Origin of the sequence: Gluconobacter cerevisiae (assembly GCF_015244675.1) — a bacterium.
Taxonomy (GTDB): domain Bacteria; phylum Pseudomonadota; class Alphaproteobacteria; order Acetobacterales; family Acetobacteraceae; genus Gluconobacter; species Gluconobacter cerevisiae.
On record NZ_JABCQO010000003.1, the window covers coordinates 287,901 to 330,464 of the forward strand.

Annotated in this window: 36 protein-coding genes and 3 pseudogenes (1 of these 39 cut by a window edge); 14 read left to right on the top strand and 25 right to left on the bottom strand. The window is 56.8% G+C overall.

The genetic code is table 11. The features are described from left to right. Nucleotides 1–1,857, bottom strand: the 5' portion of a protein-coding gene (locus HKD21_RS06170) for a hypothetical protein (protein WP_194254704.1). It extends 201 nt beyond the left edge of the window; 1,857 of the gene's 2,058 nt are visible here — the first part of the coding sequence; the start codon lies at nucleotides 1,855–1,857; the stop codon falls past the left edge of the window. An 896-nt stretch (nucleotides 1,858–2,753) separates the two neighbouring features. Here HKD21_RS06170 and HKD21_RS06175 point away from each other — a divergent pair. The 4 genes and pseudogenes from HKD21_RS06175 to HKD21_RS14620 form a co-directional block, all read left to right on the top strand. Then, complete coding sequence (locus HKD21_RS06175; protein WP_194254705.1) at nucleotides 2,754–3,809, top strand: hypothetical protein; 1,056 nt, start codon at nucleotides 2,754–2,756, stop codon at nucleotides 3,807–3,809. Beyond that, nucleotides 3,772–5,256 (top strand): hypothetical protein, encoded by a 1,485-nt coding sequence (locus HKD21_RS06180; RefSeq protein ID WP_194254706.1) that lies wholly within the window; start codon nucleotides 3,772–3,774, stop codon nucleotides 5,254–5,256. The genes HKD21_RS06175 and HKD21_RS06180 overlap by 38 nt, the downstream gene beginning before the upstream one ends. A 374-nt stretch (nucleotides 5,257–5,630) precedes the next feature. Next, nucleotides 5,631–6,047 carry an exonuclease domain-containing protein gene (locus HKD21_RS06185; protein WP_194254707.1) on the top strand — a complete coding sequence of 139 codons (417 nt, stop codon included), beginning with the start codon at nucleotides 5,631–5,633 and terminating at the stop codon, nucleotides 6,045–6,047. A 3-nt stretch (nucleotides 6,048–6,050) separates the two neighbouring features. Next, nucleotides 6,051–6,206: pseudogene (locus tag HKD21_RS14620) on the top strand (integrase core domain-containing protein); the annotation flags it as partial. A 1,168-nt stretch (nucleotides 6,207–7,374) separates the two neighbouring features. Here HKD21_RS14620 and HKD21_RS06190 read toward each other — a convergent pair. The 5 genes from HKD21_RS06190 to HKD21_RS06210 form a co-directional block, all read right to left on the bottom strand. Continuing rightward, on the bottom strand, nucleotides 7,375–10,104 hold the full coding sequence (locus tag HKD21_RS06190) for an NB-ARC domain-containing protein (protein WP_194254708.1): 2,730 nt from the start codon (nucleotides 10,102–10,104) through the stop codon (nucleotides 7,375–7,377). Between the two features lie 716 nt (nucleotides 10,105–10,820). Continuing rightward, on the bottom strand, nucleotides 10,821–12,011 hold the full coding sequence (locus HKD21_RS06195; protein WP_194254709.1) for an IS91 family transposase: 1,191 nt from the start codon (nucleotides 12,009–12,011) through the stop codon (nucleotides 10,821–10,823). A 19-nt stretch (nucleotides 12,012–12,030) separates the two neighbouring features. Beyond that, the gene (locus HKD21_RS06200) at nucleotides 12,031–12,942 is read right to left on the bottom strand and encodes a tyrosine-type recombinase/integrase (RefSeq protein ID WP_118963875.1); all 912 of its coding nucleotides are present in this window, start codon (nucleotides 12,940–12,942) and stop codon (nucleotides 12,031–12,033) included. A gap of 167 nt (nucleotides 12,943–13,109) precedes the next feature. Next, nucleotides 13,110–13,958, bottom strand: a complete 849-nt coding sequence (locus HKD21_RS06205; protein ID WP_194254710.1) for an FkbM family methyltransferase — start codon at nucleotides 13,956–13,958, stop codon at nucleotides 13,110–13,112. Between the two features lie 90 nt (nucleotides 13,959–14,048). Beyond that, nucleotides 14,049–14,291, bottom strand: a complete 243-nt coding sequence (locus tag HKD21_RS06210; protein WP_153431064.1) for a hypothetical protein — start codon at nucleotides 14,289–14,291, stop codon at nucleotides 14,049–14,051. Nucleotides 14,292–14,482: 191 nt separating this feature from the next. Here HKD21_RS06210 and HKD21_RS06215 point away from each other — a divergent pair, with 191 nt between their 5' ends. From HKD21_RS06215 to HKD21_RS06230, 4 genes are all read left to right on the top strand, one after another. Then, nucleotides 14,483–15,121, top strand: a complete 639-nt coding sequence (locus HKD21_RS06215) for a LexA family transcriptional regulator (protein ID WP_194254787.1) — start codon at nucleotides 14,483–14,485, stop codon at nucleotides 15,119–15,121. A 165-nt stretch (nucleotides 15,122–15,286) separates the two neighbouring features. Next, the gene (locus tag HKD21_RS06220; RefSeq protein ID WP_194254711.1) at nucleotides 15,287–15,511 is read left to right on the top strand and encodes a hypothetical protein; all 225 of its coding nucleotides are present in this window, start codon (nucleotides 15,287–15,289) and stop codon (nucleotides 15,509–15,511) included. Between the two features lie 6 nt (nucleotides 15,512–15,517). Continuing rightward, entirely contained in the window at nucleotides 15,518–15,814 is a 297-nt protein-coding gene (locus HKD21_RS06225) for a hypothetical protein (RefSeq protein WP_194254712.1), read from the top strand. An 88-nt stretch (nucleotides 15,815–15,902) separates the two neighbouring features. Continuing rightward, nucleotides 15,903–16,301: a hypothetical protein gene (locus tag HKD21_RS06230; RefSeq protein ID WP_194254713.1), complete on the top strand. Its 399-nt coding sequence runs from the start codon at nucleotides 15,903–15,905 to the stop codon at nucleotides 16,299–16,301. A 136-nt stretch (nucleotides 16,302–16,437) separates the two neighbouring features. Here HKD21_RS06230 and HKD21_RS06235 read toward each other — a convergent pair whose 3' ends face one another. From HKD21_RS06235 to HKD21_RS06255, 5 genes are all read right to left on the bottom strand, one after another. Further along, a complete protein-coding gene (locus HKD21_RS06235; protein ID WP_194254714.1) occupies nucleotides 16,438–17,085 on the bottom strand; it encodes a hypothetical protein in 648 nt (215 codons plus the stop codon). Continuing rightward, nucleotides 17,082–17,729: a hypothetical protein gene (locus tag HKD21_RS06240; RefSeq protein ID WP_194254715.1), complete on the bottom strand. Its 648-nt coding sequence runs from the start codon at nucleotides 17,727–17,729 to the stop codon at nucleotides 17,082–17,084. Before HKD21_RS06240 ends, HKD21_RS06235 begins: the two co-directional genes overlap by 4 nt. A gap of 72 nt (nucleotides 17,730–17,801) precedes the next feature. Further along, a complete protein-coding gene (locus HKD21_RS06245) occupies nucleotides 17,802–18,392 on the bottom strand; it encodes a hypothetical protein (RefSeq protein WP_194254716.1) in 591 nt (196 codons plus the stop codon). After that, nucleotides 18,389–18,595, bottom strand: coding sequence for a hypothetical protein (locus HKD21_RS06250; RefSeq protein ID WP_194254717.1), 207 nt, complete (start codon nucleotides 18,593–18,595; stop codon nucleotides 18,389–18,391). Before HKD21_RS06250 ends, HKD21_RS06245 begins: the two co-directional genes overlap by 4 nt. 707 nt (nucleotides 18,596–19,302) lie before the next feature. Then, entirely contained in the window at nucleotides 19,303–20,595 is a 1,293-nt protein-coding gene (locus HKD21_RS06255) for a tyrosine-type recombinase/integrase (protein ID WP_194254718.1), read from the bottom strand. 320 nt (nucleotides 20,596–20,915) lie between these two features. Between HKD21_RS06255 and HKD21_RS06260 the strand changes: the two genes are divergently transcribed. Beyond that, nucleotides 20,916–22,124: a tyrosine-type recombinase/integrase gene (locus tag HKD21_RS06260; RefSeq protein ID WP_194254719.1), complete on the top strand. Its 1,209-nt coding sequence runs from the start codon at nucleotides 20,916–20,918 to the stop codon at nucleotides 22,122–22,124. An 87-nt stretch (nucleotides 22,125–22,211) separates the two neighbouring features. Next, nucleotides 22,212–22,946: pseudogene (locus HKD21_RS14380) on the top strand (IS3 family transposase); the annotation flags it as partial. Nucleotides 22,947–23,034: 88 nt separating this feature from the next. On the opposite strand, the gene otnI reads toward HKD21_RS14380, so the two are convergent. Genes otnI through ltnD form a run of 5 tightly spaced genes read right to left on the bottom strand, consistent with a single transcriptional unit; the run spans nucleotide 23,035 to nucleotide 28,130 of the window. Continuing rightward, on the bottom strand, nucleotides 23,035–23,832 hold the full coding sequence (otnI, locus tag HKD21_RS06280) for a 2-oxo-tetronate isomerase (RefSeq protein WP_194254721.1): 798 nt from the start codon (nucleotides 23,830–23,832) through the stop codon (nucleotides 23,035–23,037). A gap of 25 nt (nucleotides 23,833–23,857) precedes the next feature. Beyond that, nucleotides 23,858–25,246, bottom strand: a complete 1,389-nt coding sequence (locus tag HKD21_RS06285) for a GntT/GntP/DsdX family permease (protein WP_194254722.1) — start codon at nucleotides 25,244–25,246, stop codon at nucleotides 23,858–23,860. Nucleotides 25,247–25,279: 33 nt separating this feature from the next. Further along, complete coding sequence (gene otnC / locus HKD21_RS06290) at nucleotides 25,280–25,921, bottom strand: 3-oxo-tetronate 4-phosphate decarboxylase (protein WP_194254723.1); 642 nt, start codon at nucleotides 25,919–25,921, stop codon at nucleotides 25,280–25,282. Further along, nucleotides 25,918–27,207, bottom strand: coding sequence for a 3-oxo-tetronate kinase (gene otnK / locus HKD21_RS06295; protein WP_194254724.1), 1,290 nt, complete (start codon nucleotides 27,205–27,207; stop codon nucleotides 25,918–25,920). Before otnK ends, otnC begins: the two co-directional genes overlap by 4 nt. After that, nucleotides 27,204–28,130 carry an L-threonate dehydrogenase gene (ltnD, locus tag HKD21_RS06300; protein WP_228121039.1) on the bottom strand — a complete coding sequence of 309 codons (927 nt, stop codon included), beginning with the start codon at nucleotides 28,128–28,130 and terminating at the stop codon, nucleotides 27,204–27,206. The genes otnK and ltnD overlap by 4 nt, the downstream gene beginning before the upstream one ends. 139 nt (nucleotides 28,131–28,269) lie before the next feature. Here ltnD and HKD21_RS06305 point away from each other — a divergent pair, with 139 nt between their 5' ends. Then, nucleotides 28,270–29,229, top strand: coding sequence for a LysR family transcriptional regulator (locus HKD21_RS06305; RefSeq protein WP_194254725.1), 960 nt, complete (start codon nucleotides 28,270–28,272; stop codon nucleotides 29,227–29,229). 42 nt (nucleotides 29,230–29,271) lie between these two features. On the opposite strand, the gene HKD21_RS06310 is transcribed toward HKD21_RS06305, so the two are convergent. The 6 genes from HKD21_RS06310 to HKD21_RS06335 all read right to left on the bottom strand — a co-directional run bounded on the left by HKD21_RS06310 (nucleotide 29,272) and on the right by HKD21_RS06335 (nucleotide 35,860). Next, complete coding sequence (locus tag HKD21_RS06310; RefSeq protein ID WP_194254726.1) at nucleotides 29,272–30,036, bottom strand: cupin domain-containing protein; 765 nt, start codon at nucleotides 30,034–30,036, stop codon at nucleotides 29,272–29,274. A 51-nt stretch (nucleotides 30,037–30,087) separates the two neighbouring features. Beyond that, nucleotides 30,088–31,395, bottom strand: a complete 1,308-nt coding sequence (locus HKD21_RS06315) for a cytochrome c (RefSeq protein WP_194254727.1) — start codon at nucleotides 31,393–31,395, stop codon at nucleotides 30,088–30,090. Between the two features lie 14 nt (nucleotides 31,396–31,409). Next, nucleotides 31,410–33,188, bottom strand: a complete 1,779-nt coding sequence (locus HKD21_RS06320) for a GMC family oxidoreductase (protein WP_194254795.1) — start codon at nucleotides 33,186–33,188, stop codon at nucleotides 31,410–31,412. Next, a complete protein-coding gene (locus HKD21_RS06325; RefSeq protein ID WP_194254728.1) occupies nucleotides 33,188–33,916 on the bottom strand; it encodes a gluconate 2-dehydrogenase subunit 3 family protein in 729 nt (242 codons plus the stop codon). The genes HKD21_RS06320 and HKD21_RS06325 overlap by 1 nt, the downstream gene beginning before the upstream one ends. Nucleotides 33,917–34,005: 89 nt before the next feature. Beyond that, the gene (locus HKD21_RS06330; protein ID WP_194254729.1) at nucleotides 34,006–34,662 is read right to left on the bottom strand and encodes an aspartate/glutamate racemase family protein; all 657 of its coding nucleotides are present in this window, start codon (nucleotides 34,660–34,662) and stop codon (nucleotides 34,006–34,008) included. Between the two features lie 169 nt (nucleotides 34,663–34,831). Then, nucleotides 34,832–35,860: an SMP-30/gluconolactonase/LRE family protein gene (locus tag HKD21_RS06335; RefSeq protein ID WP_194254730.1), complete on the bottom strand. Its 1,029-nt coding sequence runs from the start codon at nucleotides 35,858–35,860 to the stop codon at nucleotides 34,832–34,834. 196 nt (nucleotides 35,861–36,056) lie between these two features. Here HKD21_RS06335 and HKD21_RS06340 point away from each other — a divergent pair, with 196 nt between their 5' ends. After that, on the top strand, nucleotides 36,057–37,160 hold the full coding sequence (locus HKD21_RS06340; protein ID WP_194254731.1) for a lactonase family protein: 1,104 nt from the start codon (nucleotides 36,057–36,059) through the stop codon (nucleotides 37,158–37,160). A gap of 59 nt (nucleotides 37,161–37,219) precedes the next feature. Further along, nucleotides 37,220–38,272, top strand: a complete 1,053-nt coding sequence (locus HKD21_RS06345; RefSeq protein ID WP_228121043.1) for a LacI family DNA-binding transcriptional regulator — start codon at nucleotides 37,220–37,222, stop codon at nucleotides 38,270–38,272. Here the strand turns inward: HKD21_RS06345 and HKD21_RS06350 are convergent. Then, a complete protein-coding gene (locus HKD21_RS06350; protein ID WP_194254733.1) occupies nucleotides 38,269–39,513 on the bottom strand; it encodes an alpha-hydroxy acid oxidase in 1,245 nt (414 codons plus the stop codon). The two genes, HKD21_RS06345 and HKD21_RS06350, sit on opposite strands and share 4 nt — an antisense overlap. A 330-nt stretch (nucleotides 39,514–39,843) precedes the next feature. Here HKD21_RS06350 and HKD21_RS06355 point away from each other — a divergent pair, with 330 nt between their 5' ends. Next, nucleotides 39,844–40,923 (top strand): lactonase family protein, encoded by a 1,080-nt coding sequence (locus HKD21_RS06355; RefSeq protein WP_194254734.1) that lies wholly within the window; start codon nucleotides 39,844–39,846, stop codon nucleotides 40,921–40,923. A 45-nt stretch (nucleotides 40,924–40,968) separates the two neighbouring features. Here HKD21_RS06355 and HKD21_RS06360 read toward each other — a convergent pair whose 3' ends face one another. Next, complete coding sequence (locus tag HKD21_RS06360) at nucleotides 40,969–42,429, bottom strand: carbohydrate porin (protein ID WP_194254735.1); 1,461 nt, start codon at nucleotides 42,427–42,429, stop codon at nucleotides 40,969–40,971. A gap of 36 nt (nucleotides 42,430–42,465) precedes the next feature. After that, nucleotides 42,466–42,564 (bottom strand): annotated as a pseudogene (locus HKD21_RS06365) (IS5/IS1182 family transposase); the annotation flags it as partial.

The window sequence follows — 42,564 nt, forward strand, 5'->3', positions numbered from 1 at the left end:
GACGGGCGTAGGCCCGCCACCGTGCCGAAGGACGAAGACCGCGTCCCAGAGCCCGCGCTCACCCTGAGCATGCAGGCCATTGCCAGCTTCGCCGGGCATGGGCAGAACGCTTGTGATCCGCAAATCAGTGCGGGCTATTGCCTCCGCGAGCGCCTGCCAGGCTGGAGCATCGGTATGCCGGTATGAGAATGCGACGATGCCGTTACGCTTTAGCACCCGAGCGATTTCTTCAAAGGCCTGACCCAGTCCGTCCGTGTAGCGTTCGACACTCCCAGCACGTGACCTATTGGCGACGAGGCTATTGGCCAGGATGTCCTGTTGCTCGCGTGCGTCGAGCACCTCGAGGCATTGTAGCCAAGGGCCAAAGAAGCGCGCGAGTTCGGAATAGGCGATGTTGTCGAAATAAGGCGGATCCGTCATGACGACGTCGATGGATCTGTTCGGGAGAAACGCGAGATTGCCAGCTGTCCCCATGTGAATTTGGTTCTTCCGCCGACGGGTCCGCGTGGGCACTTCAATGAAGCCCTTTGCTCCCGTCGGCTCCTTGGGACTACGCGCGTAGGCGGCTGCGGCAGTGAGCTTGCGGACAGCGTTGGGAAATGTACCGCGCCCCGCCCGCTCGATCCATGGATTGAGCTCGACCGGACGTTGGATATGCCGGAACGCTCGGAGCGAAAACAGCGGCGTGAGACGCCGCCAGCCTCCAGCGTAGGACGCCATCATGCAATTCGTGGTCAGATGATCGCTGAATGCCATCGCGACCGCGCTGCGGAGAGGATGATCAAGAAGCGAGATCTCTTTGGCCAGCAGGCCGAGATGCAGCAGCTGCCGGGCATTGAAAAGGTCGCGCCAGCGACGATAACCATAGGCGCTCAACCGTTCGTCCGACCAGCCCGACGTATCTATCTCGTCGTCCGGAATCAACACCTCTCCTGCCAGCTCTGCATTCGCGAGCGCCACTTTTGCACGCTCATACTGGCGCACGTCCTCGTCAACGGCTTTACGGAAGGTGCGCTCCGACATGGGCACCATGCGCATGCTGACGTCGCCCGCGATCGTTTCCACCGCGAAAAGCCGCCAGCGCGGAGCGCCATCACGCCGTCCATACTCAATGAGCTGATCGCCGTGCTCGCAGTGAGGGCATTTCGCCCGACCCCGCAGAACAGTTCCGTGATCGCAATCGGTACGGTGGCCGCAGCTATCGCATTCGAATGACGCAGTGCGCGCAGGCAGATCGTGGATCGTGCCACAGGCGGAGCAGAAAGCGTGGCGCGTAGTGCCGTCGTCAGCAAGGACGTGATTGGGATGCGCATCGAAATGACTTCCGCAGCCAGCACACTCTACGACCTGCACCCAGAAGTGGTGCAACACTTGGTCGCCGTGCCTGACGTGAAACTCTGCAAGTCGGCTCCCGACCCGTTCCTTCAGGTCGGCGAGGATAGGGCTCAAATCCGGTAGATCAGCCGCCCCCAACTCCAGGCGGCTGACTGCGCAGGCAACAGGATCTACGTCACAGCCGTATGCTGTGGCACCGAGCCGGGATGCCTCGAAAACCGACGTACCGCCACCGACGAAAGGGTCCAGCACCTTCAAACCGGTAAGATCTGCGCCTCCGTAATAAAGTTCCCCAAAATCTGCGTCCGGCTCCGACGTGACACCGATGAGCAAGCTGCGGAACACCGATCCTAGTCTGCGCGCGAACCATTTGTGTGCGGTATAGATCGGGCGAGGCCGCCGCCCTTCGCGAATAGCAAACGCGACGAGTTGCTCTATCGGAAGCTGCCCAGCCTCCACGAGAGATAGCCGATTGATCCGTACGCTTTTCCGCGTTTTCTTTTCTTTTTGCTTTAGGGTCATCGGCATTCTCCTTCCTTTTGGAAATTCCTCCAAGTATTCAGTGGTAATAAAGGTCGTTTAAAGAGGAGCCCACCCTGTCCAGCCGCACCTCGAGAGGTAGAGTGTTCTGATGATCGCAGCATTCTAGATCATGCCGCCCGTACGACCGATCTCATAGAATCCACCGGCTCAAGCTGACATCCCCACATCGCACGCCCAATGTCCGGTTTCCTCAAAATCGATTCCGTAACCCGACAGTCGCGAATATTCCACATGCAATTTTCAGATAGCGGTTGTTCACTGCGCAGGGAGCGGCAGCTTTCTTCGATGCAGCGCCGCAGAGCGGACTGACCAGAAAGTCCCAAACCCGGTCTATTGCGGCTCGCCTGACAATGTCGGCTTTCGGGCAACCGTCATAACTGTTGGGATGTCTGGCATGAGGGGACTGCTGCCTGTCTGCTTAATTCTTGAAGACGAGAGGTAGCAATGAGGGAAGAACGAGCTGATCGCTGTGGAGGACCCAGCACCCGGCGGACCTTCCTGCTGTTCATTCAACTGCGTGTAACAGCCACTATGCGCCTCGATTACGATTGTTCAATAGACTGCGAGCTAATACAGAAAACGGTCGCTCGGGCGACTTATTCTGGCAAGTTTTTCCAGCAACGATATTAGGTCTCTTATGTGTACGTTGAATTCGACAAGGGTATAGAGCAGGCATTCGAGTTGATAGCGCGGAATTATGCCGGCCCATTGCCGATCGATGGGACTGTGGCTCATCTTAACATCCAGCTCGGGCTCAGCAATTTGATTGTATTAGTTCTTTTTTTGCTCTAGATTTTCTTCTGTTCAATTGGTAAAATAGTTGCTTGCTCCTAACCTTCGTATTATTTGTGGACGCAGATAGAGCGGAGGCTGAGTTGGCTTTTTTTCATGATGACGAAATTGCGACCCTTCACATCGAGAATGTAATCTTGCACGTTGTCGGGGACGAAGAATTCAATCCCGAAACAATGCGGATAGTTGAACATGCTGATTTCTTCGTCGAGCGCATTCGCAATACTGATGTAGCTTCAGTGTTCGAGTTTCAGGCGGATTCGCAGACAAAGGCTCAGCTTGAGCGTATGGCCCGCGATGAGGACGAATTCGAAACCGGTGGCCAGGCACTTGCTCGCGAATTTTCTCGTTTCCATCTCGGAAGCAGCCGTGATGGCGCCTTCTTCATTTTTGAATTAAGGACCGCTAATCCCGATGTTCGCATCTACAGTTTGATTAAATATGATTATCAGCAGGTAATAGAGCAACAACAGCAGAATGATGGTACCAATCTCTTACGCCTCATCGTGCAGGCCTTCGTGGCTGACAAAAGTGCGATTCAAAAGTCAGCTCTGGTGCGGGTCGTCAATGGCGTGGCAGAAATGGCGATTGCGGCAAAGGATCGTGTGAAGCAAGCGCCGGAAATCGGGGATTATTTTGCAAATTATTTGCACGTTGTCCGCGTACGTGACGATGAGCAGTTAAATCGCAAGGCGATCGAAGCAGTGGGCAATGCATTGAAAGAGCTTAAGGACATTTTGCCTGATTGTGATGTCCCAAGGGCCTTCCGGGAGGCAAAGGTAGCCTTGAACAATCGGCAACGTATCAATCCGGCTGCTCTGGAAGACGCTGTGCTAGCGGCGGCGGGCAATCCCGAGGATGAACGGATTATCACAAGGATTCAAAAATGCGTTCAGCGTAAAGTCAAGTCCGCCAAACTCGGAGGTCTTGAATTTTCTCCGAACCGCGACCTTCTCCGTAGTCCGGCGATCCGAAAGGTTCGAACAACTGAGGGCGTTTTGCTTTTTTATCCAGATCGCGTAGGCGACGCAAATGTTGAACGTTTGCGGACGGCGGATGGCGGCGAAGTGATCACAATCACAACGAGGCATGTTGAGGAGGATGGTATTGTCCGTCGAGAGCCTCGCAGCGCGTCTTGATGCGCTTGATGCCGACGGGGCCTTTGTTTCTGAGAGCGAGGCCATCGTCAGCATTTCAAATCTGAGCGCTGCAATCGCACGCGAGATCGGAACGCTTGCCTTAACTTTGGGTTGGGACACGGTGACCTTCGATGGGGCAGGAAACGACTGGGCGCTTGAAGATCTTGATGAGTCTTTTGCGCCGTTCAGAGTCGATCTCGAAAAACCACTCGGGCCGGAAGGTGTACTGCGCCTACTGACTAATGTTGGTTTCGCCTCTTGGTTAGAGCGGGATGTGTCCAGTGTGCATTGGCAGGTGGCTCACCTCACGACTAAAATTGTCGCAGTAGGCGCTTGTTTTACGCCTTGGGATAACGAGACTACGGAGTTTACGCCTAGTCTGGGCTTGCGCGGACCACGAACCCTTGTTCGTGAGTTTGCTGGTCAGCGAGCCGTGCCGGCCACGCTAGCGCGCTGGCTCCTGCGTGATGTCGATACTCTGTCACTCCATGATCCTGCGGCTAGGCTATGGGCAGAGCATGCATCGCGCATGCTGCTTCTGTCGCTGCCGGATGAGTTTGACGCAGATCGCGGATCACTCCGGTTCAGAGGGCCACCACGACTTGAGTTGAGCTATCCTATAATAGGGGAGCCCTTCGCGACGATACTTGGATTGCCAGGAATTAAGGATCTGCAGGCGGCGTTGGCGTGGGTATTTGAGATCGAGCGCGAAAGCGAGATGCGCCATATCTTGCTCGCGACCGAACTTGCTCGATGTGGCGGGACAGTTGATGAGGCGCCGGAGTTCCTGCGCGATTATCTTGGCGCGGCATTGGAAGGCGCAAAAACTGCCTATCAGGTCCAACTCGCCGGCATGAGTAGTGACGCTCTCAAGACGCTGGTAGAACTGCGCAAGAGTGTCACCGATGAAACGGCGAAAGTATCCGATGCAACGCGTCAGGTTATCACAGCGGTTGCGAGCGCGCTGGCAGTTGGTGCCGGGCTGATCGCGACACGAGTGACGACAAACGCGAGCCCGTTACTGATCATACTTGTGATGGTGATGGCGGGAGCCTATGTTGCGATTACCATTATCTCTGGCGTAATGTTTGCCCATTTACAGCGCGAAGTGCGTAAAGAGTGGCAACCCAGACTCTACAGGTTTCTATCGCAACCGGACTATGAAGCGCTGGTTGCCGGCCCCGCTCGTACGGCAGAGAAGGCGCTCTGGTACTCCTCTATTTTGGGTACGCTTGCAATCATTGTGATGGCCTGCGCGATCTTCCTGACCCCTCCAGCATTAAGCGAACGCAAAGAAGATGCACAGATCCCGAAGGATGTGTCGGCACCGACATTGGTTGAAGCCCACACGCCGCCAAAGAACAGAACGATACCGGTTAGCGGCGCCCCGGCGAATGATCCGGTGCCAGCGCCATCCAGAGTAAATTCCGCCCACGAACATAAATAGGCCACCCACCGATCGCGGGCATAGCAGCTGCCATAAACTTCAAGCGTTATGATCCTAAGCTTTCAACTGGCCACTTTTCATTTCGAACGCACTTGAACGCAGCAGGTCCGCTTACGCCTTCATGGGGGACATCCAAGCAGTGGCGACCATTGGCCGAAAGGCGACATTGTTAAGCGGACCCCGATAAGCAGAGTTTGAGACGAATCAGGCATTCGTAGTTCTTTCCGCGGACGACCGTTACCGGTCAGACAGGACATTTGGACGATTACCCAGGGTGCACTTGAGTTAAATGCTGGATCGCAGCACTAAGAGCTTGTGATCCGTCACCTTGAATTACTGCCCTTTGGCTTAGAGCTTTGGTAAAGGTAGATTTCATGAGCGAAGCCGCACCTAATTTGGCAGATTTGGCCGACATTCTGAGCGCGAGCAACGATTATCGCGTCCAGCGACGTCTTAAATCGCGCTCGAATATTACGCAGCCTGACGGAACGCCAACAAAGACTGCGATTCTCGTAGATGTAGAGACGACGGGCCTAGATCTTCAGAACGATGAGATAATCGAGCTGGCTATGATCTCTTTCACTTACTCTCTCGATGGAAGAATTTTCGAAATTGGCCAGACGTTTCAGCATTTTCAAGAGCCCAGTCGCCCAATTTCGGCCGAGATCACCCGGATCACCAATGCCATGGTGGCCGACCATAAGATTGATATTGCAGAGGTTGCTACGTTTGTCAGTTCTGCCGCTCTGGTGATCGCTCACAATGCTGGGTTTGATCGTCGCTTTGCGTAGCGGTTGAACGCTCACTGGTTCCTGACACTTGCGGGTGCACGCGAAAAGTTCGAGGCTTGGCGCAGAGACTACAATTAGGTCCGCCTACATGGGGCGATTGGCAACATGACGCCCGTCTCGCTGCATATTCCCGGTGACGTATCCAGTTCGTTACTGTGAAACCACGTCGGAAACTCTACCATCCGGCGGTCCAACGTTTGGAAGCAGGTCAATAGATGGAAAACTCCAACTCAAAATGGCTGGTTTTTGGGGAGCACGTCAATATGTCCATGGGTCGTTTAAAGATTTATAATTATACTATTGTCTCAGGGACTATGCCTCTTTAAACTAGCACGAGTTCTAAGATGAGGAAATCCACTATATGCACTTACTAATTAACAAGATGGGCCTTCGCCGAGAAGATGGGGATTGGGAGGCTGACACTGTCCGTTATGAGGTAGTCGATGATTCGTCTCAGCCTAAAAATATTTTGGGCTTCTTCACCACGCCAGCAGAGGCCATCTCTTTCACGCTAACTGAGCTTCAGAAAGAAAGGGATAAGCTTGTCGTCGAGATCAGAGCCATAGACGCACAAATTTCCTATCTAAACTCCAACCCGACTCCTCACTGTAAATAAGAGATATCTCAGGCGCTCTCAGTTGGACTTTGACGGTTTTACTCGATTGATCAAAAGCGAATCGGTGCGGGATCTCTGCTCGAACCTGAATGAGGAGAATATTTACAGCATGGGATGCAAGATAATGAAGATCGGCACGGATTTCTAATATTCTGTCGGTCTTGACTAGTATGCGATAGAATGTCGTGTGCTGGTATGAGGCGTTGTCTTGTCGCAGAACCGCTTCTTCGTTACTGCGGGCTGCGCAGTTGTGAGATTTAGCTTCTGACGCAGTTTCTCTGCCCTTGTTCCCGATGAATGCTATCATCATTGAAATTGACGACACACAGCAACTGTGCGTAGTCCGCAAGACTGCTGCACGTGGTATCTGTCGTTATTCAGATCGCTCTCCGCATGGCGGACATTATTGGTTCAAATCTATCACCGTGGTGGGCCGGGATCCGATAGTCTGCTTTTGGGGTAAAGAAGATTAAAGCAGACTTTGCATTGACTGGACGCCTTGGCAGTTCTCGACCAACCTCGACCCTTGCGTGTTTCTACACGAATATCTCTTGCTGACAGAAGCCACCATTCGCCGCTCGACTCCATTTCAGCAGCGTCAGCAAATATCGTTGGTTCACTGATTGTGAGTCCCGCATCATTTCGATAACGGTCGGCCAGATAGGGTGGAACATGGATCGGGCATTCACTCTGTTCGACAGCATGGCTCGCTCAGGTGGCTTTCCAGTCAGAAAGCCGTTTGGTGAGTTCCAATCTAAACTTCTCATCTTCGCAGCAGTCGATCGCATCTGTGAGCAGCGTCGTAGCCGTATCGGGATCTGTAGGACGTAATATATCGGCCTTAGCGGCGAAAAAGGTCGCCCGATACTTTGACGGCATGGACATCGCTAGCCCCTTATCGATAAGATCAAGGGCACCCGGGTCTCCTGTGCCTCTTGCCGATTCAGCACGACGAAGGTACCAAAATGAGCCGCGTTGACGCTCGGGGATCTCATCAAGGATCCCACCAGCTCGTGCCGGATCGCCATCCATCAGCGCCGCATCGGCGTAGTGCACCGAGGCAAATGGGGACACCCGACGAAGTGCCACAAAGAATGATAGCGCCCGCTTGATCTCTGCTTTCGCTTCGGCTGCCTTCCCCAAACGAACGAGCATCTTCGCTGCGGCAATGCAGATACGCCCTACGGCAACGCGCTCGTCATCGTCCTCGGACGATGACGGGTCGCCGAGGTTAATCTCCTCAAAGATCTCAAGGAATAATTCGGGTTGACTGTAAGCCCAGTCGGGTCCGAAAGCTGCAAACGCGCGGACGGGCTGCGACTCCCCTGACCATGTTGCGGCTTTGATCATCTGGGCCATGAACACGCCGTATCGGTTTGTCATTTCACGGCTAAACTGTTGAAGATGCCCACGGCGCATAGTCGCGAGTAACTCTATTAGCGTACTGATTTGCACGGAGCCTGGCTCCGATTGTTCCGCCTCAATGATATTGAACAGCAGTGTTTTTGCACGGTCAGATTCGTCGGTGAGCAACCGAGCCAGTTGTAGCATGGACGGGTAGGCAACCGGATCGTTCTCGATTAGCTTCTCGAAGCTCGCCTTTGCTTCCTGCACTCTGCCTAGCTTCAACAGCGACTTTGCCCGGTGATGCCGGATGGTTGTGAGACTTGGAGATGACGACCCCACTCGCCGCTCAAGATGGTCGAAAGTCGGCATACGGCCTTCGAGTTCATGCTTCGCGGCCTGCTTTTCGCCTCGATCGCGCATGTTGCGGTAGCTGATTTCAATCGCTTCCACTACACTGAGCACCCATTCGCGCTCCGGGCCGTTGACAGAGCCTTCCGCATCAGTTGCTGGATCCCCGATCAGTTCCGGATTGAGATCGCAGGGAGCGGCGCTGTGTAAATACGCGTAGCGTAGTATCCCCGCTTCAGGTCGCTCGGTGAGCAGCCGCGTGAGGAGCGCACTGTGACGGCGCGCCACGCGCACGAAATCGACTTTTTTCGGATCAATGGCGGCGCGCAGTAGCTTTTCCAATTTTGCGCGCAGGTCTTGTTCTGCGATTGGAATTTCTGTGCTCAACGCCTTGGCGGAGGCATAGACAATGTCATGCAGACGTTCGGTTCCTTCTTGACTGCGCATGAGAAATGCCCAGCGCTCCAAGTCAATAATGCCGCTCTTGCCCATGATACGCTTGGCGAGCAAGGAATCGAGGGTCGCGGAACCGGCCCACAGGAACGGAGCAAGACGGGAGCCGAGCACGGCAAGATTGCGGCGAACAATCCGCTGCGCAACCGTCTGCCTACGGTCGTCAATCGCAGACGGTAGGTAAGCGCATTCCTCCACGAGCTCTTCCCATGCGACCTGCTCGTCCCTAACTAAGCCGTTGAGTATCCGGAGCAGCAACGGATGGGCGCCCACGGCATCGAAAACCTCCTTTAGGACGGTCGACGGACACGGCGTCGGTGCGCCGGCCGACAATACCTCTTTCGCGTCAATTTCAGAGAGCTCCTCCAGCTTCAGCGGATCGGCGCCCCAGGCGACCTGGGACGTGAGTAGGACGTTGGAGGCTGGCCCGCACTTTGCTGCTAGGGCATCAAGATCAAGGTCGACGGTGACGTTATCGAGAACCACTAGTGCACTCTGCGTCCGGAGGATGCCAATTACATTAAGTTTGTAGCCATTACTTCGGACGTCGAAGGCATCGAGCTCAATTGCGTCCTTTAGGTCGGCAGCATCGACCCATATAATCTGCTCGTATTGATCTCGAACAGCGTGTGCCACCGCGCAAGTCAACTCGGTCTTTCCGATCCCGCCCATCCCGGAGATCACGACGCAACGGTCGTTGTCCAACCTACCCTTGACCGCGTCGATTTCATCTTTACGACCGCAGAACGCCCTATCGAGGTCGGGGACCCTCTGACTTGCCGCGTACTGCTCATTTATACGACGCAGATTGGGCAGAATTGGTGCGATACGCTCTATGATTACATCGTCAAGGAGGCACTCCTTGACGATGTAATCGGCAATATCCTGCCCCGCATAAACGTCGATCGTCACTCCGAGTGCCAGATACCTCGCTCTGCGCTTGCTTTGCCGAGTGCGGGCCGTCGGACCGGCATGGCGCGTGCTAAAGATTCGCCAATGACGGATATGGGGAGCAGCACGTCGCAGATGTCGGATGTCATGCCGAAGCTTCGCCTCCGTAGAGTTGAAGAAATCCTTGTCAGAACTCGCCTCGGACGCGCTACCGTCCGGCCATAGTGCATCCAGTGCCCCCGATACAGGCGCTCCCTGTAGGTTGAGTCCGTTGGCCTGCACGGTCGCGCCAGCCATTTTGTCCCAGATAGGCTTGAGCAGCTTTTCCAAACTTGCACCGCTTACGCCTTGTAGATCCTCTAGCAGATCCCGCACGAAACGTCTGTGAAGCTCGTCGTTCAAGATGCCCTCCAAATCGTTCAAATCTTCTTGTCGCCGCTTCGTGCGAGTGTGTCTGAAGAAGATTACCTCGCCAAGCTTTCAAGCCAAGGCTTAGTTTTTGCTGGCCCGCGCACGACAGCAGGCCAGCCAGTCACCAGATCGGAGACGGCCTCTCTACCTAACTTGAGGAGGGTGACGGGAAAACGCTCGGAAGCCCGCTTCGGCCAGGAGCTGTCCTTCATTGGTCCAATCGTAAATGGCGCGACTTAGTCCCGATCTCGAGGATTGATCCAAGTGAGGGTTAAGTCCGCTATTGGAGAAGGCAATGGGGCAGCACAACGGCCGGGTTTGGCGCGAAGCTGTCGCGAAGATCGTTCATATGAACTTCCGATCGGCTGATCATCCTGCCCAATAGCAGACGTTCCGCTTTCCTGAAGGGTTTCGGGCGCCGCGAGGCGTACGAAAGTCTGGGAAGACCGAACCCGCGACACCGGGACTCAGTTATGGGGAATTTGCAACTGGCGCCGCCCCGGGGGAGAGCCTGAGCCAGAACATACAGGTGCGTTTGTGGAACTGGAACGGGTTTTTATGACCGGATCTGCATGACGCGATGACAGAATTTGCGGTGCAGACAGCGATTTTCCCGGCTTTTCCGGTGATGCTTACAGGAGCCCCGGTTTGCCGGAGCGGAGCCACTCCGACATCGGGATCGGTCATGCTGTAATCTCTGCGGGCTGTCATGGTGATCCCCCGGCCGGAGCAGTCGCCCGGGGTGGCCCTCGGGGCTGGCACCATCGGGGAAGGATCTGGATGACGACCATCGGACCACCACAGCATGGGCACGGCGGTGGCGTGACCGGTTCGGTTTCCGGGACTTCTGGCGCTGGTGTGGACATGACATTCAGCAGTTCCCGCACCCGGGCGAGGCTGGCCTTGCGGCTGGAACTGGCCAGCAGGCCATAATGGCGGATGCGATGAAATCCCCGTGGCAGGACATGCAGCATGAAGCGGCGGATGAACTCATCCGTGGCGAGTGTCATGACCTGCTGCTGGTGGGCCGTGTCCCGCCGGTAGTCCTTGTAGCGGAACGTCACGCCGTTTTCGTTGAACGCCAGGAGGCGGCGGTTCGAGATGGCGACACGGTGGGTATAGCGTGACAGATAGGCCAGCACCGCTTTTGGACCGGCAAACGGGGGCTTGGCGTAGACGACCCAGCGCCTGCTGCGCACAGGGGCCAGATACCGCAGGAAGGCACGGCGGTCTGCCAAAGGGGCAAGTTGCCCCCGGAAGACCAGCCGATCGGCGTCGAAAAGTGCCAGCAGCCGGGTCAGGAACAGGCGGCGGAACAGCTTGCCCAGCACCCGGACGGGCAGCAGGAAGGCCGGGCGTGACGAGATCCAGCGCCGGCCATCGGGCGAGAGACCGCCACCCGGCACGATCATGTGCACATGGGGATGGTGGGTCAGCGCCGAACCCCAGCTGTGCAGCACGGCGGTGATGCCGATGCGGGCACCCAGATGCCGGGGATCGGCGGCGATCGTCATCATCGTCTCCGAGGCGGCCTGGAACAGCAGGGCGTAGAGAACGGCCTTGTTCTGGAGCGCGATGTGGGCGATCCGCGCAGGCAGGGTGAAGACGACATGGAAATACCCGACCGGCAGCAGATCGGCCTCCCGCTCGGCCAGCCATGTCCGCGCGGCGTTCCCCTGACAGCGCGGACAATGACGGTTGCGACAGCTGTTATAGGCGATCCGCCAGTGTCCACAGTCCCCGCAGGCCGCGACATGACCACCAAGGGCCGCCGTGCGACAATGTTCGATCGCCGACATGACCTTGAGCTGCTGCAGGGGGAGACGGCCGGCATGGGCTGACCGCCAGGCAGGACCGGCAGCCCGAAAGATGTCCCCCAGTGCGAGGGAGGCGGACATGACCGCCCCTGCTCCGGGATCAGCCGTCGGGCCTTGCCTGCGCCGTCGTCAGCATGCCCAGCCTGTCGAGCGGACTGATGACGGCCCGCACGGTCCGTGTCGCAACTTTTGTATAAAGGGCCGTGGTCTCCAGGCGGGAATGACCCAGCAGAACCTGGATCACGCGGACATCAACACCATCCTCAAGCAGGTGCGTGGCAAAGCTGTGCCGCAGGGTATGAGGCCCCACACGTCTGGTGATCGAAGCAGCCCGCGCGGCATCGACAACCACACGATGGAGCTGCCGTGTGCTGATGGGCCTCATGGTGTCCTGGCCGGGAAAAAGCCAGCCACCGGAATGCATCACGCCCTGCTGGCGTCCGGCCTTCCACCACTCCCGCAGCAGGGGCAGAAGGTCTGCCGGAAGCATGGCGTTGCGATATCGTCCCCCTTTGCCCCGTTCGACCCTGAGCAGCATGCGCTCGCTGTCGATATCGCTGATCTTGAGAGCGGCGACCTCGGCCACCCGCAGGCCTGCCCCATAGGCGACCGACAGGGCGGCCTGATGCTTGAGGCATACGGTCGCGTTGAGCAACCGGGCAACTTCATCACGGCTCAGCACGACGGGCAGGTTGCGGGGCTGCGCTACCCGGACCAGCCTGCGTGCAAGGTCGGGGCGGTCGAGCGTCTGGGTGAAGAAAAACCGCAGCGCCGACACGATGGCATTCATGGTCGGTGTCGGCATGCCAGCCGCGTTCTGCGCAATCTGAAACTGGCGCACATCCTCGACTGTTGCCGTGTGGGGTGAGCGGCCCAGAAACGTGGCGAAACGGCCGACATCGCGAAGGTAATTGCGTTGCGTCTCCCGGGAGAACCGCCGCACCGCCATGTCATCAAGCAGGCGCTGGCGAAGGGGACTGATTGCAGCAATGCACAGGGACTCTGTCATCATCCGGCTCCTTCTGGTGGGAAGAAGCCAGAGTGCTTGACCAGATCAGGACAGTTCCAAATAAAACAGATCGCTCACGCCGTGGTGACAGACCTGCACACCGCACCAATCCCGCGCAGCGGGTTCGTTCTCCCCCCCAAAGCTGACAAACTTCTCCTCTCCAGCGCCAGTCAGAACCTGGAGAGGAGAAGATTCCCCCGGCTACGCCCACGGCGCTCATACCCACAGCGCCGCAGCACCGGAAAGACGTCCTGGGCCCACCGGCCATGCTCGGTGTCTTCCATGATGAGATGATCAGGCCACAACGTCGCTGGCGCCTCGCGAAAAAACGGCAGCAACGCCCGGTCTTCATAACCTTCGATGTCGATTTTCAGAACATGCACGGCCGTCACATCGCAGGCCTGCAGAATGTCCAGAAGCGGACGGATACGCACTGCGGCACCGTGCCCGGCACCGACCCGACCGCCGCCGAAATCCCCGTTCATCTGCACGAGCTGACCGGAGCCCTCCTGATCCCCGACGGCGACACGTAAGAGATCGGCCTGCATCCCGTTCAGCCTCATATTGGTCGTCAGGCGCTCGAACAGCACCGGGTTCGGTTCAACGGCGATGACACGGGCTTCTCTCTGGGCGGCATAGAGCGAAAAGAACCCCATATTCGCGCCCACATCTACAAACGTGCCGCCTTTCGGCAGATGACGCCGCAGCCATTTCAGCTCGCGATGATTGTAGCACGCGCCACACACCGCCGATTTTGCATCCGTCTGGTTGTCCTGCGGGTAAAACCGCACCTTCAACCCGAACAGGGTCGCATCGACAGGACCTGAGGAGCAGTCTCGTTTGAACCGTTCCATGAACGGCCGACGCAGACGGCTGTACCCCAAGGGAGTGTTGAAGAAGACTTTCCGGATCTTCTTCTGCGCCTCTGTCAGCGGATAGGATCCAAAAGACAGGACACGCGTAAGGCCGTATCCGTCCAGCACAATGTGCTCAGAAGACGGGTCTGAGTGTTCTGACATAAGAGATGATGACCGTATGGAAGGGAGTAACGGGGCTTCGATGAAGCAAACGGCAGGGTCAGGACGCGCTGTGTCCGACGGACCGTTCCGTCACAGCTTCCCGACCTCGCGACAAAGTTGGAGCAGGCTGCCCATCCGCTGTTGCAGCACGGCGCCGAGCACCATCACGCCCTCCAGCAGACGCGCGCCTTCCGTGTCCGCCCGCAGACTCTCGAGGCGCCCTTTGAGCAGCGCATGCTCGATCTCGATCAGACGCAGCACGTCATGCAGGCCAGCATGCAGGTCCTCGAGACCGGCTGGACGGGGTGGTGGCAACAGTGGATCTTCAGGCATGACAATCCCTTGGACAAAAATGTCGGTTTCATGCGAGGATCTGACGATGACGAGTCACGGGCCACGCAACATTTCGATGCCAAGAAATACGGTTTTTCGACTTTCATATCAAGCGGAATATCGTATTGATACCTCATTTCCGAATGAGGACCCTCTGCGTGCCCCGACATTCCAGGCGAAAGCGTAAACTCATGGACGACCAGATCCGCCTGATGCGCGAGCGCGGCGAGCGCCTCCGCGAAGCGGCGCAGAGTATTGGCATCACCCATGCCGCCAAGGCGGCGGGCGTGCCGTATACGACCCTGAGAGACTACATGAATGGCGGGGAGATGAAGTTCTCCGCCCTTGCGTCGCTGGCCCGGGTCTGCGGTGTGTCCCTGGACTGGATCGCCTTTGGCACGGCCGGCGGCTCACCCTCCGGGGCGACAACGGTCCAGACCACCTCGACCCGTCAGATCGTTGTGCCCTGGTATGATCATCATGAAGACGGCCTGCGGATTGGCCGTGACTGGTTGCAGAGTGTCATTCCCCGAGACCTCACAGCTCTCTGCCTTATCAGCAATGCAGGGGATGCGATGGAGCCGACCCTGTCCTCGGGTGATCTGGTCATCGTGGACCGGAGCGTCACGACCGTGACGGGCAGCGCGCTCTATGCGCTGGAGAGTGCTGGCGCCATCCTGATCCGTCGCCTTGACCCCAAACTCGGTGGCGGGGTCCGAGTGATTGCTGACAATCATCGCTACCCGCCTCAGGACGTTGAGGCCGATCGCCTGGAGTGCTTCAAACTGCTCGGCGAAGTGGTCTGGATCGGCGGCGTGCCTCATCCCTGAGGCGCTCACGATATACGGGAACCTGTTTGAATAAATAGGCGCATATCCGTATTGACGACACACGGGAAATCGTAGATCATCTGACTTGTTGAGTTCATCGTGTGTGCAGGGCTGTCCTGCCACACAGGAACTGCAAGGAGCTGGCGATGATGTCTTTGTCCCGTTGTGTCTTCCGGTCTGGCCCCTGTTCCTGCCTGTCAGGGGGCGCCTGACATGGTCGTCTCCACCCTTCTTGTGCTGATCGTTCTTCTCCTGCTGGTGCTGGCGCTCGGATCGTCGGTCAGGCTGTTCGCGTGGCTGAAGGCGCGCGACATCCTGCCTCCTGCGGCGCTGATGCTGGGTACGGCGTTGGTGATCCGGGTCGTCTTCCACGCCCACTGGGGGAGATAAGCGCTCATGACGTCTTCAACAGACGGTCTGTACAGCGAGGCGACCGAAGCAAAACGCGCGGCCCGTCTGGCTGACTATCTCGAAGAATACGGGGCTGAGGAAGACGAGACACGGCTTCTGCTGAGATATGTCTCGTGGTTCGGAGCGGGTGCCTGTCTTTTGTGCGGCATCGCCCTGGCTCTGCCCTGGCATCCGCTCTTTGCGTTCATTCTGGGCATGAGCTGTTGGACGGCTCCGCGAGAACCGTTTCTCCGGAAACTGAAAGCTGCTGAAGACCGCCGCAGGCTTCGCGGGCTGGACTGAGACGGTCCGTTCGTTTTTCGGCAGGTCGCCCGCTTTTTTCTAATTCTCCCGTCATCGACTGTTTTGCAAAAACAGCAAAGGATCCCGCATGTCTGCACGTCTTCTCAGAACCCTGGCCGTCACATTGTCTCTCACCGGACTGGTCGCCCTGACAGGCTGTGCCTCGGAAGGGAACGAAGCTCTTAAAAACGAGACCAGCGCCTCCATTGATCAGAAGATCCATGATGGTGTGACCACCAAGGACCAGATTCGGGCGCTGTTCGGAGATCCGCGCGAAAGCACGTTCACTGATAGCGGTCATGAACAGTGGCGCTATGCGTTTACCAATGCCTCGTCTGACGCTGCCAACTTCATTCCGCTCTATGGCGACCTGCATCAGGGCACTCATGGCACGGAAAAGACACTGACCGTAATCTTCAGCGGCGATGTCGTCTGGCACCACACCATGAATTCTTCTGCCGTCAAAACCGGCAGCGGGCTGTTCTGAGGTTACAGAAGAAAGTCCCCTCTGCCGTTGAAAGCAGAGGGGATGATTCAGGCCGGGGAAGACCGGAAGGCCTCGTCCGACCCAATGGATATATTGAAAACAGCTCTCTGCTAGAATGGAAATGTAGGTTGATGACCTACTCTTCCAGCATGGCAGGACCTTGAGGCAGACAGCTCCACTCTGCGGCCTGGCCGAAGGGTTCCTCCTCGCCAGGCGGTGGAGAGACGACATTTCCTGACAATACGAGCAGCCGGTTCAGCGGCTCCCATTCCAGCAGTGTTTCAAGCAGAGCCGTTGCGCAGTTCAGACGCAGGAAAGGGCTGTCCCGCGTCAGTTCTGTCATCAGGTCCGTACGCAGTTCGAGGGCGGATTCCTGCAACCCACACGGCCGCAACCACGACGCCCGCTGTCGTGCGAGCCGGTACAGACAGAGATCATAAGGCGGTTGATCCTGCGGCCCACCCATCACGCAGCGCAGGAAGGACATGTGAAACCCTGCCAGAACAAAAGGTCTCGGCGCATCCACCGGCATCAGGGCGCGGAACAGGGGATCGCTGATGGTCAGAGCGGGTTGCCCGTGCTCGTCAAGACTTTCCTCAAGATGACCCGAGGCGCGCCGGGGTTCCCCCAGCCAGAGCAGGCTGCGCCCTTCGACAAACCCGTCCCTTTGCAGCAGCGTGACAGGAGCGCCCGCATAGGGCGCTCCTTTCTGATCCGGCGTCATGTCGAGCAGTTTCAGGCGCGTGATGGGCCAGCGCGGCAGCCGGATCGGACCAGGGGTCATGACCCGCCTCCCGCGCGCAGCTGCGCTACCAGGGCGAGGAAACGCTTCTGTAACTGCGCTGGCTCAAGGAGGTCGTTGAGATACCAGATCTCGGGCGTAAGGCACTTCTGCCGGTAGACCTCCAGACGCCGGTCGAACTGCGCCAGAAGATTCGCTTCGCAGTCATTGCGCGTCACGCGGTCCGCACCGCAGGCGCCTACAATTTCGATATGCATGACACGTGACCCGAAACGGATCGCGAAATCGGAATAGAACCGTGGCTGCTGAGACGGGTCGAGGGCAATTTCCAAGTCCAGCGCGACATCCCGCGGAACAATGGGTTTGATCGCCTCATAGGCAATCCGCTCCGGGGTTGAATTCAGCCGGGTTCCGTCAGAGGCAACGCGGCCATGGCTGGGCAGACCGGGCCAGCGCTGCTCGACCCTGCGCAGGAGACCGGCCCAGACGCCGGGTCCTTCATCACCCAGTTGCGTGAGATGCCGCCCCGCCGGCTGAAGGTAGCGGAACAGGCTTGAGGGCGGCTGTGCCTTCAGTTTGTAACTGATGTCACGATACAGATCGAGATCGTCATCCGTGGGCTCGAAAAATGAGCGCGCGTGACGGGGCACGGTCGCCGCAGCGACCGGGATTTTTGTAAGAAGCATGAAGCATCCAGATTTTTGAGAAGATGAAATAAAGGGACAGGCCGACGCTGTCGGGCCGGTCGGTGTCAGGTGTTACGGGCGATACTTGAGGCCGCTCCCAGGCACCTGTCCGGTCCAAAGGGTTTCGATCAGTCGGGCCGCGGCCTGAATACGGACGAGATCGGAAGCCGGATGAACGCCCGAGCGATCTTCCGCTGCAAACCGGGCCAGAAGTCTTTCCGGATCATCTCCAATCCCTGCCAACTCTGGCGCAAGCTGCAGCATCAGAGCGGCAAGGGTCATGACCTGCGGCGTTTTCGTTGAGCAGGGCCCGAGCCAGGCCATCTCCTGCACCCCCATGAGCAGGACGAGATCCGGAAGAAGGACAGCAGAAGAGAGGATGCTGTCTGTGCCGTCCTCTCCTGCACCCGTGAAGTCTGGCATGGGCTGGTGCAGGATCTGGTCCCACAGAGCCTGCCGGTTGGCCGGGTCCTGATCGGCGGACAGACAGGGAAACCACAGCCCCAGACGTTCGGCCACGGGCACGGGCTCAGTCCGGGACAGGACAAGATCGTACAGACATACCGCACTCCCGGTCGTCCTGAGCGGAGCGTCCCGGCGATCACGGGAGGAGACAAGACCCATCAGGCGGACAGCGAGGTCCGTGCGCCGGAAGGGCGTCATGTCCGGTCTCCTACGCGGTCCGTCAGCGCCCGGTTCAGGGAACGGATCGTCTGCGCCAGAACGATCAGCGTTCCCTCAAGCCGGGTGTCGCTTGTGAAGGCTCCGGGCTGCGCGATCACATCGCGCAGTATGGGAAGAACAATGCCTGCCAGGACGGCGTGAGCATCAAAAAGCGTGTCGAGTTCGGTGACTGATCTGGTCATTGCGAAAGGCTCCAAAAAGAGGTAGCCCAGAGAACGAGAGAGAAAATCCTCGCTCTGGTCGCACGGCGACCATTCCAGCTCACGCCCCGCGTGAGCCCATCTGGGGTGAGGACCAGCCCGGCCCTCCCTTGCGAAGCCAAAAAAACGACAGACCCCCCCTGATCATTTCCCGTCATGAGAGAGCGAGAAAGGTTGAGTTCTGCACCGCCGCCCTCAGGGCGGCGCGACCCCGGAACGGGGGCGCGTGCAGGTCCGGATGACGCGTCACAACGTGATGCGGACGCCCCCGGCGGGGCACGAACATGAAACGGTTTCAAGGGACTGTTTTAAAAGGGTTTTTGGAGCCTTGCTCCAAAAACCCGGTATCGTGCCATCTTAAGCGATCTGGCAGTACGATTTCATGGCGCATTGCCATGGTCTGAGGTTGCTGATCGGGTATCACCCTGATCCGCCCTCGTCGTGTGACGCTTGAATGACGCATCCCGGGTCCGCGCGATGGCGACATGACGCATGGATGACGCGTCACGGAGAGTGTTCGGACCGGCATGACGCATGAATGACGCATGCGTGACGCGTCATCGGGCTTTTGGTGGATCTTCAGGGCGATCAGCAGAATTCATGCATTTTGCCACAGAGGCGGGGATGGGGTTCTGAAGGCGCTGGAACCATTCCTTATCCGGAAAAATTATTCAGCGATTGAGGCCCGTTCAGGCGTCTGGATCTCCGATGTCAGAGTTTTTCCAGGTGAAGAGCGGGGCGCTGTCAGGATCGGGACGCTGAGGCTTTGCGATTGCCTCAGTGGATTGCCCTGCACAGAAGCGTTCCCAGGCATGCATCATCTCGGAACGCCTGTTGAAGAGATCCCCCCGGCGATAGGCGGCCTCAACCTTGTCACCGATGGCATGGGCCAACGCCATTTCGGCGACCTCCCTCGGAAAGTCGGTTTCTTCGGCCGCCCAGTCCCGGAAGCTGGAGCGCAAACCATGGATCGTCACATCCTTCGTGCCTGCGGCCTGATGGAGGGCCTTGGAGACCGCGACATCGCTCAACGGCGAACCGACCCGGCCACCAGGAAAGACGAAACTGTCCTCACCGAGACTGGATCTCAGGGTCTGGACTTTATACAGCAGCGCCATCGCTCCGTTCGTCAGGGGCACACGATGCTCCCGCCCGGCCTTCATCCGCTCGGCCGGGATGGTCCAGATCTGTTTCTTCAGATCGATTTCCGACCACAGGGCCTTTCGGACCTCGCCAGACCGGGTTGCGGTCAGGCAGACGAACCGTGCGGCCAGAGCTCCCACACCATGCTCGGCGCTGAGCCGGCTGTAGACCGGCGGGAGGTCGCGATAGGGCAAGGCGGCATGGTGCACCACCTTCGTGACTGCCGTGGGTTTGGGGAGGATGTTGGCCAGATGCCCCCGCCAGCGGGCCGGGTTCTCCCCCTCGCGCCAGTGGTGGCTCTGCGCATAGTCCAGAATACGCTCCATCCGTCCACGCAGCCGTGTTGCGGTTTCGGTCGTGCTCTCCCAGATCGGTCGCAGGACGGCGAGAACGTCCTCTGTCTGGACGCTGCCAATCGGTTTCTGACCGAGGATGGGAGAGACATGCCGCTCCAGAGAGCTGCGCCACATGGGCGCCGAGCGCGGATCTTTCCAGCCCGGCGCCTGTTCGGTGATGTACTGCTCGGCAACCTGCGCGAAGGTGCGCTCCTGAACATCAGGTCCCTTCTGTCGGGCTTTTTCTTCCAGGGGGTCGATCCCCTGCAGAAGCAGGCGCCGGTTCTCGGTCGCCTGGAGCCGGGCATCGGCCAGAGAAATATCCCGGGCGGGACCGAGTCCCATTTCCCGTCTTTTGCCGGTCTCAGGGCTTTTGTAGCGGAAAGTCCAGGCCCGGGTGTCGCCGCGGACAGTGATCCATAGATTTCCGCCATCACCATAGACCCCGTCTTTGAGGGAGGCGACCTTGCGGGCATTCATCTGGTTCGGCGGAAGCTTGCTCATGGCTTTTTAGTCCCATCTTCCGTCCCACCTTACGGGATAGGTTTCAATGCGTCTATCTGCTTCTTCAGGATGGCATGGATTTCTGTAAAATCATGAAAAACAAGGGTTATTGCACCGATCTGCTTTTCCGTGATGCCCCAGGTCGGCGGACACCCTCTCCGCCAGAAGATATATTCTATGACATTCCATGATGCGCATCCGGCCTTGAATTCGGCGGGTTTCCGACGATTTTAACGATCCAGAGCGTACTGTGGCAATCCTTGAAGCGCATGCAATGCGGGGGTAGTTATGGGGGTATCAGAATGGTCCTGGGGGTATCGATGCTGACAGATGTCCAGCTCCGGCGCCTTGCCCCGAAAGACAAGGCTTACAAGCTTGCAGACGCAGGTGGTCTTTTTATTCTCGTCCAGCCGAACGGATCGCGCCTCTGGCGTATGAAGTATCGCTTCGGTGGCAAGGAGAAACTCCTTGCATTTGGCACTTATCCCGAAGTGACGCTCGCAAAAGCCAGAGACGCCCGGGATCAGGCACGTAGCGAGCTCCGTGCCGGTCGGGATCCTTCATTGACCCGCAAACAGCGTCAGGCAGAAGCCCGACAGACAGATCGCCAACTCAGAAACGTTGGAGAAATCTGGATCGCTTCCCAGGCCTCGCGCTGGACCCCGCGCCACCGGAAAAACGTCGAAACAAGCTTGGAGCGGTTCGTCTGGCCTGATCTGGGCTCTCTCAATCTTGACGATATCACTCCGCCAATGGTGCTCGCGACCATCAGAAAGATCGAAGCCGGAAGAGCCAGGGAAACGGCACGCCGGATACGTCAGAGACTGAGTGCGATTTTCCTGTTCGGCATTGCCCACGGTCTGGGCACACAGGATCCCGCAGCGGTCATCAAGGGGGCACTCGTTCCGCTGAAAAAAGGTCGTCAGCCCGCCATCACCGATCTGGGGGAACTGCGCGATCTGTTCCGTCAGGTTGAAGCCATTCCGGCTCACCCTGTGACGTTACTGGCGCTCCGCTTTCTCGCCCTGACCTCTGTACGTCCCGGCGAGGTCCATGCCATGGGATGGCACGAACTTTCAGAGGATCGGTCCGTCTGGCTGATTCCGGCAGAGCGCATGAAGATGCGTCGGGAACATGAAGTCCCCCCTTCCCGACAGGCGCGCGAGATTCTGGAGGCAGTTTTCCTGCTGACAAGCAAAGGGCCGCTCGTTTTCCCAAACAACCGATGGGCGCATCGCCCGATGAGTGAGAACGCGTTCAGTTATCTTCTTCAGCGGTCAGGATATTCTGGGCGCCAGGTTCCGCACAGCTTTCGGGCGTCATTCTCGTCAATCATGAACGAACGCTACCCGTCCGACAGGGCCATCATCGACCTCATGCTGGCGCATCAGAACAAGGATCGGGTGGAAGCAGCCTATAATCGTGCTCTTCATCGTGAGCGAAGAAAAGAACTCGCTCAGATCTGCGCCGATCTTCTTATGGAGCACGCTTCACCCCCAGCCGATTTTCTCGGTCACCAAAAGCGATAGACAGCCACCTCCATCTTTCAGTGGAAAGCAATACCAGATCAAAGAGCTTGATAAGGTCGGCCCGCATGTCCGGCGCGATAGGAACATATCCGCCGGATCTGGCAGGACAGCCGTGCTGTTTATGGTGCGCGCAAGGTGTGGCACAGCCTGCACCATGAAGGGCGACAGGTGGCGCGTTGCACTGCTGAGCGCTTGATGCACAAGATGGGTCTGAAAGGGTGTCATCCGGGGCCGGAAGGTCATCACGATCCGTCCGGATACGGCGCGCCCCTGTCCCGATGACAGGGTCAACCGGCAGTTCCGGGCCAAGGCCCCCAACCAGCTCTGGGGCTCGGACTTCACCTATGTCCAGACCTGGAATGGCATGGTCTATGTGGCGTTTGTCATTGGTGTGTTCGCCCGCAGGATCGTGGGCTGGAAAGTCTCGACCTCCATGACCACCCAGTTCGTGCTCGACGCCCTTGAACAGGCGCCATCTGGCAACGAAAGCCTGCGGGAAATAAGGTGCTGATCCATCATTCGGGCCGTGGATCACAATATCTATACCGAACGCTTGGCCCTGGCTGACATGGACGCCTCAGTCGGCACGGTTGGTGACAGCTACGACAATGCACTGGCAGAGACCATCAACGGTTTATACAAGGCCGAGGCTATCCATCATCTGGGGTCATGGAAATCCATGGCGCAGGTCGAATAGGAACCCTCAAATGGGTGGACTGATATAATAACCAACGCCTGCTGGCGCCAACCGGCTACAGGCCGCCCGCCGAAGCCGAACGCGCCTTCTATGAAGATCAGAGCAGACTTGATATCGCTGCCTGAGTACTGAACAAATCCCTCTCCGGTAAGCCCTGGGCAGTTCACCCAGAAGGGCAATGGGAGATCTTTTTCCACCGCTTAAACACAGCTGCTAGAGCGTTTTTGCTATGACGCCAAGCCATGGACTTAACCAGCCCAGACCCTCAGATGTCGTAGAGCGGGGATTATATTCGCACCCAATCCATCCGCGATAACCAACACGGTCCAGCCATTTGAAAAGATAAGGATAATTGACCTCACCCGCGTCTGGCTCATGCCGATCAGGGACGCTAGCCGCCTGAATATGGCCGATCGATTCAAATAAGGTCTCCAATCGCACCACAAGGTCACCCTGCATGATCTGCGCGTGATACAGATCGAACTGGATCTTCACATTATCCACCCCGATCAGGTCACAAACTGCCTTCGTTTCTTCCTGATAGTTCACAAAATATCCGGGCATGTTGCGCGTATTGATAGCTTCGAGAACGATAGTCAACCCAAGAGACTTCGCTTGTGAGGCGGCGTATTCAATATTCCGCAGATAGGTTTCCATCTGTCGTTCATACGGGATGTCATGATCGCGCAGACCGGCCATGACATGCAGGCGGCTGTTCCCGAGAACCTGAGAGTACTCCAGTGCCAGCCCGATCGTGCGCTCGAACTCCTCTTCACGCCCAGGGAGTGCCGCCAATCCACGCTCCCCCTGATCCCAGTTTCCAGGAGGGGCATTGAACAGCGCAACATGCAGATCGTTTCCCCGGACGCGGGTCTTCAGGTCCTGCCTGTCAAAAGCATATGGGAACAGGAATTCGACGCCTTTGAACCCATCGCGCGCGGCGGCGTCAAAACGCTCGAGAAATTCAAGCTCCGGGTAGTTCATGGTCAGGTTTGCGGCAAAAGCGGGCATGACGTGAGACTTCCTTTGTGGTGAATTACGAGACGAAAGGCCACAGGATGCAGGTTGCCAGAAACCCCAGAATACCAAGGGTCGTTGTCAGAACAGTCCAGGTCCGCAGACCGTCTGCCACATCAATTCCGGACAGTTTCGTGAAGATCCAGAACCCTGCGTCGTTGACGTGAGACACCGATAGCCCTCCTCCCCCCATGGCAAGCGCCAGCAGAGCAAGCTGGTTGGGGTTGGCATGCATCTCGGCAATCATGGGGCCGAGAATTCCCGCAGTCGTCACAAGGGCCACCGTCGTCGACCCCTGCACCGCGCGTAGGATCATGCTCAGAATAAAAGCCAGTGCGAGAACAGGCAGTCCGGTTGTGCGGAGCATGTCAGAGATGACGTGGCCAATCCCACTTTCCACCAGGATATTTCCGAATACGCCGCCACAGCCCGCAATCAGGATAACCATCGCGACGCCAGGCACTGCTGAACCGATAACGGTCGAGACCTGCTCGAGGCTCCATCCCCGTCGCAGACCCAGCATATATCCTGCAAGAAGCGTATCAAGCAGAAGGGCTGTTATCGGCGAGCCAATGAGATGGGCAGTTCCGGCGTAGGAATATCCGGGCGGAAGAAAGATCGACAGCATGGTCCCCAGCATGATGAGGACGATCGGAAGCAGGATCAGGCCGACAATCAGCCAGAATCCGGGAGGCTCCGCCGAAGGCAGCACGTGAACGGAGGACTCTGGCCCAGCCTTGAACATCTCCCCTTCACATCCGCTGACCGCTGCGCGGATGTCTGGCGCGTAAGTGAACTCGCGTCGCGTCATGCGCTGCGCAATCAGGGCACCCGCTCCACAGACGAGCAGGGTTATGGGGACCCCGAATGCCAGAATACGCCCCATATTCGCACCAATCTGCGCTGCGGCAGCGGCAGGCCCCGGATGGGGTGGCAGGAACGAATGCACCGTCAGCATGGCCGCGCACATCGGAAGTGCGAAAGTCATGAGAGAGCGTCGGGTTACGTTCGACACACCGTAAAGCAGTGGCATGACCATGATCACGCCAACCTCGAAAAAGACCGGAATGCCGATCAGAAACCCTGCGAGCGTCAGGGCAAGCGGGACGCGTCTGTTTCCGAAACGGGCGATAAGATCGCGTGCGAGAACCTGGGCGCCCCCTGAAATCTCAACGATTTTCCCGATCATGGCCCCGAGGGCGATGATGATGGCGATGTGTCCCAGCGTCTTGCCCATCCCGGCTTCAATTGCAGGGACGATCTTGGCTGCGGGCATCCCGGCAAAAAGGGCGACAAACATGCTGACGATCAGCAGCGTCAGGATCGGATGAAGCTTGAAACGGATGATCAGCACCAGCATCAGTACGATGCCGGCAATGGCGCTGACCAGAAGAACCATCGGGGTCATATCAGGACTTCTCCTGCTTTCGAAAAGGCCAAGTCAGTCCCATTTCACCCCGAACACAGCCGCAATCTCCGCAAGTGCGGCATCACCCAGCGGTACAGGCCGGGGCGTGGTCATCAGCCACAGGCGCGCGGTTTCTTCGAGTTCCGCAAGCGCATCACTGGCACTTGTCACACTGCGTCCCCACACGACGGGCCCGAGCCGATCCAGCATGACGCCGTTGACGGAGGAAGCCAGTTCAGCCACCCGGGCGGCCGCTTTCGGCGATCCCGGACGTTCATAGGGGATCAACGGAACACGCCCGATCTTCATGACCTGGTACGGTGTGATCGGGGGTAGGATGGCGTTTTCGGCGTCCACACCCGCTAGGGTCAGCGCAACAAGATGAGTGGAATGTGTGTGGATGATCCCGTTGCAGTCCGGTCTCTGCTCATAAATTCTGCGATGCAGGGTTACCGTTTTGGAGGCGCGCGGTCCGGAAACCTGATTGCCTTCAAAATCGGTTTTGGCGATTCCTTCGGGCGTAAGGCGTCCCAGACACACGTTCGTGGGCGTAATGAGCCAGCCATCCGAGAGACGCGCGCTGATATTTCCCGCACTTCCGCTTGTATGCCCACGCGCATACAGGTCCCGCCCAATCGCACAGATTTCTTCGCGGCAGGCTGTTTCATCAATCATGACTGATCTCCCGACAATGCCAGCAGCGCTTTTTCAAAGAAGTCGGCCTCTCCGAAATTCCCTGATTTCAGCGCAAGTGCGAGCGGCACGCTGCCCGTTGACACGGTTGCAGGAACGCCTGGTGCAATCGGCGCGCCGATACACAGACCTTTGACACCAAGGGACTGAACAACGGCTCCGGACGTTTCTCCCCCGGCGACGACAAAACGTCTGACACCTCGGTCTCTTAAAGACCGTGCGATAAGGCCCAGCGCATGCTCGACCATTTCTCCCGCCTTCTGAGCGCCTATCGCGGCCTGCACCTGCCTGAGTTCATCGGCCGGGCTGGTTGCATAAATGAGAACGGTCTGATCGGTATGAGTGTCGAAGAAGGCAATCGCCTCCTGCACAACCGATTCACCGGCAGCCAGCTTCATGACATCAATCCGGTACGCTGGCCGTTCCGCCTCAATCCACCGCGCCACCTGAAGATTTGTCCTTAGAGAACCACTGCCGGCGAGCACAACCTCTTTCCCTGCCACGACCGGCAGAACAGCAGCATCCGCACCGGACAGATCGTTATGCGTCCTGAAATTGTCAGGCAGCCCCAGCGCAATCCCCGACCCGCCCGTGATCAGAACATGATCATGGCAGGCCTGTCCGATCACTTTCAGATCAGCTTCGGAAATCGCATCGACAATAAGAAGGGTAGCCCCCTCAGCCTGAGCCTTCTCGATCGCTGCCCGGACATGTTCCGCGCCCTTCAGGACAGTCGGAAGATCAATCAGTCCGACAGTTCCCTTTGACTGTGCCTGAAGCACGCGTACGAGATTGGCGTCCCTCATTGGTGTCAGAGGATGGTTCTGCATCCCGCTTTCATTGAGAAGCGCACGACCAACAAAGAGATGGCCATTATAGACCGTACGTCCATTACCGGGAAAAGAGGGCGCGGCAATCGTGATCTGCTGTCCCAGGGCTTTGGCCAGAGCTTCCGCAACCGGGCCAATATTGCCATGCTCCGTAGAATCAAAGGTAGAGCAGTATTTGAAAGCAATCTGTCGACAGCCTGCGCCCCGCAGGAAGTCCAGAGCGGCCAGTGACTGCGCCACGGCGTCCATGGGCGCAATCGTGCGCGACTTGAGGGCGACGACGATGGCTTCGGCATCCGCGATCATCGGATCGTCTGCCTCAGGAATTCCGATGCTCTGCACCGTTTTCATACCAGCACGGACCAGCGTGCTGGCAATGTCGGTCGCGCCTGTAAAATCATCGGCGATACAGCCGATAAAGGCTCCGCGTCTGGTCATGCTTTTTCTCCCCCATCGGAAGGGGGAAGTGTGATTCCGGGAAAAATCTTGATGACTGCGGAATCATCTTCCCGACCATGCCCCGCCGCAGACGCATTGAGGAACATTTGATGCGCGGTCGCCGCCAGAGGCAGGGGAAATTTCGTCCGCCGGGCCGTATCAAGCGCCAGACCAAGATCCTTGACGAAAATATCCACCGCTGACAGCGGTGTGTAATCTCCTGCAAGAATATGGGGCACCCGGTTTTCAAACATCCAGGAATTGCCGGCACTATGGGTGATGACTTCATACAGGGTCGCCGGATCAGCGCCTTCGCGCAGGCCCAGTGCCATGGCTTCGGCGGCCGCTGCGATATGAATGCCCGCCAGATGCTGATTGACGATTTTCACACGTGTGCCGACACCGACTTTAGCTCCAAGCCGATAAACCTTGCCTGCCATGGCAGGCAGAAACTTTTCGGCACGGACATAGGCGTCTTCAGGGCCGGAGGTCATCAGCGTCATCTCGCCGGAAGCCGCCTTGGCGGCCCCCCCGGACATCGGCGCATCCAGCAGCCAGATATGGTGCTTTCTCAGACGTGCCTCGAGCCCTTCAATGAAGGCTGGCGCTACAGTCGCACAGGAAATGACCAAAGAATCCGGTTTCAGCGTCTCGATCGCTCCCTGTTCTCCGAAGAGGACCTGTTCTGTCTGCTCCGCGTTCACAACCTGAATGATCAGGGCGTCACAGGCCTCTGCGAGAGTGGCGGGCGAAGTATATGCATTCCCTCCTTCAGCTTCGAACGCAGTCAGCGCTTCCGCACGCACGTCATATGCACCCACACGAAACCCTGCACGCAGCAACGATTTCGCGACACCATGACCCATCGCTCCAAGGCCGATCACTCCGATCTGACCTGCCTGATCCTTACCGTGCATCGTCATCCCCCATCTGAAGCGCTAAAGTATTTCTTGCACCCTCCGTACAAAGCAGAGGCGCCTGAAAGACAATAATTCACAGATTTTATGATAGGTCTAATGCACAAACTGTTATGTTTCATGTTCCTCATGTTATGTTGAGTCCATGCAAGAGAAGCAGCGTTTACCCCCGTCCTGGTTCGTCGATATCCGGCTGAAATTCCGGCATCTCCAGCTATTGCAGGCTCTTTCACGTCACAACACGCTTCAGAGTGCCGCTGAAAGCCTCGGTCTGGCGCAGCCAGCGGCATCACGGCTGCTGGGGGATCTCGAAGATGTGATTGGTATTCCCCTCTTTCAGCGGGAGGGACGCCGTCTTGTGATCAACGCTTATGGCAGCGTACTGACCCGACACGCCAACAACTTGCTCGATGAGCTTGACCGCACCCGCGACGAATTCAATGCCCTTCTCTCAGGCGGAGCAGGGAACGTCTCCATCGGTGCGATCGACGGGCCCGTTGTCGACCTGCTGACGACGGCCGTGCTCAATATCCAGCGTGACAACCCGGGTATATCGCTCGAAATCCGTACCGGATCGAGCATTGGTCTTTTCCATGACCTGATGAACGGGGATATCGACATCATGATTGGTCGGCCGCCGGAGGATACGCGGAGCATGGCGTGTCATTATACCCCGATCGGAGAAGAACCCATGGTCATCGCGGCGCGTCAGAACCATCCTCTTTTCAGGAAGACAACTCCGGTGCGGCTGGAGGACATGGTGCCTTTTCCCTGGATCTTGCAAAGAAAAGGAGGAAAATCACGCAGCAGACTGGAGAGCATCTTTCAGGACAGAAACCTGCCGCTCCCGAAAGATATCATCGGCAGTGACTCTCTGGTGATGACACTCGCTTACCTGGAAAAGACAGACGCATTGACAGTTCTCTCCGCTGCGGTCGCCAATCAGCAGGCCAAATACAGACAGATCCAGATTGTCTCGTCTGATGTGAACATCGCCATTAGTTCATACGGAATTCTGATGCTCAAATCCCGCAATCAGTCCCGTCCCACCATGACGGTTCTCGACGAACTGGAAAAAACGTTGCGCCCGGCGATAGGAGACTGAGACTGCCGGGCGTCCAGATGGACCCCCGGCTTGCAAATCCCGTTACCTCAACTCGTATTCGTTGTAGTCTAAGAACTCCATGCCGCCGTTAATGACTTCAAACGTGCCTTTCGCCAGAACCTGTGCATCTGCCTGGTTCAGGTGCTGTTCGGAGAATGCCACGGCCCCCTTCTCACGCGTCATCAGGCGTCCTCCGGTGAGAAATACACGCACACCCGGCCCCGACTGCGTATAGTCCCCCGTGCTCTGTCCTGGCTCCAGATGAACATGCCACCCCCGAACGACCGGCTTGTCGAGAATCATTCTGAAAGCCTGACTATTCGCTCGGTCAGCCGGCCCGAAATGTCCAATGCCCTTGCGTTTTATCTCGAATGCGACCTGTGAATTTACAGTATCGCTTGTATTGATGACCTGATCGACGTCCGATTTCTGGCTGTAGGGAAGGTAACGCACCTCACCCGCCTTCATCGTACCATCCTTGGACGGTTCAGATAAGGAGTCCTTATGTATGGTCGTCCCGACGATCGGTGTATTCACATAGTCAAGCGACTGACGATGCCAACGGGTTTTGCCGTGGGGTGGAATGATGACGCGCATCAGCCTGATATCTTCGTTTTCGAAGATAACATGATGATAGATGTCCTGTGCCGTCTCGACGATTTCCGATGAGTCGGGTTTGTGTGTAGCCGCCTGAACGCTGCCACCATGAAATAGCCCCAGCGTCAGGACACAGAGACCACCCAACACGCGCTTGGCAGATGACGTGGATTTCAGCGCTGGTATGGCGAAATCAGATTTTTGAATCACAAACATTTCGTTCCTTGCTCCTCGTGATCTGGACAAAGTTGGACACCTGTTTCACTCACCCGCAGGCTTCTTTTCGTCTGTGGTTGCCTGTCGGATCTTCGCCACCTGTGACGCCGTCATTGCCGCGCCGTGATTGCCCCAGCTTTGCCCGAGAAAAGTGACAAGGTCGGCAATCTGCTGATCATCAAGAACATCCCGGTATGACCCCATCACCAGAGACGACGGCGCAGCCGCAACTCCGGGAAGCCGTCCGCCGCTCAGAATGATATGAGCGGCCGAAGTTGCATCAGGGCCCTGAAGAACCGGATTTCCGGCAAGCGGAGGAAATACACCGGGATATCCGTGTCCGTCTGTCCGGTGGCAGGCGGCGCAACGGTCAACATAAATCCTCGCACCTTCCGACGGCATTTTTCCGGCAGATAGCTGGCGCGATACCGCGTCATCATAACGGAACGCCTCAACCGAAACGTCTTGCGGAGGACCAAGTGTCTTCAGGAAGGCCGCGATCGCCATCAAGTCATGGTCATTCGTCAGGGAGGTCGAGTGCGTGATGACGCCGTTCATCGCACCGAATGTCGCACCATGCCTGTTACGGCCCGTTTTCAGGAAGGCCACGATATCCTCGGAGGTCCAGCCCACAAGTCCACCGGCGTCATCACTCCGAAGACTGGGCGCGACCCAGTTGTCTACGATGAAGCCGCCGGACAGATATTTCGGCCCATCCGCTGCAGTCTGGACCTTTTCGGCGAGTACGAGATTGCGCGGCGTATGGCAGCTTCCACAATGCCCCGGCCCTTCCACAAGATAACGGCCACGCTCGACAAGCACATCCGGCGTCTCATCATGAGAGGCAGACAGTAATGGCGGCGCAGGTGAAGGCGCAAAAAGCAGACGCCAGATCGCCAGAGGCCAGCGTGCTGACAATAACCATGGAATATCCGGCGCCCGGTTCTTCAGGCTGACCGGAGCAACACCCTGCGTGAGGTAGGCATAAAGGGCCTGCAGATCCTCATCCGTCATTTTCGAATAGGACGGATACGGCATCGCCGGATAAACGCTAGACCCGTCTTTCCTGATCCCCCGACGCATGAGATGCGCGAAATCCTCGTAGGTCCAGGTGCCTATCCCGGTGTCACGATCAGGCGTGATATTGGTGGAGTAAATTGCTCCTATCGGCGACTGAAGAGCCAGCCCACCTGCCAGATATTTGCCGTCATGGGCGGTATGACATGCTTCGCAGTCGCCCAGAACAGCAACATATGCCCCCCGTTTGATAAGATCCGCATCATCGGCATACGCACCTGATGACTGCATGACGCAAATTGCCCCAGCCAGTACCGGAAAAAGGCGCCACTTCATTGTTTTACGCCTCTTCATGCCTGCACCATTGGTCCGGGAGACTTCAGATAACGCTCCCTGATTGCCTTTGCAGACCAGTAAGCCAGAGCCGCAACGATACCAGTGGGATTGTAGCCGATGCCCTGCGGAAATGCCGATGATCCGATAACGAAGAGATTGGATACGTCCCAGTGCTGGAGATAGCGATTGACCACGCTATCCTTGGGGGACGTTCCCATGATCGCCCCACCCGCGATATGCGTCGTCTGATAATGACGAAGGTCGAATTCCTCTCCGAACTCCTTCGTCTCGACCGACATGGATTCTGGTTTCATGGCCCGACCGATATCCGCCATCCGGTCCGTCACGTAACGGATCATCTTCACATCATTGTCGTGCCAATTAAACGTGATCCGCAGCAGCGGACGCCCGGCAGTGTCGCTATAGGTCGGATCAAGAGATAGGTAACAGTCGCGAAATGCCATATTGGTGCCGTGGGCATGGATCGATATCGTGTGCTGGAAGTTGTCCTTGACGGCTTTCTTCCAATGCGCACCCCATTGCGGTGTTCCCTTGGGCACCGCCGCGCTGCTGATCGGCTTGCTCCCCGCCTGATTGACCCAGATCGGCGCTCCACCGACAAAGCCCAGCGGTCCATGATCAAAGTTATCCGCATTGAAATCATCGATTGCAACACCGTTGCCACCGGCCCCGATGAACGGATTGGTGAATTTGTCCTGCCCGAAGAACAGCGTTACGCCGGATTCATTCTGATAGACGAAATTACGCCCAACAGTCCCCTCACCTGTCTTTGGGTCATAAGGCTGCCCGATCCCGGAGAGAAGAAGCAGGTAAGGATTGTTGTAAGCAAAACTGGCCAGAATGACGATATCGGCGGTCTGGCGGACTTCCTCACCTTTGGACGTCCGATAGATCACGCCCGTGGCTTTCTTGCCAGATGAATCTGTCTCGACTTTCAGGACATCACATTCGGCCCGTAGTTCAAAACGACTTTCACGCTCAAGTGCAGGTAGGATGTTCACATTCGGAGATGCCTTGGAATAGTTGTAGCAGGCATAACCGCTGCAAAACCCACAGAACGTACAGGCTCCCATCTGGCATCCATAAGGATTGGTGTAGGCCTGTGACGCATTGGCAGACGGTATGCGGAAGGGATGATACCCACACTCCGCTGCGGCCTTGCTGTAGAGTTCGGCGGAATAGGTATTCTTCATGGCGGGCAATGGAAAAGGCGTTGAACGATCCGCATCGAACGGATTTCCATCACCTACGATCTTGCCATTGACCTTATAGGCCTGCCCCGACGTCCCGAAAACGCTCTCGGCGAAGGCAAAATGCGGCTCAAGCTCTTCATAGGACACGCCCCAGTCCTGAATGGTCATGTCCTGTGGAATAAAGTCCTTCCCGTATCGTTCCTCGTAATGACTGCGCAGACGGAGTTCGACCGGCGAAATACGCCAGTGGCATCCGGACCAGTGCAGGCCGGCCCCACCGACTCCCGTTCCTGGCAGAAATGCCGCGAGCTGCCGGTAGGGAGCCGCCACATCACTGTCGCGATGGCGCACCGTCACCGTCGACTGCGACGGCTGAAGGAAAAGAGCATGTCGGGTGTTGTGCGTGAGTTCGTCGATTGACGAGGGATAGGCCCCTTCAGGCCAGGTGTCGCGGCGTGGGCCACGCTCCAGCGCAACCACGTTCAGCCCCGCCTGCGTCAGTTCCCGCGCCATGATGGCGCCGACCCAGCCAAAGCCGACAATCACCACATCGGTATGTTTTTCGTTACGAGAAACCATCATACGCCTCCCTGCACGCCATGAACGCCAACTGAAACGGGCGGAAGAGGGTAGCGCACCCCATAACGATCAACCCAGTCCGTAAAATCCGCACGGGCACCGGGGAACCCGATCATTTTCCAGGCTCCCATTTCGTAATTCCCGCCATGTATCGGATCGGCGAAATAGCCTTCCTTGCAGTTTTTCAGGACCTGCCCGAACAGAAGCTTCGACGGTACGGGCGACAGCGTGAGGCTTCCCTTTTCCATCTGGCCGATAATCCGGTCACGTTCCCCCGCATCAAGCTGATGGAACGGCTTGCCGTAGCGTTGCATGATCGCACTGTGCAGCGCGGGAAAACCCTGTTTGTAGATATCTCTCGGCGTGAAAAGGAATTGATAGCCCAGCGTAGCCGATGTCTTCATCAGAGGCGGCCGGAGATACCATTCGCTTCCATGGCCGTAAGGCGTATTCATCTGCCGATCAATGAATTCAGGCACATGCGCCTCAAGCGCGCCCGGCCCCTCGGCATCCGCCGGAATCAGCCTGTCTACAAAGCTGCTCAGTGTCTGCCACTCGTCATCGGAAAAAAATACGGGCCGATAAGCATATTCCCTGTCAGCAGCTTCTGACGCGCCTTCTAAAGGAAAATGGAATAAAGCTGCTGCAACAAGACCCAGCGCCGTCCCCTGAAGCATGGCGCGACGACCACAGATCAAAGCACCGCCATTTCGCGATCTAACGCTCATTCTCCAGACACCTTTGAAAATTCGGTAAAATTGTTATTCGCGTGGATGCAATCAGCCGCGCGGACGCAGCTCAGCACCGTTTTTGATGCTCAGGCGCGCAGTAGCAGGCGCATCCGCTGGACGGCTGCATCCGGCGCGGCAAGAACCGGAATGCTGACAGCAGCCTCCACGGCTTTTAGAGCTTCGGATGTTGAAAAATGGGCAAGCATAATGACGTCACAGTGCTTGAGACGCGGGGCATAGTCAGCAACAAGACGATTATGTGTTTCAATATCACCACGACGCAGCGCGTCGATGGCATCAGGGACAATGATTGTTTCTAGTGTGGCCTTTGACGATACCTGTCCCCGGAAGGTCTCAAACTCCTGTTCCATTGTCACCACGGATGGAGCAAATGTCGCCAGCATCCCGATACGCGTGCCCTTCTCCAGTGCCGCGCGGAACATGCCCTCGTTGGGACGGAGCACAGGAATCGACAGCTCGTTTTCCAGTACGTCAATCGCCGGGCCAAATGCAGAACATGTGATCATCAGACCCTGCGCCTGCATGGACGCTCCATATTCCCCCAAAGCGACAAATCGCTGTGACAGCTCCGGAGACAAATCAGCGCTTTTTTTGCGATCAATCGTCAATCCGTCATCAAGCAGGTTGACGATCTCCGCCTCCGGCCAGAGGCAACGAAATGCATTCTGGATGGGAGCCATTGCCACGGGAGTGGCATGAAGAAGGACAATACGCGGGCTCATTTCATCGTTCCCTGAAAACACACCACGGCCCTACAGAAGCCGAAATAAATGTAAGCGCTTTCATACTTTGGATACTCTGTGGATTGCAAACTCATAGTAGGCGTCTCACGAGAACGTAACTTGCTGGACGACGGGTAAGTCACACCGGGAAAAGTCGGGTCTCCGTTCGTCAGCCGATCTGCGGTACGCCTTGCGTCGCAAGGGTCAGGCGATAGATGGATGTATGACATGCCATGAAAAGCTGGTTTCGATGAACGCCCCCGAAACAGACGTTCGGACAACGTTCAGGCAGATCAATATGTCCGATCTGCTTGGCCTGCGAATTGAAAATCGCGACCCCGTCCAAACCCTCGCCTGAACCCCATCCACACCATAAGTTGCCGTTGATATCCGCGCGCAGGCCGTCCGCCGTCCCTTCTGCACAATCCAGGAAAACTCTTTGGCTGGAGGTCGTGCCGTTTGCAGAAACATCATACGTCCATATCTGTCGATGAGGGGTGTGACGGGATGCGATGACATAAAGGGTTTTTTCGTCGGGCGAAAAGCAGAGTCCGTTTGGCCCCGGTACATCCTCCAGCACGGCCTCGGTCTTCCGCGTCCGCGGATCGATCCGATAGACGCGCGCAGCCTGAACGGGGGACAGATCTCCTTCGGAAAAGTTCGGCCCGAAAGCCGGATCTGTAAACCAGATGGCACCATCAGAAGTGCACACGATATCGTTGGGAGAGTTGAAAGGTTTGCCGTCAAACCCATCCGCAAGAACAGTAATCCGGCCATCGGCTTCCGTACGAGTGATGCGCCGGGTGGCACATTCACACGTCAGCAGCCTGCCCTGACGGTCAACCGTATTGCCATTGGAAAAATTCGATGAAGCCCGGAAGACGGATGTCTCTCCCGTCGTCTCATCCCATTTCATGATGCGGTTGCCACGGATGTCACTGAAAAGCAGAAGATTGGCCTCTCCCAGCCACACGGGACCCTCCGTCCATTCAAACCCGGTTGCGATCCGCTCCACAACGGACAGAGTATTGACGGAGGTTTTGAACGCAGGATCGAGGATTCTGACAGCAGGGTCCGGCAGCCGGAGTGATGCCTCCCACATATTCGCATGAGCGGGATGCCACGACGAAAGAGACGCGGCTGCGCCTGCCAGAGCCACGGATCCAAGAAACGATCGACGCTTCAATATGATGCTCATCTCATACCCGCAGAATACGCGTTCAATAGTAATTGAAAGCGTTTACATCTTCGATATAAATGTACCATCATTCAATTTGAGTTTTTTGTATCACTTTGTTGTTATTAATGGATAACAAATCACAATGACTGACCAACCCTCCTTAGCCGCCAGGCAGTCCCGACAGCAGAAAAGGCGGCACCTAAGTCCGGTCACAGTGGCCATCCTGTGCGCATTTTTCGTGCATGGCGTTCATGCGGCAGACCAATGGGCCATTTCGGCAAATGACGGCCATACGACAACCAATACTGCCGGGAAAATGGTCACTGCCGGGATGATCGTCCCGGACAGCCTCTCCCTGATCCGATTCGAGCATGGCTTGCCTGTATTGGGAAAAACCCTTCACCTGCCCAGCTCGGTCGAAGGACCTCCGACAACAGTCTGGATCGCCCCGGATTCATGCTGGGCCATCGTCACAGCCGGGTCGCACGCAGGCGCGCATGCGGGAGATCCCGTCATCGAAGATGATGTTGTATCGGTCGTAGCCATCGACCACGCCACCCTGCGCCTAGTTCAGACGCTTCACGCGGGCTTGGGCGCAAGTCAGGTCACCGTGTCACCGGACCAGAAATGGGTACTCGTTGGAAACCGGAGAAGCGGAACAGTCTCTGTCTTTGCCGTCGCACACCGGCAACTCCATCCTGTCCAGACCCTGAGCATGGGGGCTGACAGCAACCCGGCTTCCGTCCTTTTCCTGCCGGACGGGCAACATGTCGTGGTCGTACTGCGCGGCCCGCATCAGCTCGCCCTCCTCGACAGGCGCAGAGACGGTTTTGACGTGCAGGAGCAACGTCTCGATCTTGGCGATGCCCCCAACACGATGGATATCACCAGATCAGGCCTCATCGCCATAGGAGATCAGGGCCCTGCACACCCCGCCGTGCATCTAGTGCGGCTGAATGAGGGGACGTTAAATCTGCTCAGCACAATACCGGTCGCCCCCGGCCCCGAACCCCTCCGATTTTCTCCGGACGGGCGCTACCTCGCCGTGGGCGCTGTCAACAACTCCAACAAAGATCCGTCGAAACACGGAACTCTTACACTCTATCGTGTTGACGGAAGCAGGCTGGCGCCCATAGCGAGTGAAAATGTTGGACGCTGGCCCCAGGGCATCATGTTTTCTCCAGATGGTTACACCCTTGTCGTGCAGAACACGACCGACAAGACAATGACTGTTCTGAAATGGGACGGTATAAGACTGCATCCGGCCGGCACCCTCTCCATGACAGCCGGGCCGGCAGCGGCCGCAACGTCATGGTAAAGCCCTCCGGACCGGTAACGGGAACGCAAGCATTGAGCACAATCAACCCTGAACACCCCTTGCCCAGAAAAAACAGGAGCTCAAACAGCGACGGTCGCACGCGCCTTCCGGTCGCGCAGGATGTTGCGGAACTCGCGGGCGTCTCCATCGCCACAGTGTCCCGGGCCCTGAACGAACCCGAGAAAGTAAGACCGGTAACACGCGAAGCCGTCATGAAAGCCGCTGCGGAACTTGGCTTTGTGCTGAACAGCGCCGCACGCGCGCTGAGTACGCGTCGCTCCTCAACAGTTGGCGTGATCGTGCCCAGCTATGGAAACGAGGTGTTCGTGCGGGCGCTTTCGAGTTTTCAAAGAACGATGCGGGCTGCAGGATATCAGGTGCTGGCGGCCAGTTCCGAATACGATCTCGCCACCGAAATGCAGGAAGTCGCTTTTCTGTTGCAGCGCGGCGTTGATGGACTGATGCTGGTTGGCGGCATCCACGATCCAGCCCTTTATGCGCGTGCGGAACGCAGTCAGGTTCCCATCATCCAGAGCTTCAGCCTTTCCGACCGTGAATACTGTGTCGGCTTCGATAACCGGGAGGCCACATTTCGTGCCGCAAACTACCTCCTAGACCTCGGCCACAAGCGACTTGCCGTCGTCACCGGCACACGTGAAAACAATGACCGAGCAGCCCCACGGGCCGAAGGTGTGCATCTGGCCATGGCAGAGCGCGGCCTGAAACTCAGTCCGGCGCATGATCTGATTGTCTCGTCAGGGATTGTGGCTGGCCGGGATGCCTTTAGCCAACTGATGGGCGGTCCGGAAAAGCAGCGGCCGACAGCCATTATTTGTGGAACGGATGAAATCGCACTGGGCATCATGAGCGAGGCATCCGAGAGAGGCATTGATATCCCCCGGGCGCTTTCCGTAATCGGTTTCAACGATTCAAGCTTCTCTGCCGTTCTCTCGCCCCCACTGACAACCATTCGTGTCGATGCCGACGAAATCGGGAAGTCATCGGCTCTTGCCCTGCTCAACCTCATGGGCGCCAGAACGACGGTCCAAGTCACCCGGATTACTCCCGAGCTTGTCCTTCGGGGAACCGTAGCCCCGCCGGAGAAGCTCTAGAGACAGGCCTTTCTAACAAAATTTTCGTTCAGTTCTGCGACGGAATTCACACCCAGCATCGCCATGTCGCGCATGATTTCGTCGCGCATGATGTTATAGGCATGCTCCACCCCTCTCTGACCATCATAAGCTGCTGCGAATAGAAAAGGCCGTCCCATCAGCGTGAAATCCGCTCCCAGAGCCAGCGCCTTGAGGACATCGGACCCCCGGCGAATACCGCCATCGATGATGACCTTCATATCTCCCTTTCGAGATGCAACCTCTGGCAGAACACGCAGAGGCGCCATCGCATAATCGAGTTGACGGCCACCGTGGTTGGAAAGAATGATGCCGTCCGCGCCATGATCCCGCGCCATGAAGGCGTCATGCGGAGAAATGATGCCCTTAATGACCAGAGGCCCCTTCCAGCGCCTGCGAATAAACGCGATATGCTCCCAAGTCAGCTTGTCGCGCGCAACAGTATTACGAACTTTGCGGGACATCATCGGTGGACCACGATCGGCTTCCGTATTTTCAAAATGTGGCGCACCGTGCTTCAGAAAGGTTCTGGTCACAGTTCCCAAAAGCCAGCGTGGATGGGTTACACTCTGCATCATCACACGGGGAGTAACCCGGATCGGCATTGCAAATCCCGACCTGATATTATGTTCACGATTGCCAAGTATCGGCGTATCGACGGTAACGACGAGATTTCTATAGCCCGCGGCTTCGACCCGGTCGAGCATGCGCGTGATCCGATCAAAATCCCCGGCAAGATACCCCTGAAACCAGGCATCAGGATTGACGGCAATGACGTCTTCCAGCCGAATCAGTGAAGAAGCGCTGAGGATCATGGGAATGTTGCACGAGCGGGCCGCACCCGCCAGCGCGAGATCCGCACGATAGGCGACGAACGCTGCCCCCCCTAAAGGCCCGATCGAAAATGGCGCGGAATACGTTTTCCCAAACAGGCTGGTCTGCGTAGACCGTGCGGAAGTATCGACCAGCGCACGAGGTGTGAAACTATAATCCTGATAGGATTGACGGCCATTGCGCATGGCGCTTTCCGTTTCCACACCGCCTGCGACGTATTGATAGATCATGCGTGGAAGGAAAGGCTTGCAGTGCAGCTCAAAATCATCAAGCGCGAGAATATCCCGCAGACGTGCCGACAAAATCCGGGGAGCCGCCTTAAGTGCTGCGGAAAGATCAGGAGGGGCAGTCTGCGGAACGCCGTCAGCCGCTTTTATGATGTCACCCATTTCCAGACATGCTCCTGTGCTTAAATTTATTATGTAAGCCTTTACATTTCCTTTATGTCCCTTTTTCCTCCTGTTGCAAGGGACACATGGTACATCCCCGCAGTCCCATCTGTTCACTCATAACGTCGAAGCTTCGAGTAAATCAATTTATGTTATTGTTTTTGTTTTATTTTTCCAATTGATCCTATCAGGATCTTCTAACTTTGCATTTAAAGATCACGCAAAAATGAGCGCCATTTTAGGGAGCGCCATTAACGGCACCCTCAAGAGCATGTAATCGTTTCCAAAATTACCATTCCGGATTCCAATTCACGTAAGAAAGGAGAGCTTATGCCTTGCGGATTTTTCGCTTATGTCGGTTGCTACACGACTGTAGAGCGGCAGGCACGCGGCCGGGGGATCAACGTTTATCATGTGAACGACACGCTCACTGAGTGGAAACATCTTCAGAATATATCGACACCCGACAATCCCTCATTCCTTTCGCTTGATCGAAGCGGAGACTATCTCTGTGCCATTCATGGAGACCGCAACCATATCTCGTCTTACGCTATCGATCGCCAGAACGGCCTTCTCCAACGCAGGTCCGGTGTTGAATGCGGTGGACGCAATCCGGTTCATCTCGTTTTTGATACGACCAACCGCTTCATCGTGATCCCGAATTATGCAGATGGCACTCTCACATCTGTTTCCTTCGATGAGGCCAACGGCATGCTCGGCGCGGTCACGTCATCGGCAACACTCCCGGGAGAGCGTGGCCCTCACCGGATCGAACAGCATTGCTCCCATCCTCATGGCGTAACATTCGATCCCGCAGAACGCTTCCTGTATGTCCCAGACAAAGGTCTGGACCGTATTTTCGTTTTCCGTTTTCACGAGGGACACTTTCGGTTTGTCGACAGCATACCAACACGTGAAGGCGCAGGCCCCAGACATATCGTCTTTCATCCAACCAAACCTTGCGCCTATGTCATCAACGAACTGGACTGTACGGTAACGTATTATCGCCATGATTCCGAAACCGGTAAGTTGACTCCTCAGCAGATTGTTCAGGCTCTTCCAGAGAATTACACAGGAAACGGGAGAGGAGCAGAAATCGCCCTTTCCCCGGACGCAAAGTCAGTACTCGTCTCCCTTCGTGGCGCCGATCTTCTGAGCGTCCTCTCCATAGACAACAATACCGGAACGCTTTTTCTCACCCAATCAATCGGGAGCGGGGGCAAAACGCCACGGTTTTTTACAATCGTCGTGCCTACATCAACGATTCTGATCGCCCACGAAGCGTCGGACACAATAGGGCGCGTCGCCTTTACGACTCAGGGGCTGGACGTTACGGGTATTCAGCATTGTGTGAACGTTGCCAGTCCGAGCAGTATTGTTCTCAGGCCGGCATCAGCTCAACCGGCCTGAAACACCGGAAAACTTTCGGCCTCCAAAGGCAGACATATCTGTTTGCTAAAAAATCTGAACGGTCGATTTAAAGCCCAGAACATGCGCCGTCCGCAGATTTTTCTGACCGTTCGGGTTGAAGAAGATTTGATAATCCGGCGCAAAAGCAAAACCCCGGGTTATCTGGATCTGATAATTGACTTCGAAAACAGCGGCATTTTTTTGAACACCCGTCGCATGATTGGGCATCAGACTTGCTGCTCCCTCTTCAAGATAATTCGCCTCTGTAGCGCTCACGCCACCGGAAATTTTTTCGTACATTCCTATGAAATTCAGAGCATCCTGAGGACGCGAACGGATAAACCCACGATTAATAAAACCGAAATAGGTCTCCCAGCGCCGGAGCGCAACACGTGGGTCATTGAGAATGAAACCACCAATCAGTGTCGTGCCTGACGAAGCTGGCGCTCCCTGCGGCTGCCATATTTTCTGATCCGTTTCAAACCATGCAGTCCAACTCCTGTTATGCTGCATCGCCTTTTTGCGCGTCATACTGAATGGCAGACCATGAATATCGTAATAGTTATCCGAGAGCGGAACAGTCAGAAGACGCGCGCCAATCTTATAATGCCCAGCAAGCTTGTGCTTCGCACCAAACTCGGGTTCCCACCCCATTTCAACCGGTATCGACTGACCAAGAACGGCCGACCCACCACTGAATTTGAAGCCGCTCCGGTTATAGAGATTGGAGAACATACTTTTCTCAGGAAAATAGACGGCTGCCTGAATATAAGTATAGCGAGACGGACGGCCGCGCACCCGGGTCCCCCAGACACCCGCGGGATAACGGCCAATATAGTCATTATCACTCACGGCTCTGGGACGACCACACAGACTGTTGTTGATGAAATTGCAGAACAGGGGCGAGTTGGAGAAATCCGATAGTTCAGTCATACGCCCGCCAGCAATCGCCAGTCGGCCACCGAAAAGGTTTTCCTCACCATAAGCCATAACCAGATGAACGACGACATTCCCCCCGCCGCCATAAATTTCCGACGCATGCCCCAACCAGTCACCAAACATCCGGTTGGCAGTCGTGCCATAACGACTTGTAAAAACGGCATGCGTCGCAAAACCCCGTAGGCCGATCAGTTTGTCCCAGTTCATATGCAGAACCGTACTGAGTTGCCCGGCATTGCTTGCTCCCTGCCGGTAGTTTCTGAAACCCGGCGTGGGCTTGGTGAGCGCCCCCGTAAATTCGTTGGTATTGGACATCAGCAATGCAATGCCATGCGCCCTCAACCAAGCCCGCACACCAAAAAAATCCGGAAGAAACGCAGGAGGATTTTCAAACGGCGGCACCACCGGGCCACTCAACGGGGTTGCAGGGAGGGGCTTTGCGACCCGAATACTGGCATCGTAAGTTGGCTCAGCCTCCTGAATCGTTTGAGCATACGCGGAACCACAGAACAGGGCTGCACTACCGATTAGCAATGCAGCCGAATACCTCACAGAACCAGAAATCATGATCGTTGCTTCTCGCGATTTACCTAGGCTCAGGACTCATTCTTTGAGGTAGAAGATGACGCTTGCTGCGATGTGGATTGCGGACATGAATGTATGAGCGCAGCGGTCATATCGGGTCGCAACACGTCGCCAGTC

Excerpts from the sequence above, each read along its gene's own strand:
- HKD21_RS06180 (WP_194254706.1), top strand. The coding sequence starts at position 3,772 with ATGGTATTGTCCGTCGAGAGCCTCGCAGCGCGTCTTGATGCGCTTGAT.
- HKD21_RS06185 (WP_194254707.1), top strand. The coding sequence starts at position 5,631 with ATGAGCGAAGCCGCACCTAATTTGGCAGATTTGGCCGACATTCTGAGC.
- HKD21_RS06195 (WP_194254709.1), bottom strand. The coding sequence starts at position 12,011 with ATGTCCGCCTCCCTCGCACTGGGGGACATCTTTCGGGCTGCCGGTCCT.
- HKD21_RS06200 (WP_118963875.1), bottom strand. The coding sequence starts at position 12,942 with ATGATGACAGAGTCCCTGTGCATTGCTGCAATCAGTCCCCTTCGCCAG.
- HKD21_RS06205 (WP_194254710.1), bottom strand. The coding sequence starts at position 13,958 with ATGTCAGAACACTCAGACCCGTCTTCTGAGCACATTGTGCTGGACGGA.
- HKD21_RS06210 (WP_153431064.1), bottom strand. The coding sequence starts at position 14,291 with ATGCCTGAAGATCCACTGTTGCCACCACCCCGTCCAGCCGGTCTCGAG.
- HKD21_RS06215 (WP_194254787.1), top strand. The coding sequence starts at position 14,483 with ATGGACGACCAGATCCGCCTGATGCGCGAGCGCGGCGAGCGCCTCCGC.
- HKD21_RS06225 (WP_194254712.1), top strand. The coding sequence starts at position 15,518 with ATGACGTCTTCAACAGACGGTCTGTACAGCGAGGCGACCGAAGCAAAA.
- HKD21_RS06230 (WP_194254713.1), top strand. The coding sequence starts at position 15,903 with ATGTCTGCACGTCTTCTCAGAACCCTGGCCGTCACATTGTCTCTCACC.
- HKD21_RS06235 (WP_194254714.1), bottom strand. The coding sequence starts at position 17,085 with ATGACCCCTGGTCCGATCCGGCTGCCGCGCTGGCCCATCACGCGCCTG.
- HKD21_RS06240 (WP_194254715.1), bottom strand. The coding sequence starts at position 17,729 with ATGCTTCTTACAAAAATCCCGGTCGCTGCGGCGACCGTGCCCCGTCAC.
- HKD21_RS06245 (WP_194254716.1), bottom strand. The coding sequence starts at position 18,392 with ATGACGCCCTTCCGGCGCACGGACCTCGCTGTCCGCCTGATGGGTCTT.
- HKD21_RS06250 (WP_194254717.1), bottom strand. The coding sequence starts at position 18,595 with ATGACCAGATCAGTCACCGAACTCGACACGCTTTTTGATGCTCACGCC.
- HKD21_RS06255 (WP_194254718.1), bottom strand. The coding sequence starts at position 20,595 with ATGAGCAAGCTTCCGCCGAACCAGATGAATGCCCGCAAGGTCGCCTCC.
- HKD21_RS06260 (WP_194254719.1), top strand. The coding sequence starts at position 20,916 with ATGCTGACAGATGTCCAGCTCCGGCGCCTTGCCCCGAAAGACAAGGCT.
- otnI (WP_194254721.1), bottom strand. The coding sequence starts at position 23,832 with ATGCCCGCTTTTGCCGCAAACCTGACCATGAACTACCCGGAGCTTGAA.
- HKD21_RS06285 (WP_194254722.1), bottom strand. The coding sequence starts at position 25,246 with ATGACCCCGATGGTTCTTCTGGTCAGCGCCATTGCCGGCATCGTACTG.
- otnC (WP_194254723.1), bottom strand. The coding sequence starts at position 25,921 with ATGATTGATGAAACAGCCTGCCGCGAAGAAATCTGTGCGATTGGGCGG.
- otnK (WP_194254724.1), bottom strand. The coding sequence starts at position 27,207 with ATGACCAGACGCGGAGCCTTTATCGGCTGTATCGCCGATGATTTTACA.
- ltnD (WP_228121039.1), bottom strand. The coding sequence starts at position 28,130 with ATGACGATGCACGGTAAGGATCAGGCAGGTCAGATCGGAGTGATCGGC.
- HKD21_RS06305 (WP_194254725.1), top strand. The coding sequence starts at position 28,270 with ATGCAAGAGAAGCAGCGTTTACCCCCGTCCTGGTTCGTCGATATCCGG.
- HKD21_RS06315 (WP_194254727.1), bottom strand. The coding sequence starts at position 31,395 with ATGAAGTGGCGCCTTTTTCCGGTACTGGCTGGGGCAATTTGCGTCATG.
- HKD21_RS06320 (WP_194254795.1), bottom strand. The coding sequence starts at position 33,188 with ATGGTTTCTCGTAACGAAAAACATACCGATGTGGTGATTGTCGGCTTT.
- HKD21_RS06325 (WP_194254728.1), bottom strand. The coding sequence starts at position 33,916 with ATGAGCGTTAGATCGCGAAATGGCGGTGCTTTGATCTGTGGTCGTCGC.
- HKD21_RS06330 (WP_194254729.1), bottom strand. The coding sequence starts at position 34,662 with ATGAGCCCGCGTATTGTCCTTCTTCATGCCACTCCCGTGGCAATGGCT.
- HKD21_RS06335 (WP_194254730.1), bottom strand. The coding sequence starts at position 35,860 with ATGAGCATCATATTGAAGCGTCGATCGTTTCTTGGATCCGTGGCTCTG.
- HKD21_RS06350 (WP_194254733.1), bottom strand. The coding sequence starts at position 39,513 with ATGGGTGACATCATAAAAGCGGCTGACGGCGTTCCGCAGACTGCCCCT.
- HKD21_RS06355 (WP_194254734.1), top strand. The coding sequence starts at position 39,844 with ATGCCTTGCGGATTTTTCGCTTATGTCGGTTGCTACACGACTGTAGAG.
- HKD21_RS06360 (WP_194254735.1), bottom strand. The coding sequence starts at position 42,429 with ATGATTTCTGGTTCTGTGAGGTATTCGGCTGCATTGCTAATCGGTAGT.